Origin of the sequence: Pseudomonas sp. MYb327 (assembly GCF_040438925.1) — a bacterium.
Lineage (GTDB): Bacteria > Pseudomonadota > Gammaproteobacteria > Pseudomonadales > Pseudomonadaceae > Aquipseudomonas.
In genome coordinates, this window is sequence record NZ_CP159258.1 from 228,207 (window position 1) to 285,877 (window position 57,671).

The following is a 57,671-nucleotide window of genomic DNA, read 5'->3' on the forward strand; positions in this document are numbered from 1 at the left end:
CAGGATGCGCGACATGGCACGCAAAGCCTTTGAAACCTTCGAAGCCGTATCGGCCGTAGTCCCCCGTGAAGGCGGGTATTACGCGGCGATCGCCACCAAAGCCATCGGCGCCTCGGGTGCGCCTCGTTTCAACAAGCTGCTGGAAGAGCAGACCTTCAAGACCGCCAAAGAAGCGGACGAAGCCGCCGCCCTGCAGTTGACTCACCTCAAGGGTGTCAGCGAAGACGGCGACCTGATCTGGTAATTACTTGACTGCCCCAGGGCGGTACATCTTGAACAATGCCTCAGGCCCCAGCTGAAAATAATCCGCCGGCCCGCCGCCGCGCAGAATCGGTTCTGCCGCGGCGGTGTCGTACACGCCGTCCTTCAACAGCCATTTGGCGATATGCACGGCGACCACTTCGCCGAGAATCAGCCAACTCGGCACCACATTCCCGTCCGCCCGCTGCAACTGAATGATCTGCGTGACCTTGCATTCGAAGCTCACCGGACTTTCGGCGACCCGTGGCACCTGAATGATTTTCGAGGCAACCGGTGTCAGCCCGGATAGCTCGAATTCGTTCACCTCTGGCGCAACCATGGCGCAGCTTTGATTCATCTGCTCGGCCAGTGGGCGAGTGGCGAGGTTCCAGGCGAATTCGCCGGTCTGCTCAATGTTGTTCAGGCTGTCTTTGCGACCAATGCTGGAAAAGCCAATGATCGGCGGAATGTAGTTGAAGGCGTTGAAGAAACTATACGGCGCGAGGTTCAAGCGGCCTTCGCCATCCTGTGAAGAAATCCAGCCGATGGGACGCGGTCCGACGATCGCGTTGAACGGATCGTGAGGCAGGCCGTGGCCGTTGGCCGGTTCGTAATAGTGGATGTCGTCGGGCATGGCGCGTGTACCTGAGGGCTGCTTTCGAATATCGGCCATAGTGCAAGGCCGAGCTGATGATTGCCAGTCAGATGAATAACCCTGCTCGCGATAGCGGTCTGTCATTCAAAATAATATCGACTGACAGTCAGTCATCGCGAGCAGGGTTCTTTGGTTTGCATGGGGTTTTTCGGTGCTCCAGAAATGACTAAGCCCGGCCGAAGCCGGGCTGTGGTGCCGCATTTGCGGATTAGCTGACGGAAGCACCGCCAGTGCGATCGTAGCCATCTTCGGCGACGGTGGCGCCGCCAGTACGGTCGTAACCATCTTCAGCGACGGTGGCGGAACCGGTGCGATCGTAGCCATCAGCGGCGACAGTAGCGGAGCCGGTACGGTCATAGCCGTCTGCTGCAACAGCGGAGCCAGTACGGTCGAAACCGTCGGCGGCGAAAGAGTTGGCGGCGAGTACAGACAGGGCCAGGGCAAGGAACAGTTTGGTTTTCATCTTCATTTCTCCAGGTTCTTTGGCGTTGTGTGTCTTGGGCATGGGTTTCATGCTACGCCAATTAAACTGATTAAAAAGCGCAAATAAATGCTAGTAACAATCGATTAAATTGATATTAAGGGCGTCAGACGTTTTCACTTTCAAGGTCTGAGCGAGCGCATCACAGTTAATCGATAAGGCAGGTTCAGGATGGAAGGCGAGCATTAACTTGTGATTAATCTGCCTTACACAGGGGTGAAGGATTTTTCATTCGGTCGCCGAGCCAAACGAAAAAAGGGGCAGACCCCGACGGTCTGCCCCTTCTGCTGTAACGCGTCTGGACTTAGTCCGTGACGATCCGCGAATGCTTGCGGGTGTCTTTCATGGTGATGTACACCAGCAACGACACGGCAATGCACGCGGTGACATACCAGTAGTAACCGGTTTCCATGCCGATGCTCTTGAACCACAGCGCGATGTATTCAGCGGTGCCGCCGAAGATCGATACGGTCAGTGCGTACGGCAGGCCAACGCCCAAGGCGCGGATTTCGGTTGGGAACAGTTCGGCTTTTACCACGGCGTTGATCGAGGTGTAGCCGCTGACGATGATCAGCGCCGCCATGATCAGGAAGAACGCGCCCCACCAGGTGGTGATGGTGTGCAGGGTGGTGAGGATCGGCACGGTGAACAGCGTCCCCAGAACACCGAAGGCAATCAGGATCGGCCGGCGACCGATTTTATCCGAGAGCCCGCCGATGATCGGTTGCAGGCACATGAACAGGAACAGCGTGGCGGCGGAAATGGTGGTGGAATCGGAAATGCTCATGCCGACGGTGTTCACCAGGTATTTCTGCATGTACGTGGTGTAGGTGTAGAACGCCAGCGTACCGCCCATGGTCAGGCCAACCACGGTCATCAGTTCCTTGGGATGACGCATCAAGGTGCGCATCGCGCTTTCCTTGGCCTTTTCCTTCTTGGTGAACGACTCGGTTTCTTCCATGCCGCGGCGCAGGTACAACGCGACCACGGCACACAGCGCACCGATGGCGAATGGAATGCGCCAGCCCCAGGCGTACAACTCTTCGGTGGTCAGCAGGTTCTGCAGGACGATCAGCACGCCCAGCGCTATGAGCTGGCCGGAAATCAGGGTCACGTACTGGAAGCTGGAGAAGAAGCCACGGCGCTCCTTGGTGGCCATCTCGCTGAGGTAAGTGGCGGAGGTGCCGTATTCGCCGCCGACCGACAGGCCTTGCAGCAAGCGGGCGAAGACCAGCAGGATCGGCGCGCCGATGCCGATGGTTTCGTAGCTTGGGCTCAGGGCAATCAGCAGCGAGCCGAAGCACATCAGGTATACCGAGGCCATCAGGGCTTTTTTACGTCCGACTTTGTCGGCGTACAGGCCCATCAGCCAGCCCCCGATCGGACGCATCAAGAAGCCCACGGCGAAGATTGCAGCGGTGTTCAGCAGTTGTGCGGTGGTGTCGCCCTTGGGGAAAAATGTCTTGGCGAAGTAGAGGGAGAAAGCGGCGTAGACGTACCAGTCATACCACTCGACCATGTTGCCAACGGAACCGCTGAAGATCGATTTGATGCGGCTGGAGGTGGTGCGTACTTTTGTCGGCGAGGCAACCGACCCACGGGGCAGGGTATTGGAGTTATCCATTGAAGGATCCTTCGTTTAATTATTTTTTGTGGAGCGCGCGTTAGCGCAGCCTGCGGGGGCTATAGCAGGAGGTGTGCCAACGGGGAGAGGGCCGGATTAGAAGGGGGAGGGAGAAAACATGAGCGGAAATCCGCTTATTGCGTGCTGGGTTTCAGGCGGATTTTCGCGCACGACCCGTAACCTGTAGGAGCTGGCTTGCCAGCGATCCAAGCAGCGCGGTGTCTCTGGTAGACCGCGTTATCGTTCATCGCTGGCAAGCCAGCTCCTACGGGTCAGACGAACATTTCGCGCGTCAGTCCATGCCGCTGCATCTTCTCATTGAACGTCCGACGCGGCAGTTGCAGTTCTTCGAGCACCGCTTTCACATCTCCTTTGTGCCGGGTCAACGCTGCGCGCAGGCATTGCGCTTCAAACGCTTCCTGCTGCGCCGCCAGCGATTGACCGGGTTCCACGCCCAGCGGTTCCGGCTCGCCCAGCCCCAGCACCTGGCGCTCGGCAACGTTCGCCAATTCGCGCACATTGCCCGGCCAGTCGTGACTCAGCAGATGACTTAATTGCGCACCACTTAACGGTGGGAAGCTGCGACCCAGACGTTCGGCGGCACTGCGGGCAAACGCCTCGAACAATAACGGGATGTCTTCGCGGCGCTCGCGTAACGGTGGCAGACGCAGCTCGGCGACGTTCAACCGATACGCCAGGTCCTCGCGAAAACGCCCGGCCCGCGCTTCGTCGAGCAGGTCCGGTTTGGTCGCGGCGATGATGCGCAAGTCCACGCGAATGCTTTGGTTCGAACCCAGGCGCTCAAGCTTCTGCTCCTGTAACACCCGCAGCAGTTTCACCTGCTGCGCCAGCGGCATGCTTTCGATTTCATCGAGGAACAGTGTGCCGCCATCAGCGTATTCGAGCTTGCCAATACGCTTGCCCTGCGCACCGGTGAAAGCGCCGCTCTCGTGGCCGAACAACTCGGCTTCAAACAGTTGCTCCGGGATCGCCGCGCAGTTCAGCGCGACGAAGGGTTTGTCGGCCCGAGGCCCGAAGTCGTGCAGGCAACGCGCAACCAGCTCCTTGCCACTGCCGGTCTCGCCTCGGATCAGCACGTTGACGGGCAACGCCGCCAGGTCCAGGACCTGGCGGCGCAAGGTCTGCAAGCCGCGAGACACGCCCAGCAAGGTCGCATCCAGTTTGGCGCGGTTGTCTGCCTGTTCGTGCAAGGCGCGGTTTTCCAGCACCAGTCGGCGCTTTTCTAGCGCCCGTCGCAAGCTGCCGAGCAAGGTTTCGGGGCTGAACGGTTTTTCCAGGAAGTCGTAGGCACCATCGCGCATGGCGTCCACGGCCATGGGCACGTCCCCATGGCCGGTCAACAGGATCACCGGCAGGTCGGCGTCGCGGCGCTGTACCTCGGCCAGCAGTTCCAGACCGGTCATGCCGGGCATGCGCACATCGCTGAGAATCACCCCCGCATAATGATTCGGCAGTTGCGCCAGGCACTCATCGGCCCGGCTGAATAACCGCACCTCGAAACCCGACAGGCTCAACCATTGTTCGACGGCGCTGCGAATGCTGCTTTCGTCGTCGACCACCATCACGGAATTCAGCATGAGCCATTGGCCTCCAGGTCGATAGGCAGGGTCAGGGAGAAAATCGCGCCGTTGTCGTGATTATCGGCTGTCAGGCGCCCACCCGATTCGTGAACGATAGCGAAAGAAACAGCCAGTCCGATGCCCAGTCCATCGCCCACCGGTTTGGTGGTGAAAAATGGATCGAACACCTTGGAAAGGTTTTCCTCGGCAATGCCGTCGCCGTTATCGATGACGCTCAAGCGCCACAATTGTTCTTCGGCTTCGAGGCGGATTTCCAGGCGTTTGCAGGGTTTTTCCTGCATTGCATCCAGAGCGTTGCGCAGCAGGTTGATCAACACCTGTTCCAGGCGAATCGCATCGCCACGCACCCACGCCGGACGTGTCAGGTGCAAGACCGTGCTGACTTGTTCGTCGCGCAATCGGGTGTCGAGCAGTTGCAGCGCTTGGTCCACCACCGACGCCAGGTCCAGGCGTTCGCGCAGGCCACTGGGGCTTTTGCGGGCAAAGGTTTTCAGGTGACCGGTAAGGGCAGCCATGCGCGTCAGCATCTCGTCCACCGGTTTGAGCGCCTTGTAGGCGTCATCGACCCGGCCGTGATCGAGCAGCAGGCGCAAGGTCGCCAGCTGCATGCGCTGGGCGGTCAAGGGTTGGTTGATCTCATGGGCCAACGCCGCGGACATCTGCCCGAGGGCCGCGAGTTTGGCCGATTGCACCAGGCCTTCCTGGGCGGTGCGCAGATCACGGGTGCGTTCTTCCACCAGTTGTTCGAGCTCTTCGCGACTGCGCTGGCGCAATTTGGCCAGGCGCCAGCGTTGCGTAAGAAACAGCAGCAGAAACACTAACGTCAGCCACAAACCGGCGGCGGCCAGTGCGGCGTTGCGGCTGTCTTCGAAGGCAACGTGTGGACGGCGCAGCAGGTGCAACGTCCAGCCTTCGGCGTTCAGTGGCAGGGATTCCCAAAGGTAATCCGCTTTGCCGTCCGGACCCTCGACCCGTGCCAGTTCACTGTTTTCGTCGAAGCGCCGCAGGGACTGATAATCAAGCAGCGTCAGCGGTTGTTTGTCGTATTGGCGAGTGGCCTTGAGTTCGGAGTGATCGCTGTCAGTCAGCGGTTTCAGTAGGCGATAGCGCCAGCCGGGCTGGTTGGCGATGAAGATGATCCCGCGCGCGTCGCTGACCAACAGCGTGTCGTTACCCTGGCTCCATTCGCGCTCCAGCTCCGGAAACTCCAGCTTCACCACCATCGCGCCGAGAAACTGCCCGTCGTCATTGGTGACGGCGCTGGACAGGAAATAACCCGGAATCCCGCTGGTCACCCCCACGGCATAAAAACGCCCGGTGCCCTGGGTGCGTGTCTGGCTGAAGTAGGGGCGGAAACCATAGTTGTGCCCGACGTAGCTGCTGGGCAATCGCCAGTTGCTCGCTGCCACGGCGAGACCGGTACGGTCGAGCAATTCCAGCGTCGAGGACTCGGCGGCGCCGTTGATCTGTTCCAGTTTTCGGTTCAGCAATTGCTGTTGCCCGGCACTCACCGGGCCCTTGAGCGCGTCGCGTAATTGCGGGTCCAGCGCCAGCACCGAGGGCAAGGCGCGGTAGCGTTCAATCAGGGTATGCAGAGACGTGGCGTACAACGCCAATTGCTGATTGGCGCGGGCCGCGTCTTCGACAATGGACTGACGCACGGTGTGACGCATGGCCAGGGTGGCTGCGAGAGCGGCGCCGGCGATGATCAACAGGGTATAGAGCGCCAGGCGCAGGGAGCGGGAAGTGGGCAACATGCGGGTGCAGACAGTCAGAAAGTCGGGCGGGCACCTTAGCATGGCGGGCCCGCCTGAAGAGACGTGACTTTACTGACGGTGCCAATAACCACCCGGCGCGGTCAGACCGTTGTGCCGTCGCCCGCGACCCGAAGCGGCTCGTCGATCTCCCTGGGCCATGACGTGCGCAAATAAATGCCCGGTTTCAATGGAGGGTCCAGTCAACACGGCGTTTTTCGGCCGGTGGCGGATCGAACAAGTCGTTTTCATCGAAGGCAATGCTGTACCAGGTGCGATAGCGCTGTTCCCGACGCAATGGCTTGAGTTCGGCGTTTTCCCCCTGGGCCATTTTTTTCGCCAGCACGGTATGCGTCGGGCGGCCGGCGGCATCGTAGAACTGTTGATCGTGGTAGCCGGATTCACGTATCGCCGCATCATTGATGTAGCGATAGGCGCTGGCGAAGTACGGTCGGTAGATCCGCACGGTTTCGCCCTTGTTGTTGTATTCGACCCGTTCGCTGACCCGCCAGCGTCGTGCGGCTTGTGCTTCCTTGGGGCGGCCGTTTTCGTCGAGGTCCAGTTCTCCTCTGTCGTTCACCACCCAGGCCATGCCGGGCTCGACTTCCTGCTTGGCTTGCAGGGAGCGACCGAACCCGTCCCAGCAAGCGATGGCTGCGCGGATTTGCAACTCAGGGTCGCCAGGGTAGCGATCGGCTTGCAAGGCCACGACGTGCAGTGGTTCCCGGTGAGCCTCGTCGACGTATTTTTGCAGTTGTTTCTCGTTATCTGACGGCGCTTGCAAGTTCTCAAGGTGCCGGCGGGCCCGGGCACAAATAAAACCACCGGGCATTACAAACCCTTCGGCACGCGCCCAGTTCAGCCACTCCTCGGTCGGTGGCTCGCTGCGGGAAACTTCACCCATCCAGCTGAAGGGCGCGGAAAACGTGGCCGTGGCGAAATTGCCAATGGCTTTGTTCTTGTCGGCGATGGCGCTGGCAGGGCTGCGGTCTTGCGGTGGTTCGTAGCCGCTGAGTGGATCGAACCCCACTTCGACGCCCAGTTCCGTGCCGTAGAAACTGGTCACCAGCACCTCGCCGAATGCGTTGTAGCAAGCTTCCTGAATATTGCGGTTGGGGTCTTCAATGGCCGCCGGCAGGAACGAGCGGTAGTCAGTGCCGAGGATGGTCGTGGTGCAGCCATCCGGCAGCGTGACGGCTGTCGTCAGGCACCAGTGTTTGTCATAGGCGACGGTGGTGATGCCATGGCTCTTGGTTTGCTGGAATTTTTCGACGTTATAGAAGCCCGCGAGCCCGTGGTAGGTGGGGAAGCTTTTGCGTACCGACCACAGGTAGTTTTTTGCATCGCTTGGGTCCGTTGGTTCGCCTGCTTTTGCATCGGGCAAGAACCAATCCATGATGTGATAGCCCACCTCGGGTGACAGGAGTTTCTCCTTGAGGTTGAACGGCATGTCGCCATTTTCGTCCTTGAGCTTGTCGTAAGCGCTCAGGGCGGTGGCATCCAGCTCAGCGGTTTCCTGGTAGTCGGGCAGGGCTTCGAAGATCAAGGCGTCCGGGTCCAGTAATTGGCCATCGGCCGGGTTTTGATAACGCTGCAACGACAGGCCGGTCATCACCGCTTTGGCCGCCCAAGGGCCAGTGTCTTTCGCCCATTCAAGAAATTTTTCGTAGTTGATGTCGGCAGGCCTGAGCTCATCTTTTTCCAGCACCATCGCATTTCCGCGCTGCCGATAAGGCAGGCCCAGACGCCAGCCGTCGACCTTTTCCAGATGACGGACCTCGGCCTTGCCCTGGTTCAGGTACCAGCACTGCTGGGCTGAATCGTGAGCATCCAGCCACCAGCGGTTTTCGTAGTCATTGTCGTCCTCGGGCTCGCCTACGGTGAAGGGCGGGGTGTCTTTGTCGGTTTTGCGCCGGGCGTAGTGCACGACAAATCCATGGATCAGGCTGCCGAATTTATCCCACTCCAGGTTGATCGTGTGCTGGACCAGCGGGTCGTCGGCCAGTTGTGGCTCGTACTGGTAGGCGATGCTTTCCAGGGGCAGAACCTGCAGGACGGCATAGGGTTGATGCTCTCCCTTGGGCCTGAGTTCGCGAAGCAGAAAGCGGTTTTGCGCGACGCTGTAGGGAATCGCGGTGGCGGGATCATCGTCGGCGGCATACACCTCGGAACGCAGCACCGAGCCACTGAGGGCGCGAGCCATTTCCTGCGCCAGTTGCTCATCGGGAACCACCGCACGACCCGCCGCATCGTTGAGGTGGTATTCGTGCAACACGGTGTTACCCAGGCGCACGGCCAGCGGGTCGTGGCTGACGTAATCGTCATAACCCATGTCCACCGCTTTGCCGGTGTGGAACGTGGTGATGCTGAGGATCGGCGCGGTGAATCCCGCGCTTGAACGTTCGGCAGTGCTGGCCTCGGTGTCTCGTTGCCACAGTTCCTCGAAGCCGCGAAATTCACGTTCGACGCTGTCGTAATAGCCTTTGCGATAGGAAAAAAGCTGGGTCAGGCGATTGCCAGTGATTTCATCGAGCTGGGTCTGCTCGCTGACCAGATGCATGGCAAACGGCAGATGCGAAACCGGGGCTTTATCCGCCGCGATCAGCTCGGCTTTTTCATCCAGCCATTCCTGGGCTGAACTGCGATAGCTCACGCCCGTAACCGTGCCCATGTTGTTGTGGGTGGCGTTGACCAGGTAAGGCTTGGCGCTGACGAAATCGTAGCGCCAGTGCCGGGGCTGCATGTGAGGTACGGTCAGGACCAGGCTGGAACAGCCCAGTCCTTGCAGGTCGGCGATGCTGACCTGACAGAGCCGGTCGTAGCGCACGCCTTCGGGCCATGGCATGTCGACGGACGTCTGATCGAAGCCTTCGCCACCACGGTTCATGAACACCCGAAAACAATCGGACGCCAGGTAAATCAGGTCGACGGCGCCGGAACCGTCCAGATCCGCCAGGCGCACCCGCGAGGCGTCGAACGCGGCATATTCGAAAGGCAGGGCGCAAAGCACGAAGCCCTTGCCGAATTTTCCATGACCCAGGTTCGGCCAGCATTTGACTTCGTTGTGGCGGATGCGGATCAGGTGTTGCGCTCCGCTACCCAGCGGATCACTGAAGGCCACCAGTTCGGTCTGGGCGTTGCCCAGTAACGGCAATGCATCCTCATCGTGGTCAACGTTGGTGCCGTTGGCGAAGCCGGCTTCACGGTGATTGGCGTACAACCGCACACTGCGGGGACCGATCAGGGCCAGGTCGTTCAGGCCTCCGCCCACCAGATCGGCCATTTGTGCGCCGGGATGAAAAAACTCCGTGGGAAATGCATCGTACGCCACGAAGTTCGACCAGGAACGGTCGGGATTGAGGGTGAAGAAACCGCTCATGCCGGGTCGGGCGATCACCCAGTCGAGTTTGCCGTCGCCGGTCAGGTCACTGAGCGACTGGCGAATTGGTTTGTTGCTGTCGGCCACGGGAATGCCGGGCAATCGCGCCCAGTCGCCGTAACTTACATCGTTGCCGCCACTGTCTGCGCGCAGTGGTTCGCGGTAGTACCACGCCTTGTCAATGCTGAACAGGACGCCGGGCATCCCCTCGCCATACAAATCCACCAGTTGGTAGCGCTGGCCGTCGTTGAGACCGGGCATCCTTTCGAACTCGCTCCAGCCCGGGCGTTTGGCGTCCTGCTCGAAAGCGTTGTAGAAAAACTCCATCGGCGGACGACTTTCCATCTGGCCCCGATTGTCGTACGCCTGGATGTGCGCGGCAGTCAGATGGTTGTAGCCCAGCGGACTCTGGCGGTGTTCGAGCAGCAGGCGCTGGACCAGCACCGGGTCGTCGCCCAGTTCTTCGGCGAACTGATGGAACATCAGGACCTGGCGGCACAGGCGGCGGTTGCCCAGTTCGAAGCCGTAGGCGTAGTTCCAGAATGGATCGGTGCGTTCGTGCCATTCATTTGTGGGCAGGTAAGGCGGAACCTGCTCCAGGTCGATGCTGCGTTCGCCGTAGTCGAACACTAAGTGGAAATGCCACTGCACGTCTTTCCAGCCATTGGCGCTCCATGAGTACAAATCGGGCGACGCCTGTGCATTGCCGTAAAGCACTTTGTGCAGATAGCGTTGGGCGCGGAAGTCGCGAAACTGCGGGGCAACCGGCTCGTCGGTTTCAGCCTTGTACTCGTACACCACATGTTCACCGCGCAGGTTCAGGCTTTCATCGATCAGCCACACACCGACATGGCTTTTGTCTTGCGGATCGGCCCGGCGCGAAGCCTCGATTTTGCCGTAGCAATGCAGGCTGCCGTCCGCACCGTGGATCAGCCAGAAACCGGCCGGGTTGTCCGCATCGGCAAGCTTTGTCCAGTGCTCGATCAAATCAAAAGAACCTTCGACCCTTGGCCAGTAACGCACCACCTGGTGGTTGCCGAGGTTTTTCACGGCGTTGTACTCGGATACCTGTCTGGAAATGACCTTGCCGTCGTCACTCCTCTCGGGCATCCACACCTCACCGCCAGGGCCGACCACCTGATCGCTGCCGTCGTACTTCGGCACGCCCTTGGTGGTGCGCAGGGTGATGGCGTTGGTGGTCAGCCGCCAGCCGATGCCGAACGGGCTGTTGCCGACGTCGCTGCTGTAACCCAGGCCCAGCGCCGGCACCATGTCACGATTGGGTGCCTTGCTGATTGGCAGGGGCAATTCCAGCGACGCTGCACCGGTGGTGCCGACACCGCCCCAGCCCTTGCCGATGCTTTGGATCGCGCCGCCACCCTTGGGCAGGGAGGGTGCGTTGATTTCGAGAGTGCCCTGTTGATCTGTGGCCATGTGGATGTCCGCCGTACAAGGAGTGCAACAAGTGCTTCCAAGTTATCAGTGGCAGCAATGGTTGTGACCTGTCAGATCTGACAGGTCGGCCGTTTATCCTTAGAACAAATCGTGCATCGTGTTGAGCGATGATCACTTTTGATCAGGCATAAAAAAACCGGCCCGTTGTTGCCAACGGACCGGTTTTTTACTAAGCGGAATCAGTGCTTATTGCACTTCCACCGCCAGGCTCTCACTGATCTTTTTCTGCCAGATGGCAGGACCGGTGATGTGTACCGACTCACCGTTGCTGTCGACGGCAACAGTAACCGGCATGTCTTTCACGTCGAACTCGTAGATGGCTTCCATCCCCAGTTCGGCGAACGCGACAACGCGGGATTTCTTGATGGCTTGTGCCACCAGGTAAGCCGCGCCGCCCACTGCCATCAGGTAAACGGCTTTGTGGTCCTTGATCGCGTCGATGGCGGTCGGACCGCGCTCGGATTTGCCGATCATGCCCAGCAGGCCGGTCTGCTCGAGGATCTGACGGGTGAACTTGTCCATCCGCGTCGCGGTGGTCGGGCCAGCCGGACCAACCACTTCTTCGCGCACCGGATCAACCGGGCCGACGTAATAGATGAAGCGACCTTTCAGGTCGACTGGCAAGGTTTCACCCTTGTTCAGCATCTCGACCATGCGCTTGTGCGCAGCATCGCGACCGGTGAGCATTTTGCCGTTGAGCAGGACGGTTTCGCCCGGCTTCCAGCTCTGCACTTCTTCCGGGGTCAGGGTGTCGAGGTTGACGCGACGGGCCGACGGACCTGCTTCCCAGACGATTTCCGGGTAGGCGTCCAGCGGTGGCGCTTCCAGCGAGGCCGGGCCGGAACCGTCGAGCACGAAGTGAGCGTGACGGGTAGCGGCGCAGTTCGGGATCATGCACACCGGCAAGGAAGCGGCGTGGGTCGGGTAATCCATGATCTTCACGTCGAGCACGGTGGTCAGGCCACCGAGGCCCTGGGCGCCGATGCCCAACTGGTTGACCTTCTCGAAGAGCTCCAGGCGCATTTCTTCGAGGCGGTTCTGCGGGCCGCGCGCTTTGAGCTCGTGAATGTCGATGGATTCCATCAACACTTCCTTGGCCATGACCGCGGCTTTCTCGGCGGTGCCGCCGATGCCGATGCCGAGCATGCCCGGTGGGCACCAGCCGGCACCCATGGTCGGAACGGTCTTCAGCACCCAGTCGACGATCGAGTCGGACGGGTTGAGCATGGCCATTTTCGACTTGTTCTCGGAACCGCCGCCCTTGGCCGCCACGTCCACTTCCACGGTGTTACCCGGAACGATGGAGTAGTGGATAACGGCCGGGGTGTTGTCCTTGGTGTTTTTACGAGCGCCCGCCGGGTCGGCGAGGATCGAGGCACGCAGGACGTTTTCCGGCAGGTTGTAGGCGCGACGAACGCCTTCGTTGATCATGTCGTCCAGGCCCATGGTGGCGCCGTCCCAACGCACGTCCATGCCCACGCGGACAAACACGGTCACGATGCCGGTGTCCTGGCAGATCGGACGGTGGCCGGTGGCGCACATGCGCGAGTTGATCAGGATTTGCGCGATGGAGTCGCGGGCTGCCGGCGATTCTTCACGCAGGTAGGCCTCGTGCATCGCCTGGATGAAATCCACGGGGTGGTAATAAGAAATGAACTGCAGGGCGTCGGCAACGCTCTGAATCAGGTCGTCTTGCTTGATCACGGTCATGAGTCGCGCTCCTCTAAAAGACGGGAACATTCAATAAGGTGCTTGCAGCTTGGGTGCATCGGTCGGTTGCAAGCACCTTTCAAGGCACGCCGGGCATGCTGGCGCGACGCTAAAAAGGCGCGGCAGTATACCGCGCCTCGCTGAAGGGCACACGCGCCAGTGGTCAAACCATGGTCGTATGTCCAGGCATAACTTTGTAGGAGCCGGCTTGCCAGCGAATGCGGTGGGTCGGGCGACGATGGTATCGCCTGTGCGGTCGCTTTCGCCGGCAAGCCAGCTCCTACAGGGGATATGGCGTGGCAGCTGTTTAGACCTGATGAAAATTGGATGGTCATTTATCGGCCACGCCACTAAAGTGGCACACGGTCTGTAGAGTAGGACGCTCTGTCAGTCTCCTTCATTTGGTGAGTCAACGATTGACCCATAACGCCATCCAGCGACTGTTGCTCAAACGTTTTGCCCTCGCGGCCGGCACCTATGCCCTGGCATTGCTGTTGCTGTGGCTGGCGTTTTTTACCGGTCATTATCAAGACTCGCTCCCCGGCGTCGCCATCGGCAGTGCCTTGGTGGTTATCAGCCAGGCTGCTTTGTTCGCGGTGTTTTATTCCGGCTACAACCTGCGTTTTACCGACCCCAGCCTGACCGAAGTTCAAGTGTTGCTGGGGCTCGGCTGGCAAACCTGGCTGATCGCGCATCTGGAAGATGCTCGCGGGGCCTTTCTGGTTTTTTATGTGCTGATTCTGCTGTTCGGGCTGTTCCACCTGTCCCGACGGGCATTTCTGCGTTGTGCCTTGCTGGTGTTCTTCAGTTTCAGTGCGATCACGCTGTGGGAGGGCTACCACTTCCAGTTGCCCAATCCGGCATTGGCGGCGTTGCAAGTGTGCGTGTTGTTGATCGTCCTGGTCTGGCTGGTGCTCTACGCCGGTTATGTCCAGGCCTCTCGACATCGCATGCGTCAGCGGCGTTTTGCCTTGCAGGCTCACCAGGACACATTGCGCGGGATGATGCGTCAGCTCGAAGACCTGGTCGCCACCGATGAATTGACCGGGTTGTTCAATCGCCGGCATTTCCTGCGCCTGGCCTCCCGCGAGTTGAACGCCATGGACGCCGATGTCGTGCATGGCCTGGCCCTGATCGACCTCGACCATTTCAAGCGGATCAACGACGTGCACGGCCATGCGGCCGGTGATCAGGTGCTGCAAGCCTTTGCCGGCGTCGCCTCGGCCTGCCTGCGCGAAGGCGATGTCCTGGCCCGCTATGGTGGCGAAGAGTTTGTGGTGCTGTTGCCCGACTGCGATGCCGAGAGCCTGACTTCTTGCTGTGAGCGGTTGCGCATCGCGTTTACTGACGTCGAGCTGATCGGCCTGAACGTGCGCAACCTCAGCCTCTCCGCCGGCATGACCTTGCTGGAGCTCGGCGATGACCTCGACGATGCCTTGCAACGAGCCGATCAGGCGCTCTACCGCGCCAAGCGCGACGGGCGCAACCGTTGCGCGGCGGCGTGGGAAAACGTCGATGCCTGAGTTGCGCGTCGGCGACCGCCAATGGTCAGTGGCGGAGGGCAGCAACCTGCTCGATGCGCTGAATCAGAACGGCGTGTCTGTGCCCTATAGCTGTCGCGCCGGCAGTTGCCACGCGTGTCTGGTGCAGTGTGTGCAGGGGCTGCCGAGCGACAATCGACCTGACGCGTTAAGCGCGCAGCAGCGCCAGCAAGGCTGGCGGCTGGCGTGTCAGTGCCAGGTGGTCGAGGACTTGCAAGTGCACGCCTTCGATCCGCAACAGGACGGCCGACCTGCCGAAGTGGCTGCCATTGATTGGCTCAGCGCGAGTGTCTTGCGCCTGCGCCTCACCCCACAGCGACCGTTGCGCTACAGCGCCGGCCAGCATCTGGTGTTATGGGCGGGCAACGTAGCGCGACCGTATTCCCTCGCCAGCTTGCCGGAAGACGATCGTTTCCTGGAGTTTCATCTCGATTGTCGGCTGCCAGGGGAATTCAGCGACGCGGCCCGACGCCTGAACATCGGCGACCCGATCCGCCTCGGCGAGTTACGCGGCGGGGCGTTGCATTACGACCCTGATTGGCACGAGCGACCGCTTTGGCTGATGGCTTCCGGCACCGGATTGGGGCCATTGTTTGGCGTGCTACGCGAAGCGCTACGCCAGGATCACCAAGGCGCCATTCGCGTCATTCACCTCGCCCATGATGCCGATGAGCATTATCTTGCCAAACCCCTGCAAGCCATCGCCGCCAGCCGTCCAAACCTGACTGTCGAACTGTGGACTGCGGCCGAGTTGCCAGCGGTTTTGGCGCAACTGCGGCTTGTTTCCCGACAAACCCTGGCTTTAGTCTGCGGTTCAACCACCAGCGTCGATGCCTTCTCAAGGCGCCTGTACCTGGCCGGACTGCCGCGCAACCAACTGCTGGCCGACGTATTCCTGCCTCGTGGTTGAGCGCTGATTCCCAGACGCGAGACCTGCCATGACCGATGCCATCCAGATTGAACGCGAACGCGGTCTATTGACCCTGCGCCTCAATCGTCCCGACAAGAAAAACGCCCTGACCCGCGCGATGTACAGCCACTTGGCCGAAGCGCTGAAACAGGCCGATACCGATCCTGAAATCAACGCGGTGCTGATCACTGGCTCCACCGAGTGTTTCACCGCCGGCAACGACATTGCCGACTTCATCCAGCAACCGCCGAGCAATCTCGACAGCCCGGTGTTCCACTTCATGCTCAACCTGCTCGAATGCCGCAAGCCTGTGGTCGCGGCAGTGGCCGGTGCGGCGGTGGGTATTGGCACGACGATGTTGCTGCACTGCGATCTGGTTTACGTCAGCCGCGATGCACGCTTGCGCATGTCGTTCGTTAACCTCGGATTGTGTCCGGAGTTTGGTTCCAGCCTGATCCTCCCGCGTCTGCTCGGGCAGGCCAAGGCGGCGGAGTTGTTGCTTCTGGGTGAAGGTTTCAATGGTGAACAGGCGGCCGTGTGGGGTATTGCGACCGAAGCCTTGGGCAGTGGCGAAGAGACGCTGGCCAGGGCGAAGGAGATGGCGCTGCGCTTTGAGTCGCTGCCAGCGGAAGCGGTGCGCATCAGCAAGCAATTGATGAAAGCACCGGATCGGGAGCTGTTGCGCAAGGTAATAGAAGAAGAGGGCGCTTTGTTCACACAACGGCTACGGTCGCCGGAAGCGATGGCGGCGTTGGCGGGGTTTATCAACCGGCATTGAATTTATCGCTGACTGAACCGGCCTCATCGCGAACAGGCTCGCTCCCACAAGGATTGCGTGTGTTCGCAAAATCGAAGTTCAGCACAAAACCTGTAGGAGCGGGCTTGCCCGCGATGAGGCCCGATCAAACACAGCAGCTGTTGGATCAAAAGCAAAAAGCCCCGCCATTCACATGGCGGGGCTTTTGTTTTTCAGCGCTCGGTCACTCAGACCATCGGGTCGCCCACGTGCAGGATTTTCATGCCGTTGGTACCGCCGGTGGTGTGATAGCTGTCGCCCTTGGTCAAGATGACCCAGTCGCCTTTCTCGACGACGCCGCGCTTGACCAGCTCGTCGATCGCCTTCTGGCTGACTTCGTTCGGTGCCAGCGAAGCCGGATCGAACGGGACGGTGTACACGCCACGGAACATCGCTGCGCGCGCCTGAGTCTCGCGGTGCGGCGAGAAGGCGTAGATCGGCACCGAAGAACGGATGCGCGACATGATCAACGGGGTGTAGCCACTTTCGGTCAGTGCGATGATCGCTTTGACACCCGGGAAGTGGTTGGCGGTGTACATGGTTGCCAGCGCGATGCTCTCGTCGCAGCGGGTGAATTCCTTGCCGATGCGGTGGCTGGAGGTCTTGCCGGTCGGATGCTTTTCAGCGCCGACGCAGATACGCGCCATCGCTTGCACGGCTTCGAGCGGGTACAGGCCAGCGGCACTTTCCGCCGAGAGCATCACGGCGTCGGTGTAGTCGAGCACGGCGTTGGCCACGTCGGACACTTCGGCACGGGTCGGCATCGGGTTCTGGATCATCGACTCCATCATCTGGGTCGCGACGATCACAGCCTTGTTGTGGCGGCGTGCGTGCAAAATGATTTTCTTCTGGATGCCCACCAGCTCGGCGTCGCCGATTTCCACGCCCAGGTCACCACGCGCCACCATCACGGCGTCGGACGCTTTGATCAGGCCATCGAGGGTTTCGTCATCGGCCACGGCTTCGGCGCGTTCGATCTTCGCCACCAGCCAGGCAGTGCCGCCGGCTTCGTCGCGCAGTTGACGGGCGTATTCCATGTCGGCAGCGTCACGCGGGAAGGACACGGCGAGGTAGTCGACTTCCATTTCCGCAGCAAGCTTGATGTCAGCCTTGTCTTTTTCAGTCAGGGCCGGAGCGGTCAGGCCGCCACCGCGACGGTTGATGCCTTTATGGTCGGACAGCGGACCGCCGATGGTCACGGTGCAATTCAGTTCGGTGGCGGTGGCGGTGTCGACGCGCATGACCACGCGGCCGTCGTCGAGCAGCAGCTCGTCGCCCACGCCGCAGTCTTTCACCAGGTCCGGGTAGTCGATGCCGACCACTTGCTGGTTGCCTTCGGTCAGAGGATGGCTGGTGGAGAAGGTGAATTGATCACCGATCTTCAGCTCGATCTTCTTGTTGGCGAATTTGGCGATACGGATTTTCGGGCCTTGCAGGTCACCCAGCAGGGCGACGAAGCGACCGTGCTTGGCAGCCAGGTCACGCACCAGCTTCGCGCGAGCCTTGTGCTCGTCTGGGGTGCCGTGGGAGAAGTTCAGGCGGGCGACGTCCAGGCCAGCCAGAATCAGCTGTTCGAGAACTTCCGGCGAGTTACTGGCCGGGCCAAGGGTGGCGACGATTTTGGTACGACGGACGGACATGCAAAGACTCCTGAGTTCAAGCGCTGAGTGAGGCTACTATGGTCCGAAGGTGTAGTCATTGTTCGTTTGCACTACTTTTTTGTGAAGAACTTGGTTTTCGGTTTCTTTATTGAACCCTGCAACTTTGTGCCAGGCAGCCTGAAGATTTTCGCAGTCGGGTCGATACAGCGTTCAAGACAGGAGATTTCCCATGCGATTCGTGCTCATTGCCGCCCTTGCCCTCAGCGTCACGGGCTGCACCCGTTGGTCGATGAATCATCATCTGAATAACGCCTACAAAGCCTATGACCGGGGCAATTGCGAGCAGGTATCGCTTGAGTTGTCCAAGGTCGAGCGCGAAAGCCGCGCGCGGCCGTATGTCTGGCCGGAAGTGTCGATGATGCGCGGCCTGTGCCTGGAGCGTCAGAAAATGTTCGTCGATGCGGCGCAGACTTACCAGTTCATTCTCGCCTCGTATCCGCAAAGTGAATACGCCTACCGCGCCCGCGCCCGCCTTGAAACCTTGCAGAGCCTGGGCCACTACCCGCTGCGCAGTGCGGCGGCAGTACGTCCGACGCAGTTTTGATGTCAGTCGTCATCTGATCGCTGGCCGCCCGGCGGCGGTGGGCTATAGTCCAATAGACCGGTTTTAGAGGCCTTGCCCATGAACCGGGGTAACACCTGTGATCGGCAGAAGTAAGTGGCAGCGCTTCAAGGACTGCCGCACCAGGATCGGGGAGAGCGCGCCAATGCCCTTTTCAATAGCTACAGGCAGGCCCGTTCCGAAGCATTAGTGCGGTCCTGCTTAAGGGCCTTGCGTAGCGAATTCAGCATGTTCACCGACCGCCGGATCGAGCGGCATCAACTGCCGTATTTTCTGAAAGTGTTCAACCGAATCACCGACAAGCCCATCGGTTATCTGGGCAACGTCTCCGAAGACGGGTTGATGCTCATCAGCCAGCTGCCGATGATGATCGGCGCCGACTTCGATTTGCGCCTGAAAATCCCCGCCACCGAAGGCGGCCTGCAGATCGTCGATTTACGGGCGTGTTGCCTGTGGTGCCATGAAGACGCAACCCCCCACTACTATGACGCCGGGTTCAGCCTGCAACGGGCGCCGCCGGAGTATGGGCAATTGGTGGAGGCGTTGAGGCGGTACTTCAGTTTTCAGACTCTGCCGGCTTCGGCCTGAGGCACTGGTCGAGGACATTGTTCAGTCGATGCCGTTGGTCTGAACTGTCAGATCTAACAGGTGTTTGATCAAACTGGCGCATGTATCAATATCGTTGCAGGTCAACAGTTTTCCAGGCGATTGGAGGCCAGGACTATGACAACGCGAACGATGGTGACAGAGCCCTTGGTAGATGTCGCCAAACCCGTGATGACCTCTCCAGTTGGAGGGAGGATTTACTCGGCTCCGGTGCTGGTCAGTGGCATCGCCAGCATAGGGTCGGTCATTGGGACCGCCGATTATGAAGCTTCTTTTTTCGAGCCCAGCCAACTGGTCAAAGGCAACATTCCGCCCGATAAGAGTATCCACTTCAACTACGACCTGACACCGGGTCCGAAACGGTTGGATATTCGTACCGGTTATCGCGTTGGTAGTGACCAGAGCTGGTCCCCTTGGCTAGCCATAGACTGGTTCTATGTCCTAACGCCGCCGATCGACTGACTTCCCAGTTCCCTCAGAGCCCATTCTTGCAGTGCCCATGAACATACGGGCACTTGGGCTTGCCCACTCACTTCCCCAATTCCTCGACTTTCCCGCGCTTGACCGCAGAGGAAAATCTTCGATCTACCCCTACGGTTACCGTTTGTCCGTGCTGTCAGTTATGACAGGTGTTTGGCCTGCGTCTTTCCACTACAACAGTCCTGTGAAGTCATCAACGGTTGTTGCAGGAGATGCCGCATGAACCAGGACACCCCCTATTCGCCTCTTTCACAGTTGTTCGACTCGACCGTCGGCCGGGAGCGGATAACCGGCTCGACGCAAGTACAGCATTTCATTGAACAGAGTGGTTCTGTCTTGCAAGTGGTGAAAATGGGACAACAAGGTCTGATGGACACTTTCGAGTTGTCCAGTCACGAGGCCGGCGTCCTGCTGGAGAAAGCCAATAGCGTGCTGGTGCATCTGGCCCGGCAGTATCGCAACCACCGATTGACCCGCCATACGCCACCCAATCCATTGAACGAAACCGGCGTTCGATCGTTGGTGGAAGGCCCCGATTACCACCGTTTGTTCAAGTTGGCCTGGGGTAATACCACCCCCGTGGGCAGCCTGGACGCCAATGATTCACCGGCTGCTTATTTTGTGGAGTTGTACCGCAAAGCGCTTGAGCTGGAAGAGCGCGCTAAGGACACGGCTGGTGAAAAATTAAAGCTGGAAGAGCGGCGGCCTGATCTCGCCACGCGTGAGATCAATCCGGAAATGGCCTACCGCGTCACACCGACTGTGGTGCTGGTCAATGAAGTGCTCAATGGCATTATCGAGGCGCACGCTCCTGCCCAGGCCTTGGACAACGATGCGGTGGATGACCGGCTGCTCAAGGCGCGGTATCCAATGACCACGTTGCCATTCGAGTGGTATCGGGAACAGTGGGACTACGTCCTCCAGGAAAACGATTTGTCTCTTGGGGACGTGGTGCGTATTGCGGATGCAGATTCGCCATATTTCAAGCAGCCCGGCGCGCACGGCAATCGCTCGGATATCGCCATGCGTCAGGCCAGTGGCCTGGGCCCGGCCATGCAGGCGTTACTGCTTGAGGATCGCTACAGTTTCGGTGTCGAACCCCAGAGCGCTGAGTCAACGCCGCGTATCGACCCTCGCTCCGGCCGGATTGATCCCGATCCGCAGACAACCAATGATGATTTTTTCCAGAAGAATTTCGGGGCGAGCTACACGGACTTGCAAGACACAGTGAAGTTTTGCACCCACGCCTCGATTGATTCGGACGCTCTGGCAAGCCTGCTATCGATCGAACGTTACGCTCCGACCATTTCCCCTAATGAAGGCAAAAGTCCTGCACCTGAAGATGAGCCCAAGCCCACGCCGAAACAATTCGGTTCGGTCTATATCAATGCCGATGGAGCCCAGGATGCAATCGCGGTGGATGAATCCGGGACGGACGAAATAAAGAGAACGCTCAAAGACGCCACAAAACGCCGATTCGACCTGATCAACCGCATGCTTCGTCTGGCACGACGCCTTGATTTGCCCTATGACGAATGCGATCGCCTGGTAATTGCCGCCATACGTGCCGAACAACGCACACCGGTTCAGGATGAAGATCAGGCATTGGATACTGTTCAAACCTACAAGATCACCGGCAATACCCTGAGAGCCATCGGACTGTTCCAGGAGTTTCGTCGACACTACAAATGTTCCGCCGAGGATTTCGCGGCACTGATCGACGAGATGAGCGTATTTGGTCGCGGGGAGAAAAAATCCCAGTTCGACCGCGTGTTTAACGGCCAGTCGCTATTTGAAACACCACTTCGGCTCGACAACGGTGTTTTTGCCATTCATCCACAAACCGAAGTCGACCGTCGCACCGTCGACCAGATTTGCAGTGGCCTGGGTATAAACCTGGAAACCTGGCGCTATCTGGCGCGGGTCGTTGCTGAGTGCTATGGCCTGCGCGGTGAACTGACGCGCAGTTTGCCAGTGCTTTCGAGTCTGTACCGGCTGGTCAAGCTGGCTTCGTTCTGCGGTATCACCTCCATCGAGCTTGCAGCGTTGCTGGAGACCATGAGTCCCAGTGGCAGCGATTGGTTACGCGAGTTGTTGGGCAGGCCACATATTTCTAATTACCGGACCTTCGCCAAGGCAGATGTGCTCAATGTGTTGCATGCGGTGCATTCCTGTATCGAATGGTGCCGCGAGAACGACCTTGATGTGATCTGGCTGGTGCAGCATGTAGCGCCGGTTGTCGTGCCCGTAGTCGCCTCGGAGGCAGAACTGACGTTGCTGCAGGAACTGCGCAAGCGTCTGGAGCCGACCCGATTGAGTGAGGATATGTTGCTGGGAGCCGGCGTGCCTCCGCTCGCCGTCAGTCTGGGCAGCGACTGGCTGACCTTGCTGGATCAACTGGTCGACGAAAAGGGTTTGGTCCTCAACGGGCACGCACCCGATGAAGAAGCGTACGAAGCCTTTGCCAAGGGAGAGATCGACGGTGCGGTCGAACTGGCGAAGATCGATGCCACTCAGGCCGAGCGGGTGAGGGCGACGATTCTGGCGATACTGCTGCAGACCCGCGCGGCGCAGAGCGCGGTGGTCCAGGAGAGTCTGTCGGTTTATCTGAATATCGCGCAAGACCTGGCGCTGGTCGTTCTGCGGTGGGTGGAGTCCGGCGGTGTCTACCTGCTACTCAACGAAACCATGCGCGTGTTGGGCGTTGGGACGATGGCCGAGCCCAACATCAATCTCGGAGACGACATTCTCAAAGTGCTCGCGCACCTGGTGCGACGCACCGCGGTGGTGAAAAAACTGGCGCTGAGCTCGGCGATGATGACCACGCTGACCACTCAGGAACATTGGCGCTGGTTTGGGCTGCGGCAAATTGAAGACCTGACCCTCGAAACCTTCTACTTGTTGACGATCTACGGCCGAGCGGTGGTACACACTGAGGAGCCGGCCGAGAAGTTGTTGGCATACCTGAAACTGGTGAACGACCTTCCCGCTCAACTGACCCCTGAGGATATTCGCTTGATCCGCGATGCGGCGGCGAGCTCGCTGGCGCAGGCGCTCAAGTGGGGGATCAAGGAAGTCCTGGAGTGCGCCAATTACCTGATTCCCGAAAAACCGCTGATTCGCGAGCTGTCCCAGCTCGATTTCGTTATCCGCGCGCGGGGATTTGCTGCGAAAACCGGTCTGGACGCCAATGCCATTTTGGCCCTCGGCGCGCTCACCCCGGAAAGTGACGTCGTCAGTTGTCGCCAGGCAGCAGAGCATGCAGTGCAATGCTTGTCCGAGTCGGCCATTCAGAGCAAGGCCCTGGAATTCGGCGAGGTCGGGCAAAGCGTGGCGGGCAGTATGACGGTGTCGGCCAATCGACTGATCTGCAACGCGCCCGGCGAGTATTCATTGATCGAAGTCACGCTGCGTGATTTCCAGAACGAACCTTTGCCCAATATCACCGTGACCTGGGAATGCGAGCGCAGTGGCCTGCAGAGCCTGGAGTCGGTGACAGACCACATGGGGCGCGCCTTAGTACGCTTCAAGGCCGGTAGCTGGATGGGCCTGGCCACGGTGGTCGCGCGTTATGGCTTGGGACAGCGGGTCTACGCGGAGCCGATTTTGATTGACTGTGATGAAGAATCGCTCGACTACTCGCTATCTGGCACCACGCCACCTCCCTATCCGGAAAAACTGGCGGGTGACCTTGAGTTCCTCGAGTTGCAAGTCAGGTTGGTGGATAAATTCAGAAACTATGCCGTCGACCGCCCCGTTCGCTGGGGATGTACGGCTGGCCGCCTCGACCCGGTCATGTCGTACACCGACAAGGACGGCTATGCCCGCACCCGTGTTCGCAGTCGGTCACCTGAAAGCAACCTTGAAGTGACCGCGCAGTATGCCGGCAAGGACCTGATCAAGTTCCAGGGCATAAAGTTCGTTGATCGGCCGCGCGTTTCACTGTTGGAGGCCATTTCACCCGCCGTCGCAGGGCTGCCTCTGACATTGCGCTGCATAGTCATTGGCTTGGACGGACGTCCGTACCCAGGGGCGACGGTGACGTGGCTACAAGGCGCGACTGAGCTTGAGCCCGGGGATACCGACGAAAACGGTGAAGCAACATGCGTGGTCGCCGGTATCAGCAAGGGCAGTGTTGTGTTTAAGGCTTCAGTCACTGGCAGCACCAAGACCTTGGAACTGGACGTGGCCGGTGGCGCCGTGATGCACGGGCAATCGGCGGATTACCTGTTGCCCGTGGCGGGATCCGACCGACCAAGCCTGCTGTGGGTTGAGGTCAGGGAAACCGCTGCCAACGACGCCCGGCCGATTGCGCGGTACCCGATAGACTGGAGCGTCAAATTCGGTAGTGAAGAACTGACCAAGGAAACTGTGGCGACGGATGTCAATGGCCGTTCGACCTTTCCGTTCCTCGCGGATCAACCCGGTCGATATACCGTAATTGCCAAGGCACAGGTTGGCAGCGATTCGAAGACATTCGACCTGGAAGTGGTCGAACCGCTGAAGTGGATCATCAAGCTGATCGACATCACCAACGTACCCGTCGAAGAAACCGTTACACCGGACCAGACGCTGAATTTTGTCCGCGGGCGCAAATACCGACTCGAACTCAAGCCCGAAACCAGCCTCAATCTCACCGGAGCACGGGCAGCCCTGGGCTGGAGCGGAGCGTTTTCTGCCAAGGCCATGGGGATGACATTCGCACCGTTGACCGGCGCCTACACCGAGGTGGTGAGCGACACCATGCACTGGACCATCGATTGCGCGAATCTGCGCAGTGGTGACTTCGAATTGACCTGGTTGTGCAACCGAATCGACCAGACGCTGGTGTTGAAAGGGCGGTTGGGGGGCGGAGCGCCTGTTGTGCAGCATCCTTTGCCCAATGCGACTGTGGAAACGCAGATGGTAATCGGCGGAACCGGCGCTGTCGCAGACACCATTCAGATTTTTATCGGCAAGGATTTACCGTATCGGGCTCAGACCCGGGTCGATGGTCAAGGGCGGTGGAGTGTGCAATTGCCGCAACCACAAGCGGCCGGTGCGTGTGTCTTGTCGATCAAGCAGATATCTGCGGATGGCACGGAATTCTGGGCGGCGGATATTCCTGTGACGGTCAACGCCACTTTGTTTGCAGCGCCCAAAATTGAATCGCCCCTGAAGAACGCCCGGCTTGGTCCCAACCCGAGCGTCTATGGGTTCGGGCGGCCAGGCACAACGGTCAGGGTCGTGGAGCAGGATAAGTCTTCGACCATTACTTACGGAACAGGCTTGGTCCAACCAAACGGCTGGTGGGTCGTAGAAACAACAGGAATGGAAACAGTAGCTACCTACACGATTGCTGCGGCGTTGAAGGACGGAAACGCTAATTCACCGTTTACTGCCCGCGACTATACGATTTTCGTTGTTGCTGATCCGACAAGCCAAGCTAACGACGAATGACAATCTACCGCAGTGATGGACGATTGAACTCGATGCGGCAACGGGGCAGGCACGGCACTCCGTCCCTAAAACTTTACGGCGTCAAAGGAGAATTGCGATGAACAAACCCGTTATCGGAGCATTGGCAGAGCGTCGTCGTAGTGCATTGGTGGATTACTACCGGAGCCATGTTGCCGCGGTCCAGGATCAACGTCGAGAGCAGCCTCTGCGCCTGACAACCATTGATGACGTGCAACAGTATCTGCTGATGGATACCCAGATGACCGCCAAGGTCGATACGTCTCCGCTCGTGGAAGCGATTGCCTGTTTGCAGCGTTATCTGGGGCGTATCTATTCGAAGATGGAGCCCGGCTACAGCGAGAAATTTACCGAAGGAGATTTGGAGTACTGGCACAAACGTTTATGCAACATCAGCGACTGGGCCGGTTACCAGATGCTTGAGGACTACCCGGAAAATTACCTTTCCCCGGGTTTGCGTTTGAAGAAAACCAAGTCATTTATCGACCTGGAAAATAACTTGTCGCAAGCGCGCATCAGCGATTCATCGGTGAAGGCGGCGCTTTACGAGCACTTGGGCAAGTTTGAAAAAGTCTGCAACTTGAAACTGGTATCCGCCTTCATCGATAGCACGGACAAGCCATCAAGCGTTGCGCAAGTTCCGACCTTCAAGAACACGCACTATTACTTTATCGGTCGGCAGACGGAGCAGCCTTACTCCTACTACTGGCGCAAGGTGCGGGTGCACATCAACGAGCAAAACAAGGAACTGGATTATCTCAATCCCGCGGGCTGGAGCGAATGGGAGGAGTTGCTGCTGCCAGCGGGGCTGGAGGTGCTGGCGGTTCGCCCGGTGGTCTTCGGCGGTCGATTGAGTGTCGTTTACATCGAAGGCGAACAAGCCAAGGATGAGAAGGACAAGGACGGTAACGTCACCAAGCCTGGCGCCTGGACCATAGAGGCAAAGTTGTCCTGGTTGGGGCTGAACGATATCTGGTCGACGCCTGTCAGTTTGCGCAAGGAAGAGTTCGCCGTTCTGAACAAAAGCGCCATGCGTTTGGTGGCGGTAACGGTTGTATCGGATGCAGAAGGTAAAAAGGATATCGATGACTGGCTTGCCGTCGGTTTTACCGGCCTCGATGCTGTATCGGGCGTGCAAGCCTCACGCGATGACACCGCGCCAGGCTGGCTGTTCTCCTGCGTGGACGCCTATATGGAGCCGCAACCGGTCAAGGTCGCGACCTTGCAAAGCTGGGCGAACGGGCGGTTCAAGGACCAGCGACTGTTGCAGCACAAAGTCACGCGCGATGAATATACGGCGCTCAATCGAGTGCTGCTGGCGCCTGCCAGTGGTGGAACCGTTAGGGGCGACCTCAGCGATACGCTGGGCGTGAACCTGAATTTCAGCAGTGAACTCGACCAGGGAAAAATCAAAAACCGCCTGCAGGTTCAAGGTTTGTGTCAGGCCACAAGGCTCGATTTCGACTTGAAGGAAATCGTCCTGCTTTCTCAGCATAGATTTGCTAACTCACTCGCCTACTTCGAGATTTCGTACGCCGGACCCTCATCGGTTTTGCTGACCTGCCATTTGCAAGTCGCAGCGATGAAAGTCGAGTTGTTATTCAAGGATATGGCAGAGCAAGAATTGGTGCTGGGTACGATCGAGGCCAACGAATTTTCCACCGTTCCCGGGAATTGGGCGCGAGCGACGAAGGTCATCAATTTGTCCCGGGAGAATCTGGAACATCTCGCACTCAGTAGGCCTGACGAAGCGTTTAATGGTGCCGGCATGTCGGTGCGTACACCGCTCGGTCCGGCCCGTTTCAACGACCCGGTCAACAAGCTTTCAGTCAACGCTAAACCGCAACATCTGCGCTTCGGCCTGAAGCTGTTTGAGGGAACCACGCAACTCAAGGCACAGGATTTCGACTTCGACCTCGAACATTGGTACGCCTCTGGTTGGCTCGAACACACTTGGGAAGGCGATCCGAAAGGCAAGACGTTGAGCGTGACCTGGGGCGATGACAGCGGTACCCGCGGGCGCGACAAATACAACGTGACCATCAATCAAGCACCGACTGCCGGCAGTTTGCCGCTGCTCGATACCCAGGCCTCGGGTGCGCAGTTTCTGGATTTGCGGGCGTTGGGTTTGTCCAATTTGCATTGGGTTCGACTCAACTCGCCGTTTGGTCCGGTCTTGAAGTCGAAAGTGGCGGTGTCGATTGATGAACTGTTGTCCTGGGAAACCCAGCACACCCTCGAGCCTGCTCCTGTAGGCGCCTTGGGTAGTTTCGCGGCCGTGCCGATGGACTTCAAAGGCGCTCATGGAGTTTTTTACTGGGAGTTGTTCTTCCATGTGCCATTCCTTATCGCCCATCGGCTGAGCGAAGAGCGTAGCTATCTGGAGTCCCAGCGCTGGTTTCATTACCTCTTCAATCCACAAAACGCACGATCAAAAGACCTTTCAGTTGAGGTGGCTCATTGGAACTGCCGGCCATTGCTTGAGGACGGTTATGCCGGTGCGGAAGCCGACAACCTGGTGGACCCGGACGCCATGGCGTATGCCAATCCGGTCATCTATCGCAAAGCGATCTTCGTGGGGTACGTGCGCTGCATTCTTGCCCATGCCGACTCGCTATATCGGCGCTTGACCCGTGACGATCTGGTGGCGGCCAAGTTGTTGTATGAACGTGCGCTGGTGTTGCTCGGGCCAAAACCGGATGTCGCTCCCATGAGCCATTGGGTACCGAAGCCGGTGAAGGACATTCTCAACCGTGAAGCCGCTCGAAGCCCTTCGAAGCTGGAACTGTTTGAGCATTCAGTCGAGGTCAAAGTGGCGAACCTTCCTGAACGGGTGGTGGGTACTCCGCAACTGGCAGGTCTTGACCTGGATGAGTTCCGCCCAGCGACCAACGAGATGCTGCTGGACCTGTGGCGGCATATCGAGCAATGCGTGTGGAACATGGCCAATAATCTGACTATTGACGGCAAACCCATGTGGTTGCCCCTGTTCGCGCCACCGACCAACCCGCTGGATTTGCTTCGCGCCCAGGCGGGTGGCTCATCGGGCACTTCACGCAGCGCCGGTGGCTGGTTGAACATCCCGCATTACCGGTTCCGCACCATGCTCGCCTCTTCACAAAATGCGGTGCAGACCTTGATGCGCTTCGGCCAACAAGTGCTGCAGTTCATGGAACAACGTGATCGAGGGCAATTGGAAGAGCTGCAACAAAGTCACTTGATTGAACTCAGCGCGTTTGCCAGCGAGATACAGAAAGCCACGATTGATCAGTTGAAGGTGGCGAAAGAGGGATTGGGAAAAAGCAGGGCAGTACTGGAAAAACGCGAGGCGTATTACAAGGATCAACAGGCAGGAGGCTTGTTGGCGACGGAAATAATTGCAGATGGATTGGGTGTTGTTGGCCGGTTATCGGGGGCAGCAGCATTGATTCCCGAGGCGGCATCGGGTTTGGCCAGGGCAGTCGCCAAAGTTGGAGCCATGGCAGGCGCTGTCGGGCCGTTTCCGGTGGTTGCACCGACAACGCAGGTTGGGGATTTGGGCGCTCCGATACAGAGCGCCTCATCGGTGTTGGCAGGAATAGGTGCCGGTGCCTTTGCGGTGTCTGAAAGTATGCGTATCACCGCCTATCATCTGCGTCGTGCCGCCGAATGGAGTTTTCAGGAACAACAGGCCGCAGGAGAAATAGAAGTGATCGATGAGCAGATCCTTACCCAGGAACACGCCATCGTCGCGGCTCAAGCCAGTCTGCGCCAAGCCAAAAAAAGCGCAGAACAGGCCCAGGCGATCTACTCGTTCCACAAGACCCGAACCACCAACGTTGAACTGTACCGCTGGCTGCTGAGCCAGATGGCCACCCACTACTACCAGGCGCACGATGCCGTGGTCGGGCTATGCCTGAGCGCCCAGGCGTCCTGGCAATACGAAATGGGCGATTACGACACCACCTTCGTTCGGCCCAACGTGTGGATGGATAACTATCACGGCTTGATGGCTGGCGAGTCCATGGCCCTGGATCTGTTGCGCATGGAGTCGGCCTTCCTTCACCGCCACGAACGGCGCCTGGAGTTGATCAAGACCGTGTCCCTGCGTCAGCTGTTTGATGCCAATGCCCAGGAAGATCCGGCTCAAGATGACTGGGCAAAGGTGCTCAAAAAGTTTACCGACGATGGAGTCCTCGACTACGAGTTCCCTCAGCGGCTATTCGACCGCGACTATCCAGGCCATTACTGCCGACAAATCACCACTGTGGACGTCACGCTGCCGGTGGTCTTGGGGCCCTATCAGGACATTCGACTGACCCTCACTCAGCTATCGAGCATCACGGCGGTGAAACCCGTCGTATCTTCTCTGGACTACCTCTATGCGCCCGACGCCTCGCGCACGCCTGCGGATATCAAGCTTAATTTGCGCAATAGCCAGCAAATAGCGGTGTCCACCGGTATCGATGACAGCGGGCAGCACATGATGAATTTCGGTGATGAACGCTACCAGCCTTTCGAAGGCACCGGCGCTGTATCGAAGTGGAGACTCGAACTGCCGATGGGCAAGGCAGACGAACAGGAGGCGCTCAAGCAAAGCCTGACAGACATCATCGTGCGGGTGCGCTACCTGGCCTTTGTGGGCAACCCGACGTACACGCAAAAGGTGATTGAAAAACTCGAAGCCAAATCCTGATATCGGTAAATGTTTATCGACTCCGGAAATATCGACGCCAACAAAGGTGAGGCAGCCATGAGCAGTGATGAACCGATCGAAGGACGAAATCTGATTAACCACGGTGACTTCAGCGGAAATTGGCGTGAGGTCTGGACGGTAACGGGCAATCACGCCGTACGTGAAGACAGCGCAACGGGAAAGACGTACTTGCAAATGACCGAGGGGGCGACCGCCGCTTGCACCTTTGAGCTACCCATACGTCCTGATGCTGATGCGGTCTATTGGATTTCGTTCGCCTATGAGGTGCGGGGTAACAAGCCAAGTGTCGTTTCGCTGACAACGGGAGGGGGGAAAGAAGTCTTCAGAGAGACTTTTGTCAGCCGACGAGGCCAAGAGGAACCCTTGGTATCAGCCAATCAACCTCTGGCTGACTTCAGGCCTTATGCCCCTTATGCGATTGAGGGGCTAGTAAGGTCTGATAAAACAATTGATCTGCTGGTGACCAGTGCTGATGACGGTGAGGTGGGGGGAATATATGTCACGGACTTCAAGATTGATTTGCGCATTGTTCCTTTGGCGGTGAGTGAACTGTCGCTTGATGACCGATCCTATATCGGTTGATGTTCGCGACAGGCTCCGGGATTAAAGCTTCCCGGCCCGCTTCCAGCTCAAATACTGGGTCACCAATGCCGGTCCCAGTTCGCTGGGTCGCGTGTCCATGACCGAGACCCCATGAGCGCTCAACCGCTCATGGTTTTCGGTTCGTGCGTTCAGGTAATCCACCGTGCCGCAATAATTCAGTGCTTCCTGCAAGGTCTGGACCGGTGCATCGCGCACGCTGTCGAGTACGTCTTCGCGCAAGCTCGCCACCAGCACTCGATGTTGCTTGCCCAGGCGTTTGACGGCGCTCAGCAGTTCTTCGCCGTCTTCATCGCGCAGATTGGTCACCAATACCACCAGCGCCCTACGTTTTTGTCGGGCTAGCAGTTGGGTGATGGCCGCTTGATAGTCAGCACTGCGTTGACTGCTGCTCAGGTCATAGACGGTATTGAGCAAAACGTTGAGCTGCCCGGTACCTTTGACCGGGGCGAGGTAGCGTGATTGTTCGCTGGCAAAGGTGCTGAACCCCACTGCGTCGCCCTGACGCAGCGCGACGTAGCTCAATAGCAAACAGGCGTTGAGCGCATGATCGAAATGCGACAACTCACCGTCCTGACTGCGCATGCGGCGGCCGCAGTCGAGCATGAAGATGATTTGTTGATCGCGTTCGTCCTGGTACTCCCGTGCAATGGGGGTGCGTTGTCGGGCGGTAGCTTTCCAGTCGATCTGGCGCAGGCTGTCGCCTTCGCGAAATTCACGTAATTGATGAAACTCCAGGCCCAGGCCTCGACGTTGTCGTTGGCGTACGCCGAGCTGACTGAGCCAGTTATCCACGGCCAATAACTGACCACCGTAGAGGTGGGCGAAGTCGGGATAGACGCGGGTGTTGTCAGTCACGTTGAGCAAGCGTTTTTCGGACCACAAACCCAATGGGCTGGGCAGGCTGATTTCACACTGTGCAAAACTGAAGTGCCCGCGTTTGAGCGGTCGTAACCGGTAGTCGATTCGGCTGTACTGACCGGGTTGCAATTCGACCGTCAGCGGCAGGTGTTCGAAGTCGAGGCCCGGTGGTACATGGTCGAAGACTTGAACGTTCAGCGGTTGTGCAAAGTCGTGTTCGACAGTCAGTTGTACTTCGCTCCATCTGCCCAGAGCAAGGCTGCCGGGCAACTGGCGTTTCACCCGGGGCGAAGGCAGACGCTTGAGGCGAACTGCGTCCAGCATGGCCAGGGTCAGCAGCGCCAAGAGCAACCCCCAGTTAATCGCCATGAGATTGGCCGGAACCACGAACGCCAATACCCGAAAAGTACCCGTCACAATGCCGCAGGCCAGCAGGATAAACAGCCAGGCGAGCATCAGGCGCGAGGGTTTCACTGGCGCGGCGCCGGCACTTGGTCGAGCATTTGTTGAAGCACTTGTTCGACATCCAGCCCTTCGATATCCAGCTCCGGCGCGATGCGCACGCGATGACGCAGCACGGCCAGGGCGCAACCCTTGATGTCATCCGGAATCACGAACTCACCGCCGCGCAGCAGCGCACGGGCCCGGGCACATCGCACCAGCGCGATGGACGCCCGTGGGCCGGCGCCGAGGGTCAGGCCCGGCCAGCTGCGGGTGGTGCGAGCGAGGCGCACGGCGTAATCGAGTACCTGATCGTCCAGCGGCAGATCACTGGCGATGCGTTGCAGGGCCAGCACGTCCTTGGCCTGCAACACCGTGCGCAACGGCTGCACGTCGAGCATGTCGGCGCGGGTCGAGCGGCTGACCTGACGCACCATGTCCAGCTCTTGCCCGGCGTCGGGATAGTCCATGCGCACCTTGAGCATGAAGCGATCGAGTTCGGCCTCCGGCAGCGGGTAAGTGCCTTCCTGTTCGATGGGGTTTTGCGTGGCGAGCACCATGAACGGCTGCGCGATGGGCAGGGCGTGGCCTTCGAGGGTGACTTGCCGTTCTTGCATGGCTTCGAGCAGCGCCGCCTGGGTTTTCGCCGGGGCGCGGTTGATCTCGTCGGCCAATAACAGGTTGGTGAACAACGGACCCTTGCGGAGTTTGAACTGCTCGGTCTGCAAGTCGTACACCGCGTGCCCGGTGACGTCGCTGGGCATCAGGTCAGGGGTGAACTGAATGCGCGCGAAATCGCCACCGAAGCAGCGCGCCAATGCCCTCACCAACAAGGTTTTACCCAGGCCCGGCACGCCTTCGAGCAACACATGGCCACCGGCAATCAATGCTGTGAGAACGTCGTCGATCACGCTGTGCTGGCCGATCACGGCTTTTTGCAGCTCGGCACGAATCGCTTGAGCCAATTGACTGGCGCGCTCGCGTTGCCGGGCATCGTGTTCCTGTGTACCGGGCTCGGTCGGTTCGATCATAAGGCGTTCCTCAAGGATTGCAGGTGAGCGACCAGGCGACTGAATTCAACGCTGGAAAATCGTTGCTTCGGTCGCGGGCTCATGGCCTGGCTGATGACGTGGGTGGGTTGGCCGGTCAGGCGTGCGAGGACCCGCCATTGTTCATCGGTATCCAGTTGTTCAAAACCGGGATGACGGCGCCGGACGCGACGCAGGATATCCTGCTGCAAGGCGTGCAACAGGCTGTCCTGACCGTTGCGGCGCAGCATGAAGTCGGCGCTGGCACTCAAGTGTTCCAGTAGATGGCGGCGTGCCCTGGGTGCCGGTTCCAACAGCGGGCCATGACGCACGCCGACATGCCAGCAGCCAAGACCGATCAGGGCGATCAAGGCCACCAGTGCCTGCGGAAAATAGCGCAGCAACAAGGTCCACACACTGTCGTGATCGGTGTTGAACAGCAGGGTCACCGCTGTACCGACGGTCAGGTGCCAGAGCAGCCAGGCGTTGTCGTACTGATCGATGGCCGGGTTTTTCCACAGGTCTGCGTCGGTGACGACAATGATCGAACCGAGGCCGTGATTGAGCTGCAACAGATGCGTGGCTTTGCCACTGCCAGCCCGGGTTTGGGCAAGGTGTTTCGGATCTTCGATATGGAATGCGGTATCGAAGTTGGCGTAGGCCGGTGCGTCTTCGTCTTGCAGACGGAGCTTGGTGAGTTTCGGGTACGGGTCGTCACTAATGTCGGGCGGCGGGGCGTTGACGTCTTTGCTCAAGAATTGCTGGACCTGGACCCGGTCGAGCAGCAAGTCATTGCTTTGCCCGGTCTTCTCATCCCACAGCGACTGGGCCACGAACAACAAACGCCCGCCAGCCCGGACCCAAGTCATCAGCTGATCAATCTGGTGCGGGGTCATGTTGCGGCGTTCGCCGAGCAATAACAGGCTGTGGCGACGCGGTTCGAGCGTTGGCAGGACGTCGAGGCGATTGGCATGGGTGACGCTCAAGCCCTGTTTGCGCAGGAAATGTTCAGCGGCCAGATATGAATTGGCCTGGGCTTGCGGTGAGGGGCCGTGATCGATTTCTTCCGGATAGGGCTTGGCCTTGAGGTACAGATAAGTGCTCAGCGCGCCCAGAAACACGGCGATCAACACACCGAGCATCAATGGCCAACTGCGCCGGTTCAACGGGATGCTCCCGAACCGAACAGGGCGCGCCAACCGTCACACAATTCCTGCTGTAAATGCGCGGGTGGCAGTCGGTGACCATAGGCCATGTTCTGCCAGTGGCCGGTCAGGTTTTTGCTGAAGGCCAGCAAGTTCGGTTGCTGCAGTTGCCCGACGCGTTCAAGCACCTGTCCTTCGGTGTCGGCGGCTTTCAGCGCAATGTTGAAATCGTGCAGCAAGCGGCTGAGCAGGGCGCGATACAGCAATCCAAGTGCTTCCCGAGGTTGGGCTGGCCAAAGTGCTTCGGCGCTGGCGGCAATGTCGGCGGGCAGGGTTTCGCGTTTGAGATCCAGGCCGAAAGCCTGTTGCGGCAGCTCTCGTGCGAGTTTTTTGCCGGGCCTTGGGCGACGGCTGACAAAGGCCTGTAACCAGTCGCGGTAGCGCCACATCAACAGCCCGATGGCAGCAATCGCAGTGCCCCACAGCAAGGCCTCTATCAAGTTGGCCAATGCGCCGAAACGCTGTGCATCAAACAGCTTCATTAAGGTCTTCAGCCATTGCGGCATGTTGTCGTCATTCCCGGGCTCGGCGGCAGGTTTGTCCTCGCCGAAGCGGTATCGGGTCACTGTTTCCTTGTTCTTGAATGGCGGTTGGTCGAGGATCGCCTTGATGCTGTCCCGGGAAGCCTGGCTGGTCAGCGGCTGGTGCAGTAAGCGCGGGCTGTCGGGTGAAGCGACCGGTATGGCGGCACTGACATTTTGTGCGGCAGGCATCAACAGGAACGCCGTCAGTAACACCGCGAGGGTTATACCGCTCAAGCGTTGGCGCATGCGGCGGAACACCAGTTCGATATCCCAGGCTTCCAATACGGTGCGCCGGTTCAAATAAAGGCTGAAGCCGCAGGCCACATAGATCGGCTCCCACACCATCAACACCAGGACGTAAAACGCGTTGGTCAGGTGTTCCAGCCATAACCAGTCCTGATTCATGGCGGAAATCAGCGACTGCCAGCTCCAGTCGAGCGCGACCTGTTGCGGCAGCAGCAGATAAAACAGCACCATCAAACCAATCCACAACGCGGTTTCCAGGTGCGCGCCTATGATCGTCAGCCACCGCGCCGCGCCGGCGTCGCGCTGTAACAGCACTTCTAAACGCTGTTGTCGCGCTTCTCCACTCAATCCTTCGAGCTGTACCACCGGTAGCAGAAAGCTACGGCTAAGGCTCAGTCGTCGCCAGGTCAAACTGGCCAGCAGTTGTGGCTTCAGCAAACGCAGCCATTGGCGCAACGCCTGTTTCAGGCTGGGCGTTTCACCAAACATGGCTTTGGACAGGATGAACAGCGGCAGGCGTTCGAAGGCCGGTTTCAACCACCAGAAAATAAACACAGCGAGGGTTGGCGAGTCCCAGAAAACCCAAGTCAGCAACGCGAAAACCGGCAAGGTGACGATGGCCCAACTGGTCATCAGCAGGCGTCGGTGACGCTGACTCAACAGCACCCCCAGATCCATGGCTTCCCAGGTCGGGCGCGGACGGATGACTACGCTGGCGTCACTCAGGCGCATGGCGAGTCCGTCCAGCGAACAGCAGGTAAATCGCGACCAACGCCCAGAGCGAGGCACCCGCCAGGTATTTGATCAGGGGCGATGGTGCTGTCATTGATGACCAGTAGGCCTCGATAAACGCCGCAATCAGCAGAAACAGCATGACCCCGCAGATCAGCAGCACACTCTTTCGTGCTGCTATTCGCAGGGCTTCGGCACGGGGCAGGCGTCCTGGTGCGATCAACGCCCAGCCAAGTTGCAGGCCGGCGGCTCCGGCCAGGGCAATGGCGGTCAGTTCGAAGGCGCCATGGCCAATCACGAATGACCAGAAGGTTTGCCCAAAACCGATCTGCGTCAGATGTCCGGCCACTGCGCCGATCATCAAGCCGTTGAAGATGAGGAAAAACGCGCTGCCCAGACCAAACAGCAATCCGCTGGCGAAGGTCTGAAAAGCGATTCCGATGTTGTGCATGATGTAGTAGCCGAACATCACCCAGTCTTCACTGGCTGCGCGTTCCGCCGAGCGCCCGAGGTGACCGGCGTCGGGGTCGTACATGCTCTGCATTTCGCTGACTTGTTCAGCGGGAATCAAGTTGTAGATCAGGTCGGGAAACAGGTAAACAAGCAGCGCCATGCCAACGAGACTGCCAAAAAACATCAGGCTGGCAGCGAGTACGAAGCGCCACTGCTGGCGTACCAATCGCGGGAAGTCCGCGAGGATGAATGCAAGCACATGGGCGCTCAATCGGCTGCGATGGCGATAAAGCTGCTGGTGACCGCGCAGGGCTTGTTGCTGCAACGAGTCGATGAGGAAACTGCTGTAACCGCGCTCCCGAGCCAGTGCCAGGTGTTGGCAGAGGCGCCGATAATCGCTGGGGAAACTCTCGACTCCCACGGCCTGCTTGTCCCGTTCCAGCCTGTCCAGCATCAGGGAAAACTGCTCCCATTCGGCCATGTGCCGATGTTCGAAAAGACTTTGCTTCATGCCGGCCCCAACAATCCACGGGCGATACCGTTGAGTTCGGCCACCGACTGTGACGGTGGCACCTGCATGGGTTGGGCGAGGATCGATGCCAGTTCATTGACCCTGGCAGTGGAGAGTTCACCCTGGCGTTCGGCGAACCCGAGAATGGCGCGTTGCTCGGTCAACGTCAGGGTGAACGGCGGGCGACGGGGTTCGGCGGGTGGGAGTTGCGGTCGGGTCAGTGGATGATCTCGGTAAATCACCAGCGTACCGGCGGCCAGGTCGCCGAGGCGTTTGAAGCTGGGGTGTTGCAGGCAGCTGATGGCGCCAAGGAAATAGCCGAACGGCAACAGGTCGACAAATCGCAGCAAGTTGCGCAGCAGCGATGCCGACCAGCCAATGGGCGTGCCGTCATCCTGCACCACGCGCAGGCCCATCCACTGCTTGCCCGGCGAGCGGCCCTGATTGAGGACTTCGAACAACACCATGTACCACCAGCTCACGCCAAAGATCAGCAGAGATCCCAATCCAGCACCGAGTTTGCCGAGCATCGACAAGCCGATGAACAGCAGGCCGAGAATCAAGCCGCGCAGGACCAGATCAATGGCGAACGCCAGGGCGCGAACCATCAGCCCGGCCGGACGCAGGGGCAAATCGATGCCTTCCGGCGTTTCGACTTGATACTGCGTATCCAGTGGCGGGGACAGCGTTGCTTTCCTTCGCAGTGCTGTGGTCTCGAGCATGGGCAACCTGATGATGTGGCCTGATCGGGATGTTTCTCCATCGGATGCTAGCAGCCCCGTCGAGGAAAACGACATAACTATGTATTGCACAGTGAGTCGCCGGACGTGATGGAATGACAAGATTACTGGCCGGAGCGGGATATGAACGCCTAGACTTCGCCGATCTTCAGTTCAGGATTAGCCCGTGACCTCTATCTTTTGGTACGACTATGAAACGACGGGCATCAACCCGCGTTGCGATCGCCCCCTGCAAATGGCGGGGCTGCGTACTGACTTCGATCTCAATGAAATAGACGAGCCGGTCAACCTCTATTGCCAGCCCAGTGACGACATCCTGCCGCACCCGGCGGCCTGTGCGATTACTGGCATTACTCCTCGCCGCTTGGCGGAACAAGGTCTGAGCGAAGCCGACTTCATGACCCGCGTGCACGCCCAATTGGCGGCCCCCGGGACCTGCGGCGCGGGCTATAACACCTTGCGTTTCGACGATGAGATGACCCGCTACAGCCTGTACCGCAATTTTTTCGACCCCTATGCGCGGGAATGGCAGGGCGGTAACAGTCGCTGGGACCTGATCGATGTAGTGCGAGCGGCCTATGCCTTGCGCCCGGATGGCATCGTTTGGCCGACGGACGACGAGGGGCGGGTGACGCTCAAACTGGAACGCCTGACCGCCGCCAACTGCATTGATCACGGCAGCGCGCACGAAGCGTTGTCGGACGTACGCGCAACCATCGCCCTGGCGCGCCTGATCCGGAAAAAGCAGCCAAAGCTGTATGAATGGCTGTTTCAGTTGCGCAGCAAGCAAAAGGTGCTGGATCAGATACGCCTGCTCCAACCGATGGTGCACATTTCCGGGCGCTTTTCCGCGGCGCGCAGTTACGTCGGCGTGGTGCTTCCTCTCGCCTGGCACCCGCGCAACAAGAACGCCTTGATCGTCTGCGACCTGCACCTCGATCCTCAGGGCTTGCTGGATCTGGATGCTGAAACCTTGCGTCAGCGGCTGTATACCCGCCGCGATGATCTGGCCGAAGGTGAGTTACCGGTTCCGCTCAAGCTTATCCATATCAATAAATGCCCGGTGGTGGCGCCGTTGTCGGTGCTTCGCCCTGAAGACCAGCAACGCCTGGGGATGGATATGGCCCTGTATCAGCAACGAGCGCTGCGGCTAAATGACGCGCAGAAAGTTTGGCAGGATAAAGTTCTGGCGATTTATGCCCGCGAGGATTTTTCTTCCAGCCAAGACCCTGAACAACAGTTATACGAGGGTTTTATCGGTGACCGCGATCGGCGTCTATGCGAACAAGTCCGAACCGTCGATCCGGCGCAATTAGCGCAAGAGCAATGGCCTTTCGATGATGAACGTTTGCCCGAATTATTGTTTCGATATCGCGCTCGTAACTTCCCCGATACGTTGAATTTCGAAGAGCAAGAGCGCTGGCGAATATTCTGTCAGAAACGTTTAGCGGACCCAGAGTGGGGAGCGCCGAATACCCTGGAAAGTTTCGCGGAGGCCGCAGCCCAAATGACCCTTACTGCGACATCACTTCAGCAAGAAGTGCTGAATGAATGGCAAGAGTATGTCCAGGGATTACGCAAACGTTTGAATCTTTGAAATCGAAAATGCCTGGGGCCTGAACTCCAGGCATAAAAAAACGCCAGCGCAATGCTGGCGTTATTTTTTGTCGCAGATCCGTCTGCGACAGGCTATGGCTTAGCCCAGCAGGGTAGCCCAGCCTTCAACCACGTCACCGCCCCACTTGGCTTTCCACTCTTTCAGAGTTTTGTGGTTGCCACCTTTGGTTTCAATGACTTCGCCGTTGTGCGGGTTTTTGTATTGTTTAACTTTGCGAGCACGCTTGGTGCCAGTAGTTTTTACTGCGCCCGCACGTGGTGCCTTGGTTTTGGACTCTGGATCCAGCAGCGCGATGATGTCACGCAGGGATTTGGAGTATTCGCCCATCAGGGTGCGCAGTTTGCCTTCGAATTCCAGCTCGGTTTGCAGTTTGTCGTCTTGGGACAGATTCTTCAAACGGGCTTGCAGCTCTTTGATAGCTTCTTCGGTGGCGCGATATTCGTTGATCAAGGACATGATGACTACCTTATGCAGTTCATAGGAGGGCAGGGAACAGTGCCGCAATAATAGTCAGGGTATTTCATCAAGTAAACATTAAAGCGAAGTTTATTTAATTTAGTTACGGTGAATTCGCCACACATTGGATGTGCGATTAAATAGTTCGAGACAGCCGGCCGAGATATTCAAAATTGAATGCCTGTAGATGAAAAACATCAAAGCAATTACGCCGTCCGCGAGGGCCGGCCACGCCTTGTCACGGACCCTCGGGCGGGATGGAAGGTGATCAATACTGCAGTTTTGCTGCGCAATCGCTAGAATGGTCGCCTTTGCGAAGTTCTGGAGTTTCCCCCTAATGCGCACTTTTCGGCTGGTGATTTCTTGCCCGGACCGCGTCGGTATCGTTGCTAAAGTCAGTAACTTTCTGGCATCCCATAACGGCTGGATCACCGAAGCGAGCCACCACTCGGACAATCTCAGTGGCTGGTTCTTCATGCGTCACGAAATTCGTGCCGACTCGTTGCCTTTCGGTATCGAAGCCTTGCGCGAAGCGTTCGCGCCGATTGCCGAAGAGTTCTCGATGGACTGGCGCATCACCGATACCGCGCAGAAGAAGCGCGTGGTGCTGATGGCAAGCCGCGAATCCCACTGCCTCGCCGACTTGCTGCACCGCTGGCACAGCGATGAACTGGATTGTGAAATCGCCTGCGTGATTTCCAACCACGACGACCTGCGCAGCATGGTCGAATGGCACGGCATTCCGTACTACCACGTGCCGGTCAACCCGCAGGATAAGGAGCCGGCGTTCGCCGAAGTCTCGCGCCTGGTCAAGCAGCATGACGCCGAAGTGGTGGTGCTGGCCCGCTACATGCAGATCTTGCCGCCGGAGTTGTGCAGCGAATACGCCCACAAAGTCATCAACATTCACCACAGCTTCCTGCCGTCGTTCGTCGGTGCCAAGCCTTATCACCAAGCCTCCCTGCGTGGCGTGAAGTTGATCGGTGCGACTTGCCACTACGTGACTGAAGAACTGGACGCCGGCCCGATCATCGAGCAGGACGTGGTGCGCGTCAGCCACAGCGACAGCATCGAAGACATGGTGCGGTTCGGTCGTGACGTCGAGAAAATGGTGCTGGCTCGCGGACTGCGTTATCACCTGGAAGACCGCGTGCTGGTGCACGGCAACAAAACCGTGGTGTTCTGATCTCCGTAACATCTCCCGGTTGAAATTCGAAGGGCCTGGGCGTTCAATCGCTCAGGCCCTTCGTCGTTTCTACCCGAGGACATGAACATGGCCGATCCACTGGACAAAGCCACTTCCAAGGCACCCGCCACACTGGGTGAGGGTTGTTTGAGTCGTTACGATCCGGATGACATGGGCCCTGAGGACGGTACGGATTTTCCTGGTGCCGCCGAATTGTGGGAGCAGTTGCAGGATGAGTCTGACGCAGAGAACAAGGACTCCAACCTGTAGGAGCCGGCTGCTGGCGATGGATTTTGAGCCTTGCATTGGCCGTCGGATCGCTATCGCTGGCAAGCCATCTCCTACGGATTCTCGATGATCAGGCTTGCTTGAGTCTCATCAATTTCTTGAGCAACGGTCGCCCAAGCATCAGCAGAAACACCGGGCCACCGACCAGCAAATAGAAATAGTAGGTCACCGCTCGCCAGATCAAAATCGCCGCTGCCGCCGTGGATTTCCCCACCATCGGAGCCAACAGCGCGGCCGACGTCAGTTCCGCCGCCCCGGCCCCTCCGGGCAACAGGCTGAACTGCCCCGCGCTCAGTGACAGCATCTGGATGAGGAAACACCAGGCCCACTGCAAGTCCGCGCCGAGTCCGCGCAGCGCCAGATACAGCACGCTGTAGCGCAGGAACCAGTGCAGGCAGGTCAGGGCAAATACCGTGATCAACGTCTGAAACGGCAGCTTGAGCGTGTCGGTAAATGCCGCCAGGAAGCGCAGGAGTTTTCGCGCCCAGCGCATACGGGTCGTGAATTGAACATTGAGACGTGCCAGCAATCGCCCGCTCAGGCGAATCAGCGAACGGTGATAGCGCGCCACCAGCACGCAACTGAGCAGCCCACCAAACATCGAGACGGCGCTGACGGTCAGCAGCCACTCCATTCGCTGACTCAGATGCTGGAACAGCGCATAGATCAGAATCCCGCTCAGTGCACAGAGAAAAAACAACAAATCGCTCAGTTGGTCCATGGCGAACACGGCACTGCTTCGGGCCGGGCGGACGCCGTTACGCGCTAACAGCGCCATGATCGTCAGTGGTCCTCCACTGCCGCCGGGCGTGGCGCAGTAGGCGAACTCGGCGGCCATCACCACCCCGAGGCTTTTGATCGGCCTCACCTTGTCGCGCTGATCACCCAGTAAAAGCTGCAGGCGCATCGTGTTGACGACCCAGCACAGCAGGATCATGCCGAACATCACCAGCAACCCGCTCAACGGAAAGCTCTGCAGCCGAGACCAAGTCTCGTTCCCGCCCAACACCCAGGGAATCAGCACCGCCCCAAGCAGGCCGATCAGCAGCAGAATCCCGCGACTCATGCGGCGCGACCTGAGCGGTGGCTTTGCAGCGCCAGCCAATTGGCCTTGGTCATCGGCACCCGACCTTCGGCGAGCAGTCGCTTGAGTGTTTGCAGCCAATAGTCACGGGAAAACTCATGACGCATGTCCACCGGGTGCAGGCCAAGTCGAATGACCGGCGCTTGCCGCCACTGTTGCTCGCGCTGATTGCTGACAAGTTTCGACAAGCCCCGACGCCAGGCGCTGCGCGCACTCCAGACCAGGCCCGGCGCATCGATCGCTGAGAAGTCTGGCAAACGATAGAGATGTTGCGCGTCGCTGGTGTAACTCAGCGGCAGTTGGCGCAACGCTTGACGGGTGCCCTCGCTCATCAACCAGGCTGGCGCGACGAAACCGTGCAGCGGCCAGTCGTAACGCTGGAACACGTCGATGCCGGCATGCAGGCGGGTGAGAGCCTCTTCCCGCGAAAGGCTGTAGAACTCGCCTTCGTGGGTATAAACGCGGCGCATGAACCAGTCTCGCGGATTGCTCGCCATCGGCCCGTCGTCGCAATGAAAATAACCGTGCAGCGCCAGTTCATCGCCCCGGGCCAGCCTTTCATCGAGCACTCGGCGAAACCCCGCGTGCGCGTCCAGGTCGTTGTGTTTGTGAAAGTCCGGCACCACCAGCCACGTCATTGGCACAGTGCCGAGGGCGTCGACGGCTTCGACAAAGGGTTGGTAATCGGCCCAGGTCTGCGGCGCGACGTCGTGCAATACCAACAGCAGGCTGGGCTTATTCATGGGATCAGCCATTGACCACTCGTGGCAATGGGTTGCCGAGCACGGCGTGATAGTGACCGAGCAAGCTGTTGACCACGGTGTCCCAGGCGTAGTGTTTTTCGACATGCCGTCGGGCTTGTCGACCGAGGACCGCGCTGCCGGCATTGAACAACTCGCGCACGGCATTGGCCATCGCCAGGGGATCGTTCGGTCGGCACCGCAAGCCGCATTGATCGGTGACGATTTCTTCAAAAGCCCCCGCTGCCACGGCTACCACCGGAATACCGCTGGCCATGGCTTCCAGTATCACCAGGCCGAAGGTTTCCTGGTCGCCGGCATGCAGCAATGCATCGGCACTGGCCATCAGGCGTGCGACTTGGGGGGCGGGACAGAACTCGTCAATGACGGTGACGTTGGCCGGTACGACGCTCGGCATCGATGAGCCAACCAGCAACAAGTGATAACGCCGGCCCAGATGTTTCATGCAGTCGAGCAGCACCGGCAGGTTTTTTTCTTTGGACCCGCGCCCGGCGAAAATCAGCAGGTGCGTGTTTTCGTCGATCCCCAGTTCGGCGCGCAAGCCGGGATCGCGGGCATCGGGATGGAAGGTTTGCAAATCGACGCCCAAGGGCTGGACGAAGACGTTCCTCACTCCCAGGCCAATCAGTTTGTCGGCCATCACCCGGCTCGGCGCCAGCACCCGGTCGAAGTTGCTGTAAAGCTTGCTGACATAGGCTTCCACGTTAGGCGTAACCCAGTTGCCCATGCGGTTGCTGACCAGCAATGGCAGGTCCGAATGATAGAAGCCTATCACCGGGACATCGAGTTGCCGTCGAGCATCCAGAGCGGCCCAGGCGGTGAGATACGGGTCGCCGACTTCTATCAGTTCGGGTTGCAAATCGTGCAGGACATTGCGCCAGGGCGCGAGGCGGAGAGGGAAGCGGTAGCCTTTGCCGAAAGGCAGGGCGGGTGCCGGGACGGTGAAAATACCTTCCTGTTCACTGAAAGAAGCCCCCGGTATCAGCAAACTGTGGCGAATGCCCGGCCGTGTGTACAGGCGACGGTGCTTGGCATCCAGATAAGTGCGCACGCCACCGCTGGCGGGGGCGTAGAACATGGTTATGTCCGCGATATGCACGATGAACATCCCTCCGGTCCGTTGTTCTCCCTAGGTTGACCTTCCTGAAGAATAGATGTTCGGTTGGGGTTTGGACGGCGGGGCATAGCGGAGTTTTTGCGGAGTGTTACAGACGGCCATCGCTGGCAAGCCAGCTCCTATAGAGATCTTTGTTGCACTGTATATCTACTGTAGGAGCTGGCTTGCCAGCGATGGGGCGGCGAAAGCGCCTTAGATCCTGAAACTACCGACCAGTTGCTGCAACCGCGCCGCCTGTTGCTCAAGATCCGAACACGCCCGCAACGTCGATTGCAGGTTTTCCACGCCTTCCTGATTGAGGGTGTTGATCTCGGTGATGTCGACGTTGATCGATTCCACCACTGCCGTCTGTTCTTCGGTCGCCGTGGCCACTGACTGGTTCATGCCGTCGATCTCGCCGATGCGCTGGGTCACGCTGCTCAGGCGTTCGCCCGCCAGGTTGGCGATCTCCACACTGTCCTGGCTGTGGCGCTGGCTGTCGCTCATGGTACTGACGGATTCGCGGGCGCCGACTTGCAGCTCCTCGATCATGGTCTGCACTTGTTGCGCCGACTCCTGAGTACGGTGCGCCAGGTTGCGCACTTCATCGGCCACCACCGCAAACCCGCGTCCCGCTTCACCCGCACGCGCTGCTTCGATGGCGGCGTTAAGCGCCAGCAGGTTGGTTTGCTGGGAGATGCTGGTAATCACTTCGAGGATCTGCCCGATGTTCACGGTTTTGCTGTTGAGCGACTCAATGTTGCTGCTGGAGGCGCTGAGCATGTGCGACAGCTGATTCATCGCGACAATGCTGCGATCCACCACCTGCTGACCGTCTTCCGCCAGGCTGCGGGCATCGCTGGCCTGGTTCGACGCTTGCGCGGCGTTGCGGGCGATTTCCTGGGCGGCGGCCCCGAGCTGATTGATCGCCGCCGCCACGCTGTTGGTGCGCGAGGCTTGCTGGTCGGAGTTGTACATCGACGAGTTCGAAGCCGCGACCACACGCAAGGCCACTTCATTGACCTGGCCGGTGGCCGAGCACACCTCGCGGATCGAACCGTGAATACGCTCCACGAAACGGTTGAACGCGGTGCCGAGGATGCCGAATTCATCGTTGTTCACAATGGTCAGGCGTTTGGTCAGGTCTCCTTCGCCGTCGGCAATGTCGGCCATGGCGCGGGTCATCACGTGCAACGGCTGGATCAGGATGCGGATAAGCATGCCCAGCAGGGCGATGATGATCACGACGGAAATGACCGTCGCAACGACCGCCGAGGCGCGGAATTCGCTGAGCATCGAGAAGGCTTTCTCCTTGTCGACGGACAGACCGATGTACCAGTTGACGGATGGCAGGCCCTTGATCGGGGTGAAGGTGACGAGTCGGGTCTTGCCATCGACGTCCACTTCACTGAAGTCACGACTGATGCGCGGGGTGCTTTTCGGGTACGCCTCGCTCAGGGACTTCATCACCAGGGTTTTGTCCGGGTGAACCAGGATCTTGCCGTCGGCGCTGACCAGAAAGGCGTAACCCATGCCATCGAAGTCGCGGGCACTGAGGGTGTCGATCAAGGTTTGCAGGCTCAAGTCACCGCCGACCACGCCGACGCTTTGCCCGGCCTTTTTCGAAGCGATGGCCATGGAGATGATTGTTTGACCGGTCGCGGCATCGACGTAGGGTTCGGTCAGGGTCGCGGTGCTGCTGTTTTCCGCGCCCTTGTACCAAGGGCGGACCCGTGGGTCGAAACCGTCAGGCATTTTCGCGTCCGGACGGATGGTGAAGTGCCCGGTGGCATCGCCCAGGTAGGACGCCATGAATGTCGACGTCAGAGCTTTCTGTTCAAGCAGACTGGCAACGTTGGGTTGTTCCGGGTTGATGGCGATGTTCTGGGCGAGGTTTTCGATCAGCAGAATACGGCCGGTCAGCCACGTCTGGATGTTGTTCGCGGTGACATCGCCCATCTCATTGAGGTAGTTGTCCAGGTCTTCGCGGATGGCGTTGCGCTGTAAATAGTCGTTGTACAGGGAGAACGAGGAGAAGGTGGCAATGACGATGAGGGCGGCGGCAAGCAGGATTTTATGGCTGAAGCGTAGATTTTTGTTCATGGCTTGGAGTTCCGCTAAGGTCTTAATGCCCAGCACGTGCTTTTATAAAGGCACGTAAATCGGGCACGGTTGAAAGCAAGTGATATTTCCATCGCTCCTTAAGGGAAATGTCCTACCAGATTGTGTCTGTCTGCTTTGTCGTTATTTCTATCGGCCGTGTAGGACCAAAGATTAACCATGGGTGACCAAATGCCTGACTCATTGCAACTCGTTATCGGCGCCGATCTCGCGGGGCAGCCGATCGCCCAGGCCATGCGCCTGGCGAACCGTCACGGTTTGATCGCCGGTGCCACGGGGACCGGTAAAACCGTCACTTTGCAACGCATGGCCGAAGCCTTCAGCGATGCCGGCGTGGCGGTGTTCGCCGCCGATATCAAAGGTGACCTGTGCGGGCTCGGCGCCGCGGGCAATCCTCAGGGCAAGATCGCCGAACGGATCGCCGGGATGCCGTGGCTGAACCACAAGCCTGCGGCTTATCCGGTCACCCTGTGGGACATCCACGGTCAGTCCGGTCATCCATTGCGTACAACCTTGAGTGAAATGGGGCCGCTGCTGTTAGGAAGCTTGCTGGAGCTGACCGACAGTCAGCAGTCGGCGCTGTACGCCGCCTTCAAGGTTGCCGACCGCGAGGGCTTGTTACTCCTGGATTTGAAAGACCTGAAGGCGCTGCTCAATCACCTCAAGGACAATCCGGCGTTGCTGGGCGACGATGCAGCGTTGATGACCACCGGTTCCAGCCAGGCTTTACTAAGGCGTTTGGCGACTCTGGAGCAGCAGGGCGCTGAAGCGCTGTTCGGCGAGCCGGCATTGCAGCTCGAAGACATTCTGCAACCGACCGCCGAGGGCCGTGGGCGCATTCACTTGCTCGATGCCAGTCGTCTGGTGCATGAAGCGCCGAAGGTCTACGCGACGTTCTTGTTGTGGTTGTTGGCCGAATTGTTCGAGCAGCTGCCGGAGCGCGGCGATGCGGACAAACCTCTGCTGGCGTTGTTTTTCGACGAAGCGCACTTGTTGTTCGCCGGTACGCCCAAGGCGTTGCAGGATCGGCTGGAGCAAGTGGTACGGCTGATTCGCTCGAAAGGCGTGGGTGTTTATTTCGTCACCCAATCGCCGGGTGACTTGCCGGATGACGTGCTGGCGCAACTGGGGCTGCGGATACAGCACGGCTTGCGTGCCTTTACCGCCAAGGAACAGAAATCTCTGCGGGCGGTGGCCGAGGGCTTCCGGCCGAACCCGGCGTTCGATGCTTTATCGGTGTTGACTGAACTCGGGATCGGCGAGGCGCTGGTGGGTACTTTGCAGGACAAGGGCACGCCCGAGATGGTGCAGCGGGTTTTGGTGGCGCCCCCTCAATCGCGGATCGGGCCGCTGAGTGATGCCGAGCGTCGGGGATTGATCGCTGGTTCGTCGTTGCAGGGTCGTTATGACAAACCGATTGATCGCGAGTCAGCGTATGAAGTGCTGATGGGGCGCAAGGGGCTGGCGCCGGAACCCGAAACTGCACCTGGCAAACCGGAAGAACCGAGTTTCACCGAACAGGCGGGAGAGTTTCTCGGCACGGCGGCGGGGAAGGCGCTGAAGTCGGCGATGCAACAGGCAGCGAATCAAATTGGCCGACAGTTGGTGCGCGGCTTGATGGGCTCTTTATTAGGCGGCAAAAAACGCCGTTAAAAGCAAAGATCGCAGCGACCTGCAGGACCTGCAGGACCTGCCGCCGACTGCGATCTTTTGATCTAGCTTCTAATTCCGTGTCTTGGCGTGCGCAGCCAAACGCTCCAGCGCCGCCCGCAAATTCGGATCACTGATGCCGTCAGCGGTGGCCTGAATCGTTGCAGCGGCATCATTGGACAAATCCATCGTATGACCGGTCGCACCTCGCTGAACGGTGGGCGGCTGAACCTTGAACAGAATCCGCGTGAGGTTGGTGAACTCGTCGAACATCTGCAGTTGCCGTTGCAGGCGCTTTTGCTGGTAGCGCAGGCGGGTAGCCCAGTGGCCATCGGTGACAATCAGCAACAAACTGCCTTCGCGCCACGACGCCACATGACAGTGTTCGCGAGCGGCGGGTTGCAACTGGCTTTCGAGCAAACGTTGCAAATGACCCAGGCGTTGCGCGTGGCCAAGAATGGCTTTAAGCGGCTTGGCTTCGCGTAGTAGAACGGCCGGTACTTTGGCCGTAAGTGGGCGAAATGCCATGATCAGACCCTGAAGTAACAGAGTCGCCATGGTAGCAGAAAGCACCGGATGCACTCGCCCCATTGCTTTTGTCCCTGCTTTGCTCATTAAATCAACGACTAACTTCTTCCCTTGATGGCTTGAAGTTGAGCAAAACGCCCCTATTTTAAGTGAGCCCCGTCAAAGCGCAGTGCCAGCATCGTGGAATATCGCCACTTTCCTCACCACCGTTTCCGGGTAGAATGCTCGTTCGCATGCGGCCATGAGGGCTGCACGGGCGACTCACGGGGCCGCCCTCCATCCCTTTAGTGTGGAAGATCCTGCCGATATGTTTGCGCCTTTGTTAAAGAAACTTTTTGGAAGCAAGAACGAGCGTGAAGTCAAACGCATGCTCAAGACGGTGCAATTCGTCAATGCCTTCGAAGAGCAAATGGTGGCCCTTTCGGACGATCAATTGCGTGCCAAGACGGATGAGTTCAAGGCCCGCATCGCCAAAGGGGAAACCCTCGACAAGCTGCTGCCAGAAGCCTTCGCGGTCGCCCGCGAAGCCGGCAAGCGCGTCATGGGTATGCGCCACTTCGATGTCCAGCTGATCGGCGGCATGACCTTGCATGAAGGCAAGATCGCCGAGATGCGTACCGGTGAAGGCAAGACCCTGGTGGCAACACTGGGCGTTTACCTCAACGCATTGTCCGGCAAGGGCGTGCACGTTGTGACGGTGAACGACTACCTGGCCCGTCGTGACGCCAACTGGATGCGTCCGCTCTACGAATTCCTCGGCCTGACGGTCGGCGTGGTCACGCCGTTCCAGCCGCCGGAAGAAAAGCGCGCTGCCTACGCCGCCGACATCACGTACGGCACCAACAACGAATTCGGTTTCGATTACCTGCGCGACAACATGGCGTTCAGCATGGAAGAAAAATTCCAGCGCGAACTCAATTTTGCCGTGATCGACGAAGTTGACTCCATCCTCATCGACGAAGCTCGTACTCCGCTGATCATTTCCGGTCAGGCCGAGGACAGCTCCAAGCTGTACATCGAGATCAACAAGTTGATCCCGCAGCTGGAATTGCACGTTGAGGAAGTCGAAGGCGAAGTCACCAAGGCTGGCCACTTCACCGTTGACGAGAAGACCCGTCAGGTCGAGCTCAACGAAGCCGGTCACCAGTACGTCGAAGAAACCCTCACCCGCATCGGCCTGCTGGCTGAAGGCGAGAGCCTGTACTCGGCGCATAACCTGAGCCTGCTGACTCACGTTTATGCCGGTCTGCGTGCGCACAAACTGTTCAACCGCAACATCGAATACATCGTGCAAGACGGCCAGGTTGTCCTGGTCGACGAACACACCGGTCGTACCATGCCGGGCCGTCGTTTGTCCGAAGGCCTGCACCAGGCCATCGAAGCCAAGGAAAACCTGAACATCCAGGCCGAAAGCCAAACCCTGGCATCGACCACGTTCCAGAACTACTTCCGTCTGTACAACAAACTGTCCGGCATGACCGGTACGGCCGACACCGAAGCGTTCGAGTTCCATCAGATCTATGGCCTGCAGGTCATGGTCATTCCACCGAACAAGCCGTTGGCCCGTAAGGACTACAACGACCTGGTGTTCCTGACTGCCGAAGAGAAATACGCGGCAATCGTCGCCGACATCAAGGAAAGCATGGCCGCAGGCCGTCCGGTGCTGGTGGGTACTGCCACCATCGAAACCTCCGAGCACATGTCCAGTCTGCTCGTGAAGGAAGGCATCGAACACAAGGTTCTGAACGCCAAGTTCCACGAAAAAGAAGCCGAGATCATCGCTCAGGCCGGTCGCCCAGGCGCACTGACCATCGCTACCAACATGGCCGGTCGTGGTACCGACATCCTGTTGGGCGGTAACTGGGAAGTGGAAGTGGCTTCGCTGGAAGACCCGACCCCTGAGCAGATTGCCCAGATCAAGGCCGACTGGCAGAAACGTCACCAGCAAGTGCTCGAGTCGGGCGGTTTGCAGGTGATCGCGTCCGAGCGTCACGAATCGCGCCGTATCGACAACCAGTTGCGGGGTCGTGCGGGTCGTCAGGGTGACGCCGGTTCCAGCCGTTTCTACCTTTCGCTGGAAGACAGCCTGATGCGCATCTTCGCCTCTGACCGGGTGAAGAACTTCATGAAAGCCCTGGGCATGCAGCCTGGCGAAGCGATCGAGCACCGCATGGTGACCAACGCCATCGAAAAGGCTCAGCGCAAGGTTGAAGGTCGTAACTTCGACATTCGTAAGCAACTGCTCGAGTTCGACGACGTCAACAACGAACAACGTAAAGTGATTTATCACATGCGTAACACGTTGCTGGCCGCCGACAACATCGGTGAAACCATCGCCGACTTCCGCCAGGACGTACTCAACGCCACTGTCAGCGCGCACATTCCGCCGCAATCGCTGCCTGAGCAGTGGGACGTGGCCGGTCTGGAAGCCGCGTTGCAGAGCGACTTCGGTGTGGCGCTGCCAATCCAGCAATGGCTCGACGAAGACGATCACCTGTACGAAGAAACCCTGCGTGAGAAGCTGATGCAGGAGCTCATGGCGGCGTACAACGAGAAAGAAGACCAGGCGGGCGCCGAAGCGCTGCGCACCTTCGAGAAGCAAATCGTTCTGCGCGTGCTGGACGACCTGTGGAAAGACCACCTGTCGACCATGGATCACCTGCGTCACGGTATCCACTTGCGTGGTTACGCCCAGAAGAACCCGAAGCAGGAATACAAGCGCGAGTCGTTCACGCTGTTCTCCGAGCTGCTGGATTCGATCAAGCGCGACTCGATCCGTGTGCTGTCGCATGTTCAGGTTCGCCGCGAAGATCCGGTCGAAGAAGAGGCGCGCCTGCGTCAGGAAGCCGAAGCACTGGCAGCACGCATGCAGTTCCTGCATGAAGAGGCTCCTGGTCTGGAGCAGCCGGAAGTGTTGGGTGAAGAGGTCGATGTGGCCCTCGCCACCGCACCGGTTCGCAACGAGCAGAAGCTGGGTCGCAACGAGCTGTGCTACTGCGGTTCGGGCAAGAAATTCAAGCATTGCCACGGGCAGATCCAGTAAAACCCGTTTCAATCGCTGAAATACCCGCGCCGCGACCGGCCTATGCCGTCGCGGCGTTTTGCCATTCAAACCACCGCTCTTCCTGAAGCGGTGCAGACATCATCTATTAAGGAGCGCATTCATGGCTGTTGGTCTTGGTCCTTTGCCAACGTTGCACCCGGTTGCCGGATTTGAACTCGGTATTGCCTCGGCCGGTATCAAGCGCCCGGGGCGCAAGGATGTTGTGGTCATGCGTTGTGCCGAAGGCTCGACGGTGGCGGGCGTGTTCACCCTGAACGCCTTTTGCGCCGCTCCGGTGATCCTGGCCAAGCAACGTGTGCAAGGCCCGGTGCGTTACCTGTTGACCAACACCGGCAATGCCAACGCCGGTACTGGCGAGCCAGGCCTGGCCGCCGCCGAGCGCACCTGCGCCAAACTGGCCGAGCTTACGGGTGTTGACGCCAGCCTGGTGCTGCCGTACTCCACCGGCGTGATCGGCGAGCCACTGCCGGTCGAGAAAATCGAAGGGGCACTGCAAGCCGCCCTCGACGACCTGTCGGTTAATAACTGGGAAGCGGCCGCCACCGGCATCATGACCACCGACACCCTGCCTAAAGGTGCCAGCCGCCAGTTCCAGCATGATGGCGTGACCATCACTGTCACCGGCATCAGCAAAGGTGCGGGCATGATTCGCCCGAACATGGCCACCATGCTCGGCTACATCGCCACCGACGCCAAAGTCTCCCGCGACGTGCTGCAAAACCTGTTGCTGGATGGCGCCAACAAGTCGTTCAACCGCATCACCATCGACGGCGACACCTCGACCAACGACTGCTGCATGCTGATCGCCACCGGTCAGGCTGCACTGCCGGAAATCACCCGGGCCGAAGGCGAGCTGTTCGCCAAATTGAAGCAAGCAGTGTTCGAAGTGTGCATGGACGTGGCCCAGGCCATCGTTCGCGACGGCGAAGGCGCGACCAAATTCGTTACCGTTGAAGTCAACGGCGGCGGCAATCACCAGGAATGCCTGGACGTCGGCTACACCGTGGCCCACTCGCCGCTGATCAAGACTGCGCTGTTTGCCTCCGACCCGAACTGGGGCCGCATCCTGGCCGCCGTTGGCCGTGCCGGCGTACCGAATCTGGACGTGGGCAAGATCGACGTGTTCCTTGGCGAAGTGTGCATCGCCAGCCGTGGCGCCCGTGCCGCGACCTATACCGAAGCCCAGGGCGCGGCCGTGATGCAACAGGAAGAAATCACGATTCGTATCGAATTGGGTCGCGGCGATTGCAGCGAAACAATCTGGACCACCGATTTGTCCCACGAGTACGTGAAGATCAACGCCGAGTACCGTACTTAAGTCCGCATAAAAACTGCGCATAACCTGTAGGAGCCGGCTCGCCGGCGAAAGCGTTCAACACCGCGACAGCGGTGTTGAGGGCGCGACTGCTATCGCTGGCAAGTCGGATCGCCGCACCGCAGCTCCTACAGGATTCTTTATTTGCTTGAGGACGCCCGAACATGAGCCTCCACCTGATCATCGGCGACAAACTGCATTCCTCCTGGTCCCTGCGCGGCGCCCTGGCCCTTGATCTGGCCGGCGTTTCCTACACCGAAGAGCTGATCAAGCTGAACCAGCCGGATACACGCGAGCGCCTGCTCAAGCATTCGCCGACCGCTAAAGTCCCGCTGTTGAAAACCAAACACGGCACCATCGCCGATTCCCTGGCAATTGCAGAGTACCTGGCAGAACAGTTCCCGGACGCAGCACTCTGGCCCCAAGACGTTGGCGCCCGTGCCCAGGCACGTTCGGCATGCGCGCAGATGCACAGCGGATTCTTCGCCATGCGCGGCAACATGCCGTTCGACCTGAGCCATGATGCACCGCTGTCACCGGTTCCGGCTGATGTACAAGCGGACGTTGAGCGCATGCTGGCCCTGTGGGCCGAGTGCCGCGCCGCGGCTACTGAAAGTGGTCCATACCTGTTTGGCCGTAAAACCCTCGCCGATGCGTTCTTCGCCCCGATCGCCGTACGCCTGCGCACCTATCAGGTGAAACTGCCCGAGGCTGACGAAGCCTATGTTGAAACCATCTACCAATGGCCGGCCTTCAAGGCTTGGCAAGAAGCTGGACTGGAGGAAATCGAGCGGTGAAAAGAGTTCATGTAGCCGCTGCCGTCATTCGTGATGGCAGTGGCAAAATCCTCATCGCCCGCCGCGCCGATACCCAGCATCAGGGCGGTTTGTGGGAATTCCCCGGTGGCAAGGTTGAGGCCGACGAGTCGGTCGAGGCCGCCCTGGCCCGCGAGCTGCACGAAGAGCTTGGCATCGTGGTCAGCGCGGCGCGCCCGTTAATCAAGGTCCGCCACGATTACCCGGACAAGCAGGTGTTGCTGGATGTCTGGGAGGTCTCGGCGTTCACTGGCGAACCTCACGGTGCCGAGGGCCAGCCACTGGCCTGGGTGACGGCGCGTGAGTTGTCGAGCTACGAGTTCCCCGAGGCCAACCGGCCTATCGTCGCTGCCGCGCGGTTGCCCGAGCAATACTTGATCACCCCGGAAGACCTGGAAACTCCAGCGTTGCTGCGCGGTATTCAGAAAGCCATCGCCGGTGGTATCAAGCTTATCCAGCTGCGCGCGCCCAACGGTTACGATCCGAAATACCGTGATCTGGCGGTGGATGCCGTGGGACTGTGTGCAGGCAAGGCGCAGTTGATGATCAAGGGGCCGTTCGAATGGCTGGGGGATTTTCCCTCCGCCGGTTGGCACATCACCTCGGCACAATTGCGCAAGTACGCGGCTGCCGGTCGGCCGCTGCCAGCATCGCGCTGGTTGGCTGCATCCTGTCATAACGCTGAAGAGCTGGCATTGGCCGAGGAGATGGGTGTCGACTTCGTGACCTTGTCGCCGGTGCAGCCAACGTTGACTCATCCGGGCGCTCAGCCGCTGGGCTGGGAGCAGGCTTCGACCTTGATCGAGGGTTTCAGCAAGCCGGTGTTTTTGCTCGGTGGCGTTGGTCCGGCGGAAGTTGAGAAAGCCTGGGCGGCAGGTGCCCAGGGTGTGGCGGGGATTCGGGCGTTTTGGCCTGAAGCCTGATCCCTCGGTGATATTGCAGGCCCCATCGCGGGCAAGCCCGCTCCTACAGTTGACCGAGTTTTTACCTAAAATTCGATCACGGTGGGAGCGGGCAGGCCCGCGATGAGTGCCTGACAGGCGCCGACTAAACCTGAGGCTTCGCCGCAGCCTGCCAGAGTATTTCCGCAACCCCCTGACGCTTGGCAATCACCCGAGCCACCACAAACAACAAATCCGACAACCGATTGATATACGCCAACCCCACCCCGGCCAAGGGTTCGACTGCATTCAAGTGCTGACACCGGCGCTCGGCACTGCGGGCCAGGCTGCGGCAGACGTGGGCCTGGGCAATCAACATCGAGCCACCTGGCAAAATGAAGTTCTCCAGCGGCCCCAGCTCCTCATTCCACACATCAATCGCCGCTTCCAGGCGTTCAATTTCCACGACGGTCAACGCCTGATACTCCGGCATCGCCAGTTCACCACCGAGGTCGAACAACCGGTGCTGACAGGGTGCCAATACCTCGATCACCTCCTGCAGTCCCGGATAACTTGCGCTTTCAGACGCAAGCCCCGCCAACAGTACGCCTACCTGGCTGTTCAACGTATCGACTTCACCAATGGCCTCGATCCGTGGGTGGTCCTTGGGTACACGACGGCCGTCGCCCAAGCCGGTTTCGCCTTTATCGCCGGTGCGGGTGTAAATCTTCGACAAGCGAAAGCCCATGGTTACCTCGTTAGCTGATTGTGTTCTTGGGAGACGAGCGGGGTGCCCGACAAGGGCAGGCGCAGGGTGAAGCAAGTGCCTTGGCCCAGGGTCGATTGCACTTCCATCTGGCCCTTGTGGTTATTGGTGATGATGAAGTACGACACGGACAGTCCGAGCCCGGTGCCCTGGCCGATCTCCTTGGTGGTGAAAAACGGCTCGAAGGTGCGCTTGCGCACGTTTTCGCTCATGCCGATGCCATTGTCCTCGACCTGGATTTCCGCCCAGGGCGGATTCAGTCTGGTGCGCAGAGTGATCCGCCCCGGCTCGCTGTCGTCTTCACGCTGGTGAATGGCTTGCGCAGCGTTTTTCAGCAGATTCAGTAGAACTTGCTCCAATTCGTTGGCGGTGCCAGGCACCGGGCCGAGCGCAGGATCGAACTGACGGATGATTGCCTGCCCCTTGAAGTCGAAACCGATCGCCAGGTCGAAGTCGTTACCGGCGATTTCCACTGCTTGATCGATCAGCGCCGGCAGGTCGCACGGAGCCATTTGCCGAGTGCTGCGGCGGCTGAAACTGAGCATGTGGGTGACAATTTTCGCCGCCCGTGCGCCGGCCTGCTGAATACCGTCCAGTAGCTGCGGCACTTCCCGCGCTTGCAGGTAGTCGTTGACCGTCTCTAGCTCGACGCCGATTTGCTCGGCCTGCTCAAGGTTCTTCGGCAGTTCCGGTGACAGGCGTCGGCGAATATTCTGTACGTTGTGCAGGATCGCGCCCAGCGGGTTGTTAATTTCGTGGGCCATGCCAGCGGCGAGGCCGCCGACGGACAGCATTTTCTCCGACTGCACCATCATTTCTTCAAGGGACAGGCGCTGGGTGATGTCGTCGATTCGGATCACCACACCACGCCCGGCACCGCCCATCAGCGGGTAGAAGGTCAAGGCGTAGTGTTTGGGTTCATCGTCCTTGATCCAGGTCACGCGCTCGATCTTGGCCACGGTGTGTTGTTCAACGGTCTGCTTGAGTTGCGGCAGAAACGGCTTGAGCGGTTCGAAAGCGAGGAAGATCGGTTGGTTGAGGGCTTCGTCCAGGCGCGTGCCGGAAAGGGCGCTGGCCTCCTGATTCCATTGCGTCACGTAGAGCTGCTCGTCGAGGGCAATCAGCGCTGAAGGCATGGAGTCAATGATGCTGTTGAGGTAGTTCTGGAAGCCGGTGAGTTTCTTCTCGATCTTGCTGCGCACCTGGACTTCGAGTTCCAGTTTACGATTGGTGTGGCGGGTTTCTTCGGCCAGCCCTTGGGCCTGGTCATAAGCGGCCTGGGAGTCGTCCCGCGCCCGTTTCAGCTGCTGTTCCCGTGCCTCGATGCGCGAAAGCATGGTGTTGAACGCTTCGGCGAGGCTGCCGATTTCGTCATGGTTACCCCGGGAGGCACGCAGGGCGTAGTTCTCTTCGCGGGTCACCTGTCGGGACAACTCTTCGAGTTGATGAATCGGCCGGGTGATCAGGCGTTTGATCTGCCGGGCGATGATCAGCCACAACAGCACACTGAAGATCAGGATGCCGAGGCTGGCGGTCAGGGTCCCGGTGTAGAACGCCATCGGCAGTTCGCTGCTGGCCACCAGGAGTAGATGGCCTGGCGCGGTGCCGGGGCGGGGCAGGGTGATCACTTGATTGCTGCGAAATTCGGTGGCTTGCCAGGACTCGATATGCCGGTAGCGCGATGGCAGGTTCAGATGATCGCCATGCTGCAACTGCGCCAGGCGCTCGCCCTTGCCGTCATACAGCGCGGCCGCGCGCAGGGGGGAATAGCTGTTGAGTTCATCGAGCAAGCGTTGTGCGCTTTGCGGCGACTCCAGCGCCTGGTCCACGAGGCTTGGATTGGACACCAGTCGGCCGATGGTCTGGAGCGCCTGGGGCGCCATGCTTTCCTGGGAAATGTAATACGCGGCGCTGATAAACGTGAGGTTGGCGACCAGCAAAACGGTGGTCAACAGCACCAACAGGGCGGCCAGGAGTTTCTGGCCGACAGGAAGATTTTCAAGGCGCTGGCGCAATGGCATTGGGTAATTCGCTGCGAAGGAACAAGTGGGCAGCGTAGCCGCTGCTCAGTCGCTGGGCAATCCAAGGCTTTGCAGACGGGTGATCAGCCGCTGCTGTAGTTGATTGAGGTGCGGCAGGTTCAGTTGGTGGCGGGAGGCGACTTTACAGGCATGCCCCAGCAGGTAACTGATTTCGGTTCGGCGCTGATTGCTGACGTCCTGGTACATCGAAGAATAGTTGGCAGCGGTGGCGTGGATCACCCGCTCGACTTCTTGTTGCAGGTTTTCCGCCGCTGCGGGTTGGCCGCAACGTTCAAGCAACTCCGTCAGCTCGCCGCAGAGGGTGGCGACTTCACAGTGATGGTCCTGTAAACCGCCGTTGCGGCAATCGTGCAGCACCGTCAGTGGATTGATCGCGCAGTTGAGCGCCAGTTTGCGCCACAGCCGGGTCAGAATATCGGTGCTCCACTCGTGGGGGATACCGGCTGCGTTCAAGTCATCCAGCCATATCGGAGACACGGGATGCCCGGCATCGCCGAGCCAGGTGAAGCCGTGACCGGCGAATACAACACGCCAGTCAGCATCGCGGAACGCGCCTTCGGTACTGGATGCGTAGATGCAGCGCGCCTGCGGTACTTGTGCCGCCACGGCGTCCTGACTGCCCAGGCCGTTCTGCAACAGGATCAACTCAGCGCCGGTACCCAGGCGCGGTGCCAGTTGTGCCACGGCTTTTTCGGCGTCATAGGCCTTGCACGCGACCAGTAGTCGATTGATTGGCTCAGCGCCGTCGGGTGTTTCCGCTGGCACCGGATAGCGTTTTGCTTCCCCATGTTCGACCAGTGTCAGTCCGCCTGTCGCCTCATATGCCTGCAAACGCGCAGCGTCGCGCACGATCAGGCGCACCGGCACTCCGGCCCGCGCCAGACGTGTCGCCCACAACGTACCGAGACTGCCGGCGCCCAAGATATGCCAGGTGGTGGACATCAGCTTTTTGCTCTGTTTGACGCGTGCATGGAAGGCTCGCAGTGAATGATGGGAAAGACCCGTTATAATCAGCGCGGATTTTTACCGCAAGCCAGGCGTGCTCCATTGG

Annotated in this window: 41 protein-coding genes; 18 read left to right on the forward strand and 23 right to left on the reverse strand. The window is 59.2% G+C overall.

Translation table 11 applies throughout. The features are described from left to right. The first annotated feature begins 13 nt into the window (after positions 1-13). Positions 14-244 (forward strand): hypothetical protein, encoded by a 231-nt coding sequence (locus ABVN21_RS01025; RefSeq protein WP_339555386.1) that lies wholly within the window; start codon positions 14-16, stop codon positions 242-244. Here ABVN21_RS01025 and ABVN21_RS01030 read toward each other — a convergent pair whose 3' ends face one another. From ABVN21_RS01030 to ABVN21_RS01060, 7 genes are all read right to left on the reverse strand, one after another. After that, positions 245-874, reverse strand: a complete 630-nt coding sequence (locus ABVN21_RS01030; protein ID WP_339555385.1) for a flavin reductase family protein — start codon at positions 872-874, stop codon at positions 245-247. Between the two features lie 229 nt (positions 875-1,103). Further along, positions 1,104-1,358 (reverse strand): hypothetical protein, encoded by a 255-nt coding sequence (locus ABVN21_RS01035; protein ID WP_339555384.1) that lies wholly within the window; start codon positions 1,356-1,358, stop codon positions 1,104-1,106. Between the two features lie 322 nt (positions 1,359-1,680). Continuing rightward, the gene (locus ABVN21_RS01040; protein ID WP_339555383.1) at positions 1,681-3,000 is read right to left on the reverse strand and encodes an MFS transporter; all 1,320 of its coding nucleotides are present in this window, start codon (positions 2,998-3,000) and stop codon (positions 1,681-1,683) included. Between the two features lie 272 nt (positions 3,001-3,272). Continuing rightward, positions 3,273-4,598: a sigma-54 dependent transcriptional regulator gene (locus ABVN21_RS01045; protein ID WP_339555382.1), complete on the reverse strand. Its 1,326-nt coding sequence runs from the start codon at positions 4,596-4,598 to the stop codon at positions 3,273-3,275. Then, positions 4,592-6,358, reverse strand: coding sequence for an ATP-binding protein (locus ABVN21_RS01050; protein WP_339555381.1), 1,767 nt, complete (start codon positions 6,356-6,358; stop codon positions 4,592-4,594). Before ABVN21_RS01050 ends, ABVN21_RS01045 begins: the two co-directional genes overlap by 7 nt. Before the next feature lie 184 nt (positions 6,359-6,542). After that, a complete protein-coding gene (locus ABVN21_RS01055; RefSeq protein ID WP_339555380.1) occupies positions 6,543-11,168 on the reverse strand; it encodes a SpvB/TcaC N-terminal domain-containing protein in 4,626 nt (1,541 codons plus the stop codon). Positions 11,169-11,375: 207 nt separating this feature from the next. Then, complete coding sequence (locus ABVN21_RS01060) at positions 11,376-12,899, reverse strand: fumarate hydratase (protein ID WP_223504792.1); 1,524 nt, start codon at positions 12,897-12,899, stop codon at positions 11,376-11,378. Positions 12,900-13,315: 416 nt separating this feature from the next. Here ABVN21_RS01060 and ABVN21_RS01065 point away from each other — a divergent pair, with 416 nt between their 5' ends. Genes ABVN21_RS01065 through ABVN21_RS01075 form a run of 3 tightly spaced genes read left to right on the forward strand, consistent with a single transcriptional unit; the run spans position 13,316 to position 16,128 of the window. After that, a complete protein-coding gene (locus ABVN21_RS01065) occupies positions 13,316-14,422 on the forward strand; it encodes a GGDEF domain-containing protein (RefSeq protein WP_339555379.1) in 1,107 nt (368 codons plus the stop codon). After that, a complete protein-coding gene (locus ABVN21_RS01070; protein ID WP_339555378.1) occupies positions 14,415-15,350 on the forward strand; it encodes an iron-sulfur-binding ferredoxin reductase in 936 nt (311 codons plus the stop codon). Before ABVN21_RS01065 ends, ABVN21_RS01070 begins: the two co-directional genes overlap by 8 nt. 28 nt (positions 15,351-15,378) lie before the next feature. Then, positions 15,379-16,128, forward strand: a complete 750-nt coding sequence (locus tag ABVN21_RS01075) for an enoyl-CoA hydratase-related protein (RefSeq protein WP_339555377.1) — start codon at positions 15,379-15,381, stop codon at positions 16,126-16,128. 206 nt (positions 16,129-16,334) lie between these two features. On the opposite strand, the gene pyk is transcribed toward ABVN21_RS01075, so the two are convergent. After that, positions 16,335-17,786, reverse strand: coding sequence for a pyruvate kinase (gene pyk, locus ABVN21_RS01080; RefSeq protein WP_339555376.1), 1,452 nt, complete (start codon positions 17,784-17,786; stop codon positions 16,335-16,337). A gap of 190 nt (positions 17,787-17,976) precedes the next feature. Here pyk and ABVN21_RS01085 point away from each other — a divergent pair, with 190 nt between their 5' ends. From ABVN21_RS01085 to ABVN21_RS01110, 6 genes are all read left to right on the forward strand, one after another. Next, a complete protein-coding gene (locus tag ABVN21_RS01085; protein WP_339555375.1) occupies positions 17,977-18,351 on the forward strand; it encodes a tetratricopeptide repeat protein in 375 nt (124 codons plus the stop codon). Positions 18,352-18,597: 246 nt separating this feature from the next. Continuing rightward, on the forward strand, positions 18,598-18,957 hold the full coding sequence (locus ABVN21_RS01090; protein ID WP_339555374.1) for a PilZ domain-containing protein: 360 nt from the start codon (positions 18,598-18,600) through the stop codon (positions 18,955-18,957). Positions 18,958-19,092: 135 nt separating this feature from the next. After that, entirely contained in the window at positions 19,093-19,437 is a 345-nt protein-coding gene (locus ABVN21_RS01095) for a hypothetical protein (protein WP_339555373.1), read from the forward strand. A gap of 237 nt (positions 19,438-19,674) precedes the next feature. Then, on the forward strand, positions 19,675-24,894 hold the full coding sequence (locus ABVN21_RS01100; protein ID WP_339555372.1) for a Tc toxin subunit A: 5,220 nt from the start codon (positions 19,675-19,677) through the stop codon (positions 24,892-24,894). A 97-nt stretch (positions 24,895-24,991) separates the two neighbouring features. After that, a complete protein-coding gene (locus ABVN21_RS01105) occupies positions 24,992-29,587 on the forward strand; it encodes a neuraminidase-like domain-containing protein (RefSeq protein ID WP_339555371.1) in 4,596 nt (1,531 codons plus the stop codon). Between the two features lie 9 nt (positions 29,588-29,596). After that, positions 29,597-30,190, forward strand: a complete 594-nt coding sequence (locus ABVN21_RS01110; protein WP_339555370.1) for a hypothetical protein — start codon at positions 29,597-29,599, stop codon at positions 30,188-30,190. 21 nt (positions 30,191-30,211) lie between these two features. On the opposite strand, the gene ABVN21_RS01115 is transcribed toward ABVN21_RS01110, so the two are convergent. The 6 genes from ABVN21_RS01115 to ABVN21_RS01140 are packed head-to-tail and all read right to left on the reverse strand — an operon-like array spanning position 30,212 to position 36,931. Beyond that, positions 30,212-31,543 carry a DUF58 domain-containing protein gene (locus ABVN21_RS01115; protein ID WP_339555369.1) on the reverse strand — a complete coding sequence of 444 codons (1,332 nt, stop codon included), beginning with the start codon at positions 31,541-31,543 and terminating at the stop codon, positions 30,212-30,214. After that, entirely contained in the window at positions 31,540-32,541 is a 1,002-nt protein-coding gene (locus ABVN21_RS01120; RefSeq protein WP_339555368.1) for a MoxR family ATPase, read from the reverse strand. The genes ABVN21_RS01115 and ABVN21_RS01120 overlap by 4 nt, the downstream gene beginning before the upstream one ends. Then, entirely contained in the window at positions 32,538-33,704 is a 1,167-nt protein-coding gene (locus ABVN21_RS01125) for a DUF4350 domain-containing protein (RefSeq protein ID WP_339555367.1), read from the reverse strand. The genes ABVN21_RS01120 and ABVN21_RS01125 overlap by 4 nt, the downstream gene beginning before the upstream one ends. Further along, entirely contained in the window at positions 33,701-35,245 is a 1,545-nt protein-coding gene (locus tag ABVN21_RS01130) for a DUF4129 domain-containing protein (RefSeq protein ID WP_339555366.1), read from the reverse strand. The genes ABVN21_RS01125 and ABVN21_RS01130 overlap by 4 nt, the downstream gene beginning before the upstream one ends. After that, positions 35,232-36,209, reverse strand: coding sequence for a stage II sporulation protein M (locus tag ABVN21_RS01135; RefSeq protein ID WP_339555365.1), 978 nt, complete (start codon positions 36,207-36,209; stop codon positions 35,232-35,234). The genes ABVN21_RS01130 and ABVN21_RS01135 overlap by 14 nt, the downstream gene beginning before the upstream one ends. Next, entirely contained in the window at positions 36,206-36,931 is a 726-nt protein-coding gene (locus ABVN21_RS01140) for an RDD family protein (protein WP_339555364.1), read from the reverse strand. Before ABVN21_RS01140 ends, ABVN21_RS01135 begins: the two co-directional genes overlap by 4 nt. A gap of 184 nt (positions 36,932-37,115) precedes the next feature. On the opposite strand from ABVN21_RS01140, the gene sbcB reads away from it, so the two are divergent. Then, on the forward strand, positions 37,116-38,546 hold the full coding sequence (sbcB, locus tag ABVN21_RS01145; protein ID WP_339555363.1) for an exodeoxyribonuclease I: 1,431 nt from the start codon (positions 37,116-37,118) through the stop codon (positions 38,544-38,546). A gap of 99 nt (positions 38,547-38,645) precedes the next feature. Here sbcB and mvaT read toward each other — a convergent pair whose 3' ends face one another. After that, entirely contained in the window at positions 38,646-39,023 is a 378-nt protein-coding gene (gene mvaT / locus ABVN21_RS01150) for a histone-like nucleoid-structuring protein MvaT (RefSeq protein ID WP_064679411.1), read from the reverse strand. 337 nt (positions 39,024-39,360) lie between these two features. On the opposite strand from mvaT, the gene purU reads away from it, so the two are divergent. Both purU and ABVN21_RS01160 read left to right on the forward strand, forming a co-directional pair. Then, the gene (purU, locus tag ABVN21_RS01155) at positions 39,361-40,209 is read left to right on the forward strand and encodes a formyltetrahydrofolate deformylase (protein ID WP_339555362.1); all 849 of its coding nucleotides are present in this window, start codon (positions 39,361-39,363) and stop codon (positions 40,207-40,209) included. A gap of 87 nt (positions 40,210-40,296) precedes the next feature. Next, positions 40,297-40,479, forward strand: coding sequence for a hypothetical protein (locus tag ABVN21_RS01160; RefSeq protein WP_339555361.1), 183 nt, complete (start codon positions 40,297-40,299; stop codon positions 40,477-40,479). 88 nt (positions 40,480-40,567) lie between these two features. On the opposite strand, the gene ABVN21_RS01165 is transcribed toward ABVN21_RS01160, so the two are convergent. The 4 genes from ABVN21_RS01165 to ABVN21_RS01180 form a co-directional block, all read right to left on the reverse strand. After that, positions 40,568-41,563: a lysylphosphatidylglycerol synthase transmembrane domain-containing protein gene (locus ABVN21_RS01165; protein WP_339555360.1), complete on the reverse strand. Its 996-nt coding sequence runs from the start codon at positions 41,561-41,563 to the stop codon at positions 40,568-40,570. Further along, on the reverse strand, positions 41,560-42,336 hold the full coding sequence (locus ABVN21_RS01170) for a polysaccharide deacetylase family protein (RefSeq protein WP_339555359.1): 777 nt from the start codon (positions 42,334-42,336) through the stop codon (positions 41,560-41,562). The genes ABVN21_RS01165 and ABVN21_RS01170 overlap by 4 nt, the downstream gene beginning before the upstream one ends. Then, positions 42,329-43,450 carry a glycosyltransferase family 1 protein gene (locus tag ABVN21_RS01175; protein ID WP_339555358.1) on the reverse strand — a complete coding sequence of 374 codons (1,122 nt, stop codon included), beginning with the start codon at positions 43,448-43,450 and terminating at the stop codon, positions 42,329-42,331. Before ABVN21_RS01175 ends, ABVN21_RS01170 begins: the two co-directional genes overlap by 8 nt. A gap of 201 nt (positions 43,451-43,651) precedes the next feature. After that, the gene (locus tag ABVN21_RS01180; protein WP_339555357.1) at positions 43,652-45,541 is read right to left on the reverse strand and encodes a methyl-accepting chemotaxis protein; all 1,890 of its coding nucleotides are present in this window, start codon (positions 45,539-45,541) and stop codon (positions 43,652-43,654) included. 189 nt (positions 45,542-45,730) lie between these two features. On the opposite strand from ABVN21_RS01180, the gene ABVN21_RS01185 reads away from it, so the two are divergent. Further along, on the forward strand, positions 45,731-47,212 hold the full coding sequence (locus ABVN21_RS01185; protein WP_339555356.1) for a helicase HerA-like domain-containing protein: 1,482 nt from the start codon (positions 45,731-45,733) through the stop codon (positions 47,210-47,212). A 69-nt stretch (positions 47,213-47,281) separates the two neighbouring features. On the opposite strand, the gene ABVN21_RS01190 is transcribed toward ABVN21_RS01185, so the two are convergent. Continuing rightward, positions 47,282-47,737: a DciA family protein gene (locus ABVN21_RS01190; protein WP_339555355.1), complete on the reverse strand. Its 456-nt coding sequence runs from the start codon at positions 47,735-47,737 to the stop codon at positions 47,282-47,284. Between the two features lie 307 nt (positions 47,738-48,044). On the opposite strand from ABVN21_RS01190, the gene secA reads away from it, so the two are divergent. From secA to ABVN21_RS01210, 4 genes are all read left to right on the forward strand, one after another. After that, complete coding sequence (secA, locus tag ABVN21_RS01195; protein ID WP_339555354.1) at positions 48,045-50,780, forward strand: preprotein translocase subunit SecA; 2,736 nt, start codon at positions 48,045-48,047, stop codon at positions 50,778-50,780. A 121-nt stretch (positions 50,781-50,901) separates the two neighbouring features. Then, positions 50,902-52,119, forward strand: a complete 1,218-nt coding sequence (gene argJ, locus ABVN21_RS01200) for a bifunctional glutamate N-acetyltransferase/amino-acid acetyltransferase ArgJ (protein ID WP_339555353.1) — start codon at positions 50,902-50,904, stop codon at positions 52,117-52,119. Between the two features lie 161 nt (positions 52,120-52,280). Beyond that, positions 52,281-52,913 (forward strand): glutathione S-transferase family protein, encoded by a 633-nt coding sequence (locus tag ABVN21_RS01205; RefSeq protein ID WP_339555352.1) that lies wholly within the window; start codon positions 52,281-52,283, stop codon positions 52,911-52,913. Continuing rightward, positions 52,910-53,854 carry a Nudix family hydrolase gene (locus tag ABVN21_RS01210; RefSeq protein WP_339555351.1) on the forward strand — a complete coding sequence of 315 codons (945 nt, stop codon included), beginning with the start codon at positions 52,910-52,912 and terminating at the stop codon, positions 53,852-53,854. The genes ABVN21_RS01205 and ABVN21_RS01210 overlap by 4 nt, the downstream gene beginning before the upstream one ends. Before the next feature lie 124 nt (positions 53,855-53,978). On the opposite strand, the gene ABVN21_RS01215 is transcribed toward ABVN21_RS01210, so the two are convergent. The 3 genes from ABVN21_RS01215 to ABVN21_RS01225 are packed head-to-tail and all read right to left on the reverse strand — an operon-like array spanning position 53,979 to position 57,562. Then, the gene (locus tag ABVN21_RS01215) at positions 53,979-54,560 is read right to left on the reverse strand and encodes a cob(I)yrinic acid a,c-diamide adenosyltransferase (RefSeq protein WP_339555350.1); all 582 of its coding nucleotides are present in this window, start codon (positions 54,558-54,560) and stop codon (positions 53,979-53,981) included. Between the two features lie 2 nt (positions 54,561-54,562). Beyond that, the gene (locus tag ABVN21_RS01220; protein WP_339555349.1) at positions 54,563-56,599 is read right to left on the reverse strand and encodes an ATP-binding protein; all 2,037 of its coding nucleotides are present in this window, start codon (positions 56,597-56,599) and stop codon (positions 54,563-54,565) included. A gap of 45 nt (positions 56,600-56,644) precedes the next feature. Next, entirely contained in the window at positions 56,645-57,562 is a 918-nt protein-coding gene (locus ABVN21_RS01225; protein ID WP_339555348.1) for a putative 2-dehydropantoate 2-reductase, read from the reverse strand. Positions 57,563-57,671: the final 109 nt, after the last annotated feature.

Excerpts from the sequence above, each read along its gene's own strand:
- ABVN21_RS01025 (WP_339555386.1), top strand. The coding sequence starts at position 14 with ATGGCACGCAAAGCCTTTGAAACCTTCGAAGCCGTATCGGCCGTAGTC.
- ABVN21_RS01030 (WP_339555385.1), bottom strand. The coding sequence starts at position 874 with ATGCCCGACGACATCCACTATTACGAACCGGCCAACGGCCACGGCCTG.
- ABVN21_RS01035 (WP_339555384.1), bottom strand. The coding sequence starts at position 1,358 with ATGAAAACCAAACTGTTCCTTGCCCTGGCCCTGTCTGTACTCGCCGCC.
- ABVN21_RS01040 (WP_339555383.1), bottom strand. The coding sequence starts at position 3,000 with ATGGATAACTCCAATACCCTGCCCCGTGGGTCGGTTGCCTCGCCGACA.
- ABVN21_RS01045 (WP_339555382.1), bottom strand. The coding sequence starts at position 4,598 with ATGCTGAATTCCGTGATGGTGGTCGACGACGAAAGCAGCATTCGCAGC.
- ABVN21_RS01050 (WP_339555381.1), bottom strand. The coding sequence starts at position 6,358 with ATGTTGCCCACTTCCCGCTCCCTGCGCCTGGCGCTCTATACCCTGTTG.
- ABVN21_RS01055 (WP_339555380.1), bottom strand. The coding sequence starts at position 11,168 with ATGGCCACAGATCAACAGGGCACTCTCGAAATCAACGCACCCTCCCTG.
- ABVN21_RS01060 (WP_223504792.1), bottom strand. The coding sequence starts at position 12,899 with ATGACCGTGATCAAGCAAGACGACCTGATTCAGAGCGTTGCCGACGCC.
- ABVN21_RS01070 (WP_339555378.1), top strand. The coding sequence starts at position 14,415 with ATGCCTGAGTTGCGCGTCGGCGACCGCCAATGGTCAGTGGCGGAGGGC.
- ABVN21_RS01075 (WP_339555377.1), top strand. The coding sequence starts at position 15,379 with ATGACCGATGCCATCCAGATTGAACGCGAACGCGGTCTATTGACCCTG.
- pyk (WP_339555376.1), bottom strand. The coding sequence starts at position 17,786 with ATGTCCGTCCGTCGTACCAAAATCGTCGCCACCCTTGGCCCGGCCAGT.
- ABVN21_RS01085 (WP_339555375.1), top strand. The coding sequence starts at position 17,977 with ATGCGATTCGTGCTCATTGCCGCCCTTGCCCTCAGCGTCACGGGCTGC.
- ABVN21_RS01090 (WP_339555374.1), top strand. The coding sequence starts at position 18,598 with ATGTTCACCGACCGCCGGATCGAGCGGCATCAACTGCCGTATTTTCTG.
- ABVN21_RS01095 (WP_339555373.1), top strand. The coding sequence starts at position 19,093 with ATGACAACGCGAACGATGGTGACAGAGCCCTTGGTAGATGTCGCCAAA.
- ABVN21_RS01100 (WP_339555372.1), top strand. The coding sequence starts at position 19,675 with ATGAACCAGGACACCCCCTATTCGCCTCTTTCACAGTTGTTCGACTCG.
- ABVN21_RS01105 (WP_339555371.1), top strand. The coding sequence starts at position 24,992 with ATGAACAAACCCGTTATCGGAGCATTGGCAGAGCGTCGTCGTAGTGCA.
- ABVN21_RS01110 (WP_339555370.1), top strand. The coding sequence starts at position 29,597 with ATGTTTATCGACTCCGGAAATATCGACGCCAACAAAGGTGAGGCAGCC.
- ABVN21_RS01120 (WP_339555368.1), bottom strand. The coding sequence starts at position 32,541 with ATGATCGAACCGACCGAGCCCGGTACACAGGAACACGATGCCCGGCAA.
- ABVN21_RS01130 (WP_339555366.1), bottom strand. The coding sequence starts at position 35,245 with ATGCGCCTGAGTGACGCCAGCGTAGTCATCCGTCCGCGCCCGACCTGG.
- ABVN21_RS01135 (WP_339555365.1), bottom strand. The coding sequence starts at position 36,209 with ATGAAGCAAAGTCTTTTCGAACATCGGCACATGGCCGAATGGGAGCAG.
- ABVN21_RS01140 (WP_339555364.1), bottom strand. The coding sequence starts at position 36,931 with ATGCTCGAGACCACAGCACTGCGAAGGAAAGCAACGCTGTCCCCGCCA.
- mvaT (WP_064679411.1), bottom strand. The coding sequence starts at position 39,023 with ATGTCCTTGATCAACGAATATCGCGCCACCGAAGAAGCTATCAAAGAG.
- purU (WP_339555362.1), top strand. The coding sequence starts at position 39,361 with ATGCGCACTTTTCGGCTGGTGATTTCTTGCCCGGACCGCGTCGGTATC.
- ABVN21_RS01160 (WP_339555361.1), top strand. The coding sequence starts at position 40,297 with ATGGCCGATCCACTGGACAAAGCCACTTCCAAGGCACCCGCCACACTG.
- ABVN21_RS01165 (WP_339555360.1), bottom strand. The coding sequence starts at position 41,563 with ATGAGTCGCGGGATTCTGCTGCTGATCGGCCTGCTTGGGGCGGTGCTG.
- ABVN21_RS01170 (WP_339555359.1), bottom strand. The coding sequence starts at position 42,336 with ATGGCTGATCCCATGAATAAGCCCAGCCTGCTGTTGGTATTGCACGAC.
- ABVN21_RS01175 (WP_339555358.1), bottom strand. The coding sequence starts at position 43,450 with ATGTTCATCGTGCATATCGCGGACATAACCATGTTCTACGCCCCCGCC.
- ABVN21_RS01180 (WP_339555357.1), bottom strand. The coding sequence starts at position 45,541 with ATGAACAAAAATCTACGCTTCAGCCATAAAATCCTGCTTGCCGCCGCC.
- ABVN21_RS01185 (WP_339555356.1), top strand. The coding sequence starts at position 45,731 with ATGCCTGACTCATTGCAACTCGTTATCGGCGCCGATCTCGCGGGGCAG.
- ABVN21_RS01190 (WP_339555355.1), bottom strand. The coding sequence starts at position 47,737 with ATGGCATTTCGCCCACTTACGGCCAAAGTACCGGCCGTTCTACTACGC.
- secA (WP_339555354.1), top strand. The coding sequence starts at position 48,045 with ATGTTTGCGCCTTTGTTAAAGAAACTTTTTGGAAGCAAGAACGAGCGT.
- argJ (WP_339555353.1), top strand. The coding sequence starts at position 50,902 with ATGGCTGTTGGTCTTGGTCCTTTGCCAACGTTGCACCCGGTTGCCGGA.
- ABVN21_RS01205 (WP_339555352.1), top strand. The coding sequence starts at position 52,281 with ATGAGCCTCCACCTGATCATCGGCGACAAACTGCATTCCTCCTGGTCC.
- ABVN21_RS01215 (WP_339555350.1), bottom strand. The coding sequence starts at position 54,560 with ATGGGCTTTCGCTTGTCGAAGATTTACACCCGCACCGGCGATAAAGGC.
- ABVN21_RS01220 (WP_339555349.1), bottom strand. The coding sequence starts at position 56,599 with ATGCCATTGCGCCAGCGCCTTGAAAATCTTCCTGTCGGCCAGAAACTC.
- ABVN21_RS01225 (WP_339555348.1), bottom strand. The coding sequence starts at position 57,562 with ATGTCCACCACCTGGCATATCTTGGGCGCCGGCAGTCTCGGTACGTTG.